Origin of the sequence: Propylenella binzhouense, assembly GCF_009866965.1 — a bacterium.
GTDB lineage: Bacteria > Pseudomonadota > Alphaproteobacteria > Rhizobiales > Afifellaceae > Propylenella > Propylenella binzhouense.
The window spans coordinates 110895-158412 of sequence record NZ_SPKJ01000001.1 but is presented as its reverse complement, the minus strand read 5'-3'; the positions used below and the strand labels follow the sequence as shown (position 1 = coordinate 158412).

Below are 47518 nucleotides of genomic sequence, written 5' to 3'. Positions count from 1 at the left end.
TGCGGCCTCGGGCGGGAGCGTGGTCGGCGGCGCGCTGATCGGCGGTGCCGCGGGCGCGGCCGTCGGCGCGGTCGCGGCGCAGTAGCCCGGGGTACCAGCCGGCGGACCGCGCCGGCCGGATTCAAGCCGCCGATGACGCGGACGAAGTCCCGCCGGAGCAGGACCTGCCGCGGCAATCCGGTCGCGTGACCCGTTCGGGCCGCGCCGTAGGCCGCTTAAGCACCCTGCAACCGCTGCCGGTCTATCGCTGCCCCGTGCGCACGCTTCGGTGGGGTGACGGCGGGTGACCGAACAGTACGACAGGCGCGTCTCGGCGCCCCCCTGCGGCCGGGGCCGCGTCTGCGGAGCGGCGGCTTCCGGCCGGTTCGGGCGGCGGCCCTGAGCCGCATCCTCGTCCTCGGCGGCTATGGCGGTTTCGGCGCACGCCTGGCCCGCCGGCTGGTCGGGCGCGGGCATAGCGTGCTCGCGGCCGGGCGCAACCCGCAAAAGGCTGCTGCCCTTGAGGCCGCCTGCGCCAATTTGCGCGCGGTTGCCGCCGACAGGAACGGCGATCTCCTCCCGGTGCTCGCGGCGCACCGTCCCGACCTGGTGATCGATGCGGCCGGTCCCTTCCAGGGGAGCGGCTATCAGGTGCCGCTCGCCTGCATCGCGGCCGGAATCCCCTATGTCGACCTCGCCGACGCGCGGGCCTTCGTATGCGGGATCGGAACGCTCGACGAAGCCGCGCGCCGGGCCGGAGTGGCGGTGGTGAGCGGCGCATCGAGCGTGCCGGCGCTCTCGGGCGCGGCGGCGCGGCGCCTCGCCGAGGGCATGGAGAGCGTCCGGACCGTCGACATCGCGATCTCCGCCTCCAGCCGGGCGACCGCCGGCGCCTCCGTCGCGCGCGCGGTCCTCAGCTATGCGGGCAAGCCGGTGAAGCTCTGGCGCGCGCGGCAATGGACCGAGGGCCGGGGATGGCAGGAGCTAGGCCGCGAGACCTTCGTCGTCCCGGAGCGGCCGCCGCTCCGCAACCGCTGGCTCGCTTTGGCGGACGTGCCGGACCTCGAGCTGCTTCCCGCCATGCTGCCCGGCCGGCCGGCGGTGACCTTCCGTGCGGGCACGGAATCCCCGTTCCAGACGCTCGGCCTCTGGGGCCTGGCATGGGCCGTCCGGCTCGGCGCCGTTTCGTCGGCGGAGCGGTTCGCCCCCCTGCTGCTGCGCCTGCAGCGGCTGACGCAGGGGCCCTCGGACGGACGCTCCGCCATGTCCGTGCGCGTGAGCGGGCTCGCGGGAGGGGCTGCCGTCGAGCGGCGCTGGACGCTCCTTGCCGAAGACGGCGACGGTCCCGAGATCCCGACGCTCGCCGCGGTCCTCCTGGCGGAGGCGATCGCCGCCGGCCGCGTCCCCGCCGGCGCCCGCCACGCAAGCGCGCTGCTCCCGCTCGAGGCCTTCGACCCGCTCTTCGCGACGCTTTCGGTCGCGCACGGTGTCGATGAGGCGGACCTGCCCCCGCCGCTCTACCGGCGCATCATGGGCGCGCGCTTCGACGCGCTTCCGCCGCTCGTCCGGGAGCTTCACGAGGTCCATCGCGATGGCGGCGCCTCCGGCGAGGGGGAGGTCGTCCGCGGCGGCAGCCCGGTCGCAGGGCTGATCGCCCGAATGATGCGGTTCCCGCCCGCGGGCCGCCACAAGCTCCATGTCGCGTTCCGGGAAAGCGGCGGCATCGAGACGTGGACCCGGGATTTCGGCGGGCACCGCTTCAGGAGCCGGCTCGGCGTCCGCGCCGGCCATCTGGTCGAGCGGTTCGGGCCTCTCCGCTTCCATTTCGAGCTGCCGTCGGATGGCGCGGGGCTCCGCATGGAAATGCGGTCCTGGAGCGCCTTCGGGATTCCGCTGCCGATGGCGCTCGCGCCGCAAAGCCTCGCCCGCGAATGGCAGGAGGGCGACCGCTTCAGGTTCGAGGTGCCCGTGTCGCTGCCGCTCGTCGGCCTGGTGGTGCGCTACACCGGCTGGCTGAGGCCGGATTAGGCCGGAGGCGAAGGCGCGGGTCCCTTCCGGCGGTTTCCCGGCCGGGGCGGCCGGAAGGTCCCGTGCCACGCGCTTTCCTCCGCGGCGGGCCGTCCGGCCGGATCCGTCCCGTTATTCTCCCCAGTCCCGTCGCAGGATCTGCGCGGAAGAGGTGAGAAAGATGTCCCCCCAGAAATAAATCTCTATTTTCCAATGATGTAGAAATAAAGCGAAGCCCCTCCCTTGTTTTCGGTTCGCGCATTGCGGTTAATGAAGAGTTACGGGCTGCGGGAACAGGGGGCGATCTGGTGAAAGCGGTATTTCTTGGTGCGGCTGCAATCGGCGCGGCCGTTCTTGCCACGCCTGCGCAGGCGCAGAGCTGGACGCCCCTCGTGGAGTCTCGGGGGCTCGGACGCGGCGCGGTGATCTGCGACAATAACGGGACCGATCCGAGCGGCAACTATCTGTGCCTCGCCCTGCGCTGCATGCCGGGCGGCCCGCTCGAATTCGCGATGATCGCCGAAGGCGGCGACTTCGGCGACGGCAGCCCGGTCGCGGTAACGGTCGGGGTCGATGGCCGCAATGTCGGCGCGATCGTCATGCGCCAGGTTCAGGCGACAGGGCAGAAGCGCGCGTCCGTCCCATATGAAGCGGCGGCCCACCGGGACATCATCGCTGCCCTGCGCGGTGGATCGGGGGCGACCCTGACGTTCTTCGGGACCACGGTCCCGCTGTCCCTGCGCGGCTCCGCCCGCCAGATCGACCATGCCTTCGCCGTGTGCCAGGCCGCCGCGCCGCAGCCTGCCGCAGCGAGCGGCAACCTGACCGCCGCCGATGTGCGGACGCAGCTCATCGGGCGGGACCTGGCGTGGGAAGCCAACGGCCAGAATGTCGTAACCGTCTATCTGCCGAACGGCCGGTTCGAGGGCGTCCTGTCGGGCCGGGCGAACAATGGCACCTACCGGGTCGAGGCCGACGGCCGCCTGTGCTGGCAGAGCATCGCGCGGGGCTGCTTCCGCTTCTACCGCGACGGCGGGGCGCTGTGGGTGAAGCGGGACGATCCGCAGAGCCAAACCGTCCTCGGCCGCGTCACGGTTCAGAACTGACGGGAGCGGAAGACCAAACGTACAGCTTGGGCGAGATGAGACCACATGGGTCAGGTCGCCGGGGCAAGCTTGCGGGCCGGGATCGTCATCGCAGCCACGCCCGCTATAACGCACACCAACCCGATCGATCCGGTCGAGGACAGGCTTTCGCCGAGGAATACGACGCCGATCGCCACCCCTATCGGCACCCGCAGATAGGCTTGTGCGGTCGTGCCGACCGATCCGAGCGTTTGGACCAGCCGGAAATAGATCACGAACGCGAGCGCGGTGGAGAAGACCGAAAGCGCCATCAAGGCCATGATCGACTCCATTGATGGAGCCAGCGTGCACGGCCGTTCCGCGATGAGACTGACGGGAATGAGAATGACAGCCCCGCAGATCATCGACCCCGCCGCCGGCATGATGGGATCGAGCCCTTTGAAATTCCTGCCGAAGATTGCAGCGCCGGCATAGCAGATGGTGGCGGCGACGATAGCGAGTTGCGCCCACAGCTCGCGTCCCAAGCCACCAAGGGCCTGAACGCCGACGATCAGGCAAATGCCGGCAATGCCGGCCCCGACCCCGAACAGCTTGCGACCCGTCACGACTTCATGGCGGGTCACCAGCACGGTCAGCAGGAAGGCGAATATCGGAGACGTGGAATTCAGGATTGTCGCGAGCGCGACATCGGTGGTCTGCTGCGCCCATGCGATCAGCGTGAAGGGGACCACGCTGTTGAGGCACGCCTGAAACAGAAACCGCCGCCAGGTGGCGCGTTCCTTCGGAAGGTTCAAGCCGCGCCAGCGAATGATGGCGACCAGGATCATTCCGGCAATGAAGGTTCGGGCCGCGATCAGCGTGACGGGGGGAATGGTTTCGACCCCGATCTTGATGAAGCTGTAGGAGGCTCCCCACAGTGTGGAGAGCACCAGCAGCAGCGCCAGATCTTTCGTCACGTTCGGATTGTCGGGAGCCATGCCCTGCCTGCCTTGAAGATCGGGATCGCTTCGTCTTCCTAGCACCGGCCTGTCGGAGGATGTTTCGGCCTCGGCCGAAGTGTACGCGGCTGACAGCCACGGAAATGCAGGATAGGCTTTGTCGATGTCCAACATCGCCTCGGGAAACACCATCGCGGGGGTTGCATCCCTGATCGGGGACGCCGCCCGCGCAAACATTCTGTCGGCGCTGATGGGCGGTCACGCGCTGACCGCTGGCGAGTTGGCGCGCCATGCAGGCGTGACGGCCCAGACGACGAGCGGCCACCTTGCCAAACTTGTCGATGCGGCGTTGATCTCGTTGGAGAAACAGGGTCGCCATCGCTACTATCGGCTTGCCTCGCCGGAGGTGGCGCAGGCGATGCAGTCGCTCATGGTGGTCGCGGCGACAGGACCGAAGCGGCATCATCCGATCGGCCCGCGCGACGAGGCGATGCGCACCGCCCGCACCTGTTACGACCACCTGGCCGGCCGACTGGCGCTGGCGCTGGCGGATTCGCTGAGCGAGCGGGGCTATGTTTCCCTTGCGGATGGCGTCGGAATCGTCACCGAGGAGGGGGCACGGTTCTTCTCTGATTTCGGGATCGACCTTGCGGCAGATCGGCGCTCGAAGCGGCCACTTTGCCGGACCTGCCTCGATTGGAGCGAGCGCAGACCCCATCTTGCCGGTCACCTCGGAGCGGCCATTCTCGCCCGCCTGCTCGGACTCAAATGGGTCGTTCGGTCGCCCGGCACCCGCGCGCTGGAAATCACCAGTTCCGGGCAGCGAGGGCTTGTCGCGACGTTCCAAGTTCCACCAATCTGGCGAGCGCCACACCGGCCCCGATGAAGGCTAGTTCCTTCTGTGCCCGACTTCGTTCTGGCGTGGTGGGAAGCTGGCGGCCGCGCCGGGTGAAGACGGGACCTATGTCTACGCCATAGCCCTCTAAGGCCCTCCTTTTGCGATCGCGGCAAAGGCTTGTCTCCCGGACGCGGCACTTATCGCCCCGTTTCCATGCGTGGTTCCCGGCGAAGTCACCGACGCGGAGCTCCGGGTCACGGAAAGCCATGTCGCCGAGGTGTTGGACGCCCTTTTCGGCCCGCTCGCATGAAAAAGATGCGTCCGCCTCGCCCTATCGCGTACTCGGCAAGGCGAAGGCCTGGGGTCGCTGCTGCTCGCCGACGCGGTGCAGCACGCTTGCGCCAGCGTTGGGACCATCGGGTCTTCAATGCTGGTCGTCGATGCGCTGAACGAGCGCGCTGCCGCATTCTACGAATCCTTCGGCTTCCAGCCTTTGCCGGAATCTCTGCGCCTCGCGCTGCCGATGCGCTCGATCGAGGAGTTGCGCGCGCGATGACGGAGGCAGCCGAAAAATAACCGATGGCCTGACAGCAGATGCGCCGGCCACGCCTGCGCCCAGGGCAGCGCTCTATCTGCGTGGATCAACATCTGCGTGTATCAACCGGCCATCGCCTTCATCGAAGCCTGGCGAGCCCGCCACAGCAGAAGGAGGACAAGCGAGCAGGAAGACGAACCGCCAAACAGGCCGCCTGAGCCCGGCTCACAGAAGCGGCACTGTCAAGCGATTACCCTCTCCGTACAAAGAAGCTAATACTTGCGGACGAATGGACTCGGCATTTCAAGATCCGTCGAAATCCAGACGCTCTTGGCCTCCATGTACTCGCGAACCGCCTCCATGCCGCCTTCTCTGCCGATGCCGCTGTCCTTGTAGCCGCCGAAGGGCGTCGTGTAGCTCGTCGAACGGTAGTTGTTGATCCAGACGGTGCCCGCCTTCAGTTTCTCCGACATCAGCATCGCCCGGTGCAGGTTCTGCGTCCAGACGCCCGCGGCGAGGCCGAAGCGGATGTCGTTGCCGATCCGGATGGCGTCGGCCTCGTCCTTGAACTTCAGGACGGCGAGGACGGGGCCGAAGACCTCCTCCTGCGCGATCCGCATGTCGTTCGTGACGTCGAGGAACACGGTCGGCTCGACGAACTGCCCCGCGCCGTAGCCCTCGCCCTCGAGGCGCCGGCCGCCCGCCGCGCAGCGCGCGCCCTCCTCCTTGGCGATTTCGATGTACGACATGACCTTCTCGAACTGGGGCCGCGTCGCCACCGGCCCGATCTGCGTCTCGGGATCGGAGGGGTCGCCGATCCTGGCGGACTTGGTGATGGCGAGCAGCTTCTCCACGAATTCATCGTGGATCGACTCCTGCAGCAGCAGGCGCGAGCCGGCCATGCAGGTCTGCCCGCCGGCCGAGAAGATGCCGGTGATGACGCCGTTGACCGCCTTGTCGAGATCGGCGTCGTCGAAGACGATGTTCGGCGACTTGCCGCCGAGCTCGAGCGAGACCCGCTTCAGCCCGTCGGCGGCCGCGCGGTAGACCGCCTTGCCGCCGGCATCGCCGCCGGTGAAGGCGATCCGGGCGACGTCGGGGTGGCGCACCAGCGCATCGCCCGCCTCGTCGGCGAAACCGGTGACGACGTTCACGACGCCCGGCGGGAAGCCCGCCTCGAGGAACAGCGCGGCCAGCTCGAACAGCGAGGCGGAGGTGAACTCCGACGGCTTGCAGACCGCGGTGTTGCCAGCGCACAGGGCCGGCGCCAGCTTCCACGCCGTCAGAAGGAGCGAGGAGTTCCACGGCGTGATGCTCGCCACGACGCCCATCGGCTCGTAGCGCACGAAGTTGAACACCTTGGGCTTGTCCATCGGCACGACTAGGCCGTGGATTTTGTCTGCGAGGCCGGCATAGTAGTAGAAGTACTTCGCCACGTAGCGGACCTGGCCGCTGACCTCGCTCATCAGCTTGCCGTTGTCGCGCGACTCGATCTCGGCGAGACGCTGGGCGTTGGCTTCGACGAGCTCGCCCATGCGGTGCAGCAGGGCGCCGCGCTCGCTGGGGCTGAGCTCGGCCCACGGCCCGTCCCCCGCCTCCCTGGCGGCGCGCACCGCCCGGTCGACGTCCTCGCGGTTCGCCCGCGGGATCCGGGCCCAGCCCTCGCCGGAGAAGGGATCGAGCGAGTCGAACCATTCGCCGGAGGCGGGCTTCACCCACTCGTTGTTGATGAACAGGTCGTAGCGCTGCGTCATGGGATCGCCTCGTGGTTCGCGGCCGGGCCGCGGCCGGCCCGGCTTCGGTTCGTTGGTCGGCGCGGGGCCGGCGCGTCTCAGCCCCGCCCGGCGACGAACGCGTCGACCGAGGAGACGCTGCCGAACATCGGAATGATGTTCTCGACGGAGAAGCGGTGCCAGTCGGGGTTCGGCGCGGCGCAACAATCCTCGAGCACCGTCACCGCGAAGCCGGCGTCGTCGGCGGCGCGGGTGGTCATCTCGACGACGAGATTGGTGACGACGCCGCCGAGCACGACATGGCCGACGCCATTGGCGAACAGCCAGTTCATCAGGCCCGTGTTGAAGAACGGGTTGACGCACTGCTTGGTCACCAGCAGCTCGCCCTCCTTCGGCGTCAGCGGCTCGGGGAACTCGGTGCCCCACGTGCCGGCGATCGCCGCCTTGTTCTGCTTCAGCTTCTCGATGCGCGGCGCCACGCTCAGCGCGTCGGCATAGTCGGGGCGGAAGCCGAGGCGGACATGTGCGACCGGCAGGCCGCGCTCGCGCGCCGCGCCCAGCGCCCGCGCGGCGTTGGCCACCACGTTGCGCTCGGCGCAGACCTTGGCGAGGCCGCCGCCGCCGATCTTGCCCTCGGGATCCACCATCTCGTTCTGCAGGTCGAGCAGAAGCAGCGCCGTCTTGCGGGACGTCGTGGTCATTCTCTTGTGTCCTTTCGTTGTCGGTATGATGTCGCCTGTTCAGGCGTCGAGCTGGAGGTACTTCTTCTCCATCTCGTACCAGCGGGCCGTGCCGACCGCCTCCTCGCGGTCGTGGAAGCTCGCCAGGCGGTGTTCGATTCGGGCCGTGTCGCCGTCGCTCTTGAGAACGGCGAGCACCTCCTTCATCGCGAAGATCGCGGCGCGGTGGGTCTGCGAGGGATAGATGCCGAGGCGGAAGCCCATCTCCTGCAGTTCCTCGGCCGGCACGGTCGGCGTCTTGCCGCCCTCGAAGATGTTGGCGACGGCCGGCGCGCGCACCTCGGCGGCGACCCGGCGGAGCTCGTCGACCGACTGCGGCGCCTCGACGAAGCCGAGATCGGCGCCCGCCTCGACATAGGCGTTGACCCGGTCGATGGCGGCATCGAGCCCCTCGACGGCGCGCGAGTCGGAGCGGGCGATGATGACCATGTCCGGGTCGCGGCGGGTATCGACGGCGGCCTTGATCTTGCCGATCATCTCCGCCTTCGGAACGATCAGCTTGCCCTCGTAGTGGCCGCACTTCTTCGGCGAAACCTGGTCCTCGAGGTGGAAGCCGGTGACGCCGGTCTTCTCGAACTCGCGCACCGTGCGCACGACGTTGATGGCGTTGCCGTAGCCCGTGTCGGCGTCGGCGATCACCGGGATGTCGACCGCCTCGACCGTCCGGCCGATGAACTGGACGACCTCGGTCAGCGACAGGACACCGAAATCCGGGAAGCCGTTGGCGCGGGAGAAGCCGCCGCCGGTGAGATACACCGCGTCGAAGCCGGCGAGCCGCACCAGCCGCGCCGACAGCGGGTCGTAGGCGCCGGGCGCCACCACGTAGGTCCCCTTCTGCAGAAGGGACCGGAACGTCTTTCTGGGATTCATCAGGGTTCTCTCCGCATCATGTCGAAGCGCGCGCGGTCGTCCGCGTCCCCCGCTTCAGTCCACCCAGATTCCACCGTTCACATCGAGAACCTCGCCCGTGACGAAGCCCGCCCGCTCGCCGGCGAGGTAGAGCACGGCGTCGGCCACCTCGTCGGCCGTGCCCATGCGGCCGACCGGGATCGCCTCGACGAGGCGCGCCGGCAACCCCCTGGTCATCGCCGAGGCGATCGGCCCCGGGGCAACGCAGTTCACGGTGATGCCGTCGGCCGACAGCTCCTTGGCGAGGTAGAGCGTCAGGGCGTGCACGCCGGCCTTGGCGGCCCCGTAGGCCGCGTTGGCGGCCGATTTCTGCTCGGAGCGGTCGATCCACGGCCGCGGATTCCCGCCATTCTTGCCGAGCACGGAGCCGATCGTGACGATGCGCCCGTAGCCGGCCGCGCGCATCGCCGGAATGACCGCCTGGCACGTCAGGAAGACGCCCTTGAGGTTGATGCCGACGACGCGGTCCCACTCCGCCTCCTCGAGCGTCTCCACGTCGCCGAACGAGGTCACGCCGGCGACCGGCACGAGAATATCGATCCGGCCGAACTCGGAGCGCGCGCGGGCGACGACCGCCTCTACGTCGGCCTTGCGGGTGACGTCGGCCGCCAGGGCGACGGCCCGCCCGCCGCCGGCGCGCAGCTCGGCGGCGAGCTCTTCCGGGGCGGCCACGTCGCACAGGCAGAGCGCGGCGCCGGCGGCCGAGAACTGCCGGGCGACCGCGGAGCCGATGCCGCCGCCGGCCCCGGTGATGACGGCGACGCGGCCGTCGAAGTCGGATCGCGCTTTGCTCACAGATAGAACTCCCGTGCCAGGGCCTTGTGGTCGTCGCCCAGCTCGGACACGTCGCCCGACCGCGCGATGGTGCCCGACCGGATGACGTAGAACCGGTCGGCGGCGCCGAGCGCCATTGCGATGTTCTGCTCGACGATCAGCATGGTCGCGCCCTCGGCCTTGAGGACGTTCATGATGTTCGCGATCTCCTGCACGAAGCGCGGCGCGAGGCCGCCCGACGGCTCGTCGAGCAGCAGGATGCGCGGCCGCCCCATCAGCGCCCGGCCGATGGCGACCATCTGCTGCTCGCCGCCCGACAGCGTGGCGACTCGCTGTGTCCGGCGCTCGGCGAGCCGCGGGAAGTAGTGGAAGACCTTCTCCAACTCCCGCGACAGCGTGGCGCGATGGCACACCGCGCCGAGCTCGAGATTGTCGAGCACGGTCATGGCGGGAAACAGGTCGCGCATCTGCGAGACCTGGACAACGCCGGCGCGGAACACCCGGTGGGGCGGCTCGCCGCTGATGACCTCGCCGCGCAGCTCGATGCTGCTGGCGGACGGCGCGATGAAGCCGCTGATCGTGTTGAGCAGCGTCGTCTTGCCCGAGCCGTTGGCGCCGAGCAGGGCGATCACCTCGCCCTCGCCCACATCGAGCGAGAGATCCTCGATCGCCGTCACCTTGCCGTAGCGGGCGGAGATGGACTTGACGGACAGGAGGGAGCTAGCCATGGCCGAGATACGCCTCCAGCACGGCTTCGTGGGACCTGATCTCCTCCGGCGTGCCCTCGGCGATGACCTCGCCGTAGTTGAGCACGACGATGCGGTCCGAGACCGCCATGACGAGATCGATGACGTGCTCGACGAGGAGGACCGCCACGCCGTCCTTCGCGAGGTCGCGCAGGACGTTCATCAGGCGGTCGCGCTCGCTGCTCGACAGGCCGACCGCCGGCTCGTCGAGGAGCAGGAGCCGGGCGCGCGCCGCCATGGCGCGGGTGATCTCGACGAGCCGCTGCTGGCCCGAGGACAGGTCGCCGACGACGTTGTTGGCGAGCCCCGCCAGGCCCATCGTCTCGAGCAGGCTCATCGCCTCGTCGACCGCCCGGCGCTCCGCGGCGCCGGCGCCCGGCAGGCGCAGCACGATGCCGAGCGTCGAGCTCGCGGTGACCGCGTTGAGGCCGGTCAGCACGTTCTCGAGCACGGTCAGCTCGGAGAAGACGCCGCCGTTCTGGAACGTCCGGCGCATGCCGCGCCCGGCGACGACGTGGCGCGGCAGCCCCACGACGCTCTGGCCGTCGTAGACGACCTTGCCCTCGTTCGGGCGGACATAGCCGGTGATCACGTTGAACAGCGTCGACTTGCCCGCGCCGTTCGGTCCGATCACGGCCCGGACCTGCCCCGGCTCGACGTCGAAGGTGACGTCGCTCAGCGCCTTCAGCCCGAAGAACTGGACGCTGACGTTCTCGACTTGAAGAAGCGACACCGCACCTACTCCCGATACAGCCGTTCGCGCAGGCGAGGGAACCAGCCGACGAGCACGCCCTGCAGGCCGCGCGGCATGAACAGGAGCACGCCGATCAGCAGCAGGCTGAACACGATCTCCTCCATGCCGGGGAAGTTGCGCAGCACCTCCGGCGCCGCCGTCAGCACGATCGCGCCGAGGATCGAGCCGAGGATCGAGCCGAGCCCGCCGATCATGACGATGGCGAAGTGCAGCAGCAGCTGGTGCAGGTTGAAGCTCTCGGGCGCGATGCGGCCGATCAGGATGGCGAACAGCGCGCCGGCGATCCCCACGACAAAGCCGCTCCAGGCGAACGCCGTGACCTTGCCGACCGCCGGCGACATGCCGAGGGCCGCCGTCGCCAGCTCGTTCTCCCGGATCGCCACCCAGCTTCGCCCGATGCGCGAGCGGATGATGTTGTTGGTCGCCCAGATCATGACGGCGGCGACGAGGAGGAAGAGATAGTACTTCTCGTCCTCGGTCCCGAAGGTGAAGCCGGCCGCCGTGGCGGGCGGAATGCCGAGGCCGCTGGAGCCGGCGGTGAGCACGTCGCCGTGGATGTAGCTCCAGCGCATGAGCTCGCCGAGGACCAGCGTGACGATGGCGAGGTAGTACCCTTTCAGCCGCAGGGCGGGGAGGCCGACGAGCGCGCCCGCGGCCAGCGAGACGATCCCCGTCGGCACGAGGGCCGCCCAGAAGGGAAGCCCGAGATGGACCATGGAGATGCCGCACGTATAGGCGCCGATCCCGAAGAACGCCGCATTGGCGAAGGCGAGCTGGCCGAGATAGCCGAGCACGACGTTGAAGCCGACGGCGACGAGCGCGTAGACGACGATGAGATTGACGACGTACTGCACGTAGTCGTTGCTGAACACCGGCGGCAGAAGCAGAAGCACGGCGATGGCGAGCCGCACGAGCCAGCGTTTCGCCGAGGCCGGGCGCCGGACCGGCCCGGCCGGCAGTGTCGCTTGCAGGTCAGACACGCTGCGACTCCCGGATTCCGAACAGGCCGGCCGGACGGATCAGCAGCACCGCGATGATGACGAGGTAGGCGAAGATGTCGATCAGTGCCGTCGACAGGTAGCCGCCCGAGAGCTGCTCGAGGATGCCGATCAGCAGGCCGCCGACCACGGCGCCGCCCAGATTGCCGAAGCCGCCGAGCGTCATCGCAGCGAAGGCCTTGATGAGGATGAGCGCGCCCATGTCGGGATAGAGCAGCGTGATCGGCGCCACGAGGATGCCGGCGATCGCGCCGAGGCCGGCGGCGACGCCCCACATCGTGCCGTGGAACAGGTTCACGTTGATGCCGACGAGCGAGGCGCCGCGCGGATTGGCCGAGGCCGCCTGCGCGATGCGCCCGAGATTGGTGCGCTGGAAGAAGATGAAGAACAGCACCACGAAGAACAGCGTCATGCCGGTGATCAGGAGATCCTGCGTGGTGATGATGACGCCGGCGACGTCGATCGGGGGAAAGGAGAACACCGCCGGCATCGGCAGCACCTCGCGGCCCCAGAAGGCCCGCGCGATGCCGCGGAAGAGGAAGGAGAAAGCGACGGTCATCATCGCCAGCGCAATGTGCGGCGCCAAGCCCATCGGACGGATCAGGACCCGCTCGATCGTCATGCCGACCAAGAACATGACGACGATCGCCAGGAGTGCTCCCGGCAGGAACGGCAGGCCGACGACGTTGATCATGACATAGAGGACGAACGCGCCCCCCATGAAGAACTCTCCGTGCCCGAAGTTCACGATCGTCGTCGCGCGGAACAGGGCGGTCATGCCCAAGGCAACAAGGGCGTAGATGCTGCCTTGGGCGACGCCGCTCAGAATGAGCTGGACGAACATGAGGACCTACTTGTCCTGCCACTTCTTCATGACGGTGACCTTGCCGTCGTCGAGGGTGGCCATCGCGCCGCCCTTGATGCCGGCGTGGTCCTCCGGAGTGAAGGTGATCGGCGCCGAGCTGATCCCGCTGTCGAAGTCCCTGAGATCGTTCAGGGCGTCCATGAACTTCTGGCGGGTGAGGTCGGGCCCGGCCGCCTTCAGCGCCTCGACCACGGCGAGGGCTCCGGACATGCCGAGATAGCTGAAGCTCTCGACGCGCTCGTCGGGATAGTACTTGTTGATGAGCTTGCCCCACTTCTCCATCTCGGGCGAATCCGTGGGATGGGCGTACGGATAGAAGACGTAGAGGTTCTCCACCGCCGCGTCGTTGCCGACCCGCTCGCGCGTGTCCTTCAGCGAGATCGACTGCGGTGCCAGCACCGGCACCTTCAGGCCGTACTTGTAGGCGTCGCGCAGAAAGATCGCGACCTCGGCCGGATACATCATCAGCACCACGAAGTCGGCGTCGGCGTTCCGGATCTTCAGGATCTGCGGCGTCGCGTCGCTCGAGCCGCGCTCCATGGTCAGGTCGAGCACGGGATCGAGGCCGTACGCCTCCTTGAGGTGGTCGACGGCGGGGTCGCGGTTCGACTTGCCCCAGTCGTCGGAATGGGAGACGACGGCGATCTTCTTCGTGCCCTCGCGGGTCATCGCGAAGTCGATCATGGTCTTGGCGACGTTGCTCGTCGTCGCGACGGGGTGGAAGAGGTTCGGCATCATCGGGTCGGAGATCGCGCTCGACGCCGCGCCGATGATGACGAACGGGACGCCCGCCTTGGCGACCTCCTCCTTGACCGCCATCACGACGCCGCTGCACAGGCCGCCGTTGATCGCGAACACCTGGGACTGCGAGATGAGCTTCTTGACGGCGGCGGTGCCGCGCGTCGGGTCGCAGCCCGTGTCCTCGCGAACGATGTCGATCTTGCGGCCGTTGATGCCGCCGTGGTCGTTCACGTCCTTGTAGACGGCCTCGACGCCGAAGACGGCCTTGCCGAAGAGCGCCGCCGAGCCCGTCATCGGCCCGAATATGCCGATCTTGATGGAATCGTCGGTGACGCCCGGCGCCTGCGCGAAAGCCGGGCCGGCCAGCATCGCGCCGAGTCCCAGCATGCAGGCCAGATACTTCGTCTTGAACATAATTTCCTCCTTATGCTCCAGTCCACAGCCAACGCCGGCCCAAGGGGGCCGGTCTCGGTGGTCACAGATCGGAAAGTCCGGTCAGGAGCGCCGTGTGGCGCCGTCAGGCGGCGCCGTCGTCCGGCCGCGTCAGCACCGGCCGGTCGAGCTCTGAGAACTCGGAGGCCGAGCGGTCCATGTGCTTGAACAGATGGCATCGCGCATTGCGAAGATGCTCCCGCATGGAGGCTTCGGCGGCCGCCGGATCGCGCGCCTTGAGAGCGGCGACGATGCGCTCGTGCTCCTCCAGCGCCTGACCGGCGCGCCCCTTCATCGTGCTCGACTTGTAGCGATACACCCTGAGAAGGTCGTAGAGATCGCCACAGAGCATGGCGACCAGGCGCTCGTTCCGGCTCGCCCTGATGATCCGGAAGTGGAAGTCGAAATCCTTCGCTTCCTGGTAGTAGCCGCGGCCCTTCCGGATGCCTTCCTGGCTCCTGTGCCGCGCGAGCATGACTTCCAGCGCCTCGACCTCGGCATCCTCCATCCGCTCCGCCGCCAGGCGGCAGGCCATGCCCTCCAGCGCCTCGCGCACCACCAGCAGGTCGTAGAGGTCGCGCGGCGAGAGCGCCGCCACCCTGACCCCGATATTGGGGATGCGCTCGATCAGCTTGCGACCCTCGAGGCGACGGATCGCCTCGCGGAGCGGGTTGCGGCTGACGCCCATTATCTTGGCGAGCCCCTGCTCGCTGAACCGCTCGCCGGGAGGCAGCTCGCCGCTGATGATCGCCCCTTCGAGGCGCTCGACGATCGTGTCGACGAGAGAGGAGACCCGAAGCGGAGTCGAGAGCGTGGATTTCATGCGCATCCAGTGGGCGATGGCGGAAAGTCGGACGATGGATGAATGCTACACGCAGCGGCCGCATCATGACGAGCGCCTCCCTGTGCGGCGCCGCGACGAATCCCAGCAATAGTTTGGCCAGGTCCGCCTCCCGACGCTCCAGGGTGGACGGCCCGTCGGGCTCCTCGATCGTCTCGGACCGCCTCCCGCGGCTCGGCACGATGCTGTGGCTCTGCCCCGACACGACGACTCTCCCGGCGACGTCGGGCGAGCGCACGGCAAGGGCCGCGGCGATCTTGTTTCCGGTATGGAGGCCGCAGCCGTGGGCGGGCGCGAGGCCGGGCCGGGCGATCACCTGGCCGACGCAGTCCGCAGGATCCTCGATCGTTGTTCCGGCGGGGAGGGGGGCGGAGTTGCCGAACGCTGGCGGGGCGATGGCGACGACGCGGCAGCGGTCGGCGAGCAGCGCGATGAGGTCGGCATCTATGCGCGCGGAGCGGCCCGCCTGCGGCGGGAGAACGGGCGGCAGGAGAACGGGCGGCACGCCCTCGCCTTCGGCGAAGAACTGAACCTGGCCCAGATCCGTGTCCGCGCAGCCGCGCACTTCAGCGCTCCTCCTTATGCCCCGCCTTGTCGACCGTGATCGAGTGCAGACTGTATACAGAACGCAAAATCACTGTCAACAGAGGCAAGTGAGTGGCGAGGCGGGTGGGGAGGTGCTGGCGAGCGTTCATGAAGCTCGGTGCGGCGACAGGACCGCGGGCGCCCTGCTGCGGGGCGCCGCTGACCACGCCGACGGCATCGCCGGTCTGCCGGCGGAGGATTACCGGGTCGCCAGCTCGCCGGCGGCCGCGAGGCCTGCCAGCCGGCCGAGGCCGATCGCGTGCAGCAGGCCGCTGCCGGATGCGTATCCGACGCCGCCCTGGCGCCCGGCGATTCCGGCCACCGCGCCGCCGCCGGCAAAGAGATTCCGGATGGGACCGCCGTCCCGCGAAAGCACACGGCCGTCGGTTTCGATGGCCAGACCGCCTTGCGTGCTCAGCAGCGCCGCCTGCACCTCGGTGTGCCAGAAGGGCGCCTCGAGAGGCGCCATCGCGAAGTCCTTGCGCCCATGCGGATCCCGTTCGGCGCCGGCCGCCGCGCGGTTGTAGGAGGCGATCGTCGCGGCGAGTGCGTCGACAGGAAGCCCGGTGGCGGCGGCCATCTCCTCGACCGTGGCGGCCCTGCGCGCGCCGCCATAGTCCAGCACCTCGCGAAACCACGGCTCGCGCGCGGCGACGTCGCGGATCCTCTGGTCGAAGATCGCGTGGACCGGCCCCTCCTGACGGTTCACGGGGCCGGCGAAGCCGGAGTAGCCGATGACCTCGTCGCCGAAGCGCTCGCCCCGCGCGTTCACGAAGATCCCGCCCTTCTCGATCGTCGTCCACGAGAGGAGCTCGCCGTGGGGATGGATGATCGAGGCATAGCCCTGGTAGCTCGCCATGTTGCCGAACCGGCTGCCGAGCGCCTCGCCCCAGCGGATCGCCTCCCCCTCGCTGCCGAGCGCGCCGACATAGCTCGCCCCGGCGATCTCCGGGCAGTACCGGGCGACGAGCGCGCGGTCGTTGCCGAAGCCGTTGACGGCGATGACGGTCTTGCGCGCCGAGACCCGGTAGCTGCCGCTCCGGCCGCCGTCGACCACGGCGCCGACGACGGCCCCGGAGGCGTCGGTCTCGAGCGACGTGACCGGGCTCGCCACGGCGAGCGGAATGCCGCGCCGTTCCACCGCCGCGACGAGGTCGCGGGTGAGATCCGCGCCCTTGCGCGAGGCCGGCGCGTGCAGCCGCGGCACGGAGTGCCCGACATGCTTGTAGTCGGTGATGATGTCGAGCGTGACGCCGAGGTCGTCCGCCAGCCACTCGACCAGGGCGGCGGAGCACTCGGCGAGCCGGCGCGTCAGCGCCTCCGCGTCGTGGGGGCCGCTGAGCGCCATGAGATCGGCGTGGAAGAGCTCCGCCGAATCCTCGATGCCGGCGGCGCGCTGGAAGCGGGTCCCCGCGCCCGGGATGGAGCCGGTGCTGATCGCGGTATTGCCGCCCGGGGTCTCGCGCTTCTCGACGACGGCCACCTGCGCGCCGGCATCGTGCGCGGCGACCGCCGCGGCGAGGCCGCAGCCGCCGGCGCCGACGACCAGAACATCGGTATCGAGATCGGATGTCGACATGATCGGACCTTCCTAAGGATGCGGGGTCGGCAGCTGGCGGGCCGGGCCGCCCGAGAAGTCGCTCTCGTCGAGCGCCGCCGCGCCGGCCACGGCGCGGGCGTGGGCGAGCATCCCGGCGCCGGGCATGGCGTAGTGGCGAACGCGGGAGACCTTGAGGCCCATCGCCGCCTGCGTGCCCGCCATGAAGGCGGCGTAGCGGAACAGGACGCCGAGCGAATCCATGACGGTCGCCCCCTCGACCTGCAGCAGGCCCCGCCGGTAGACGAACTCGTTGAGCACGCCGTCGCCGGGAATGATGACCTCCGCGCCCTGCGCCATGGCGCGGGCGCAGGCCCGGCGGAAGCCGTCCTCGATCGCCTGCGCGCCCTCGCCCTCGTCCTCCAGCACGTACTCGTCGATCGGCGGGTCCATCGGGACGACGCCGGCCATCCGCCGCTCCAGCCCGTAGGCGACGGCGAGCTCCTCGTGCTGCACCCGCTGGTCCTCGTTGAGGGCGACCAGCGCGAACTTGCTGCCGAGCGAGCAGGCCACGAGCATGCAGGTCTCGGACAGGCCGACGACCGGGATCTCGACCAGCGACCGCGCCATGCGCAGGGCGGGGTCGTAGAAGCATCCGATCGCCATCGCGTCGTAGCCGGCACGCTCGGCCGCCAGCGCTGCCTCGCAGATCTGCGCCTCGTTGAGGAACTCCAGATAGCGGTGGCGGATGGCGTCGATCGGCACGAAGTCGTCGCCGTAGGTGCCCGGCCTCAGGCCGTGGACGGCGACGGTGTCGCCGGCATCGAGCACGGCGGCGCCGTGCGCCTCCAGCGTCCTGCGGTAGAGGGGCACGCGATCGAGATCGGTGAAGCTCTGGTGCCAGATGCGCAATATCGGTCTCCCTTCAGTGGGCGAGATAGGCGGACCTCAGGCGGTCGTCGGCCAGGAGGGTCGCCGCTCGGCCCCGCCATGACGAAGCGGCCGTTCTCCAGCACGTATCCGCCGTCGGCGAGGTCGAGCGCGGCCTTGAGGTTCTGCGCCATGGCAGGATCGTCATGCCGGCTTCGTTCACCTCGGCGAGCTTCTCGCAGGGCGTCCGGACGATCACCGGCGCCAGCCGGAGCGAGGGCTCGTCGAGCAGCAGGAGCCGGGGGCACCCCGTCATGCCGCGCCCGACAGGAAGGGAAAGGGCTCGCGGCCCTCCGGCACGTGGAGCAGGCCGGACCCGGCGATGATGTCGTGCGCCGTCATGCCGTCCAGGCTGCTGCCGTCGAACGTCACCGAGCCGGTGCGGTTGGCCGCGCCAGCGATCGCCAGCGGGATCGAGCTGCCGAACGTGCCGACCGGGAACCTGACGCCCTCGCGCGTCACCAGCCGGCGCGCCTCGCTGGTGGCGTTTGCCGGATTCGTGGCGTCGGCGACGACCAGCTCGATCTCATGTCCGTCGACGCCGCCCTGCTCGTTGGCCGTGTCGACGGCCACCTGCGCGCCGGCCAGCGCCTCGGTGCCGAGAACGCTGAGACTGCCGGAGAGCGGATAGAACGCGCCGATGCGCAAGGTGTCCGCGTGCGCGGCCGGCATCAGCGCCCCGATTGACAGCACAGCACCTGGAACCGCACGCTTCGTCTGCCGCCGATGGGATCGGGCCTGTCCGCTTGCGATGGCGGCACGGCCCTTGCGCAAAGGCATCATGGCCAACCTCCCTTGTTCCCCGGGCTCCTCGCTTTCCTGTCGATCGTTCCGGCCGAACTGGTCCAGTTTCGGGAGCCTCGCGATCGTTCACGACCATCCGCAGCGCGATCACGAGCTATCCTCGCATGTGGCCTGCGCACTGTCCACAGCCGACAGCCTTCCGTTCGTTCTGAAGAGCGGAGTGCCGATAGCGCGGCCTTGATCGTGATTGGCTGCCCACACCTCGTTGGCGCTGCCTGCCCCGCCGCGGTCGTCGCGCAGCTTCGGCCGAAGCTGCCGAAGCGCGCCCGCCTGATGGCAAGGATGGGCTTGGCGGCGGTCTATCAGCGGCCGAAGGCGACGGTGCGCCATCCCCGGCACCGGGTCTGGCCCCATTTGCTGCGCGGTCTCGTCGTCGATCGCCCTGATCAGGTCCGGCGCGCGGATATCACCTACATCCCGATGCGGCGCGGCTTCCTCCACCTTGTCGCTGTCCTGGACCGGTTCAGCCGCAGGGTCCTAGCCTGGCGGCTGTCCAACACGATGGAGGCGGACTGCTGCATCGAGGCGCTGCAGGAGGCGATGGCGCGCTTCGGGAGGCCGGGCATCCTCAACACCGACCAGGGCAGCCAGTTCACCGGCCACGCTTCACCGAAGTGCTGATGGAGGCCGGCATACCGGCGGCGCGCAGCGACCGTAGCTCGAGATCGTCCGAGCGGATGGCTTTGAGCTGCCCTGCGGTCGCGATCCCGACCCCCTTAGCCGGCGAACAACAGCATATGGGATCTTCATCGATAACCAAAATCGTTTATGATACGCAAAGAATGCGCTAATAGGGGACATGAACGCAAAGAGAGATTCTGGATTCTGGTATATGGCTCCACCGAAGAAGCAGGCAACGGAAGAGTCCATCGGCGCCAGGCTGCGAGAGTGGCGTACCGGCAAGGGGATGACATTGTCCACCGTGAGCGCTCAGACAGGTGTTGCCAGTTCGACGCTTTCCAAGATCGAGAACGGCCAAGTCTCGGCTTCGTACTATACGCTCAAGAAGATCTGCGATGGCCTCGAGATTCCGATCGAAGAAATCATCAACCCCGGACACAAGAGCTTCGCGCCGGGCCGGCGCGTGGTGACGCGGCTTGGCGAGGGGCCGATCTACCGCAGCAACCAGTACGTCTATGAAACTCATTCCACGGAACTCTCCCGCAAGGAGATGATCCCCATGATCATGACCGTGCTTGCGCGGTCGCCCGATGAATTTGAGGATTGGAACAAGCACGACGGCGAAGAATTCGTACTTGTCTTAGAAGGAGAAGTCGATATCTACACAGAGTTCTACGCTGCCGTAACCCTGACAAAGGGAGAGAGTATGTATTTTGACAGCAGTATGGGCCATAAATACTGCTCTCGTAGCGAAGAGCCTGCGAAGATTGTTTCTGTTTGTTACGATCCCCAGGCGCACCAGCATATCGATATGGCCGACTATTTCGCTAAGGGTCGGCTGAACGTGATGCTCGACGAGTAATGGCGCCGGCCTCGTGATGGCGTGCGCTAGGGCCGCCCGCGATGGGGCGTCCCGGGGTCGCGGAGCTTCCTGGCGCGGTCGCGGGAGGGAGCCCGGCCTGTCCAGTTGCGGTAGGCGCGCCAAAGAACCGTGCCGTCGGAATAACCGAGCGCCTGCGCGATCTGCGCTAGGTTGCGGCGCGGATCCGCGAGCTGGCGCTCGACGATGCGCAGGCGTTCCTCGCGCTGCAACTGCCTGAGCGACGAGCCCTCTTCCGCCAGTCGCCGCTGCAGCGCCCGCGGCGTGAGCCCAAGCTCGCCGGCGACCGTCCCGAGCGAGCATTCGGCGTGGCCGGTCAGTCGCGCAACCACGTCGCGCACCAGCTCGACCGTGCTGAAACTCTCCGAACGCGACATCGAGAGGTCGGCAACATGGCGTTCGATCACGGCGATGAGCGAGCGATCCTCCTCGCGATGGACCGTGTTCACGCCGTCGGCGGAGAACAGCAGCCGGTTGACGCCCTGAGCGAATAGCACCGGCGCGCGGAACATCTGCTGGAGCAGGTCGGGCCGGGGCGACGGGCGGTGCGCGAAATGCACCTCCAGCGGCCGCCAGCGCCGATCGAAGCAATGGCGGATCATCCGGCAGGCGGATGACAGGGTGAGTTCGCCATCCTGCGGCCAGCGGGCCATGTCGAGCCCATGAAGCTGGTAGGAGAAGGACAGCACTCCTTCATGCGCCTCGAACTGCATCAGCGTCGCGCTCTGCAGAGCGGCCACACTCGCCGCATAGCGATTCAGGCCGCGCCAGATGCAGCCCGACTGCTGCATCAGCAGTCCGGCGGGACCGAGATCGGCGGGCGTGGTCTGCTGGCCGAGCCGCGCGCCGAGCACGGGGTCGCCGGCCAGGGCCGCGACCTCCTCCTGAAGGTCGAGCAGGGTGATCAGGGGAATGACCTCATAGGGATCGCGCAGCCGCGCCCGGTCGAGGCCATGCGCCTCCAGCCGCGCCGCCAGAAGCGGATCGTCGCCGAATCTGCGCAGCCAGGGATGCAGGGCGACGGCGCGCACCGTCAGCGGAAACGCCGCACTCCGGCGCGGTGCGGGCATCGCGGGTGCATCCATCTTCACCGATCCCTTTCGCGGGCGCATGCGGATGCTTTCATGCGGCGGGGCCGCGGGCATGCGCAAATCATCGAATGTTCGACGCGATATGCAATAGCCGATGCCGCGCGCGCTTTGGATAGTCGGCTGCATTCGAGGCAAGGAGTGCTGCGATGCCCGGACCCCGGCTCGATCCCATAAACGATGCCGCCAGCCTGCCCGCGCGGGTCGATGTGGTGATCATTGGCGGCGGCATCATCGGCGCATCGGCGGCTCTGGAATTGGCCGAGCGGGGACTGAAGGTCGCGCTATGCGACAAGGGAAAGGTCGGCGGCGAGCAGTCGGGCCGCAACATGGGCTGGGTACGGCTGTCGCATCGCGATCCGCGCGAGATGCCGCTGATGATCGAGGCGGTCCGGCTCTGGGAGCAGCTCAATGCGCGCACCGGCGAGGAGACCGGCTATCGGCAATGCGGCATCACCTATGCCTGCGCGTCGCAGGCGACGCTGGCCGACATGCAGGGCTGGGTCGACTACCAGAAGCCGTTCGGGATCGGCGCGCGGATGGTCGGTGCGCAAGAGGGGCTCGCGCCCTATCCGGGTATCGCGCTGAAGATTTTCGGGGCAATGATCAATCCGAAGGACGGCCGCGCCGAACCGCAAAAGGCCAGCGCAGCGCTGGCTCGCGCCGCGCAGCGGCTCGGGGCGAGCATTCATCAGTCCTGCGCCGTGCGCACGGTGGAGACCGGCGGCGGAAAGATCGTGGGTGTCGTGACCGAGAAGGGGCGCATCGCCTGCGATGCCGTCCTGCTGGCGGGTGGGGCGTGGTCGCGGCTGTTTCTGGGCAATATGGGCATCGCGCTGCCCCAGCTCTGGGTGAAGAGCAGCGTCCTGCGTACCGAGCCCTTGCCCGGCGGCCCGGAGGGCACGCTCAAGCACAGCGATTTCACCTTCACCAAGCGTCTCGACGGCGGCTACACGGTTTCCTCGGCACTGGCGACCAAATACGACATCACGCCGGACTCGCTGCGCCTGATGCGTGCCTTCATTCCCACGCTCAAAAACGAATGGCGCTCGCTGAACCTCAGCTTCGGCCCCGCTTTCTTCCGCGCCATGCGCCTGCGCAGGCGCTGGAGCGCCGATCAGGTCACACCTTTCGAGCAAGTTCGCGTGCTCGACCCGGCGCCGGACGCCGATCTGACCGATCCGATTCTGGAAAGCATCCGCAAGGTCTATCCGTTCTTCCGCAACGCGAGGATCGCGCAGCGATGGGCCGGGCAGATGGACGTGATGCCCGATGCCATCCCGGTGATCTCGCCGGTCGATCGCGTGCCGGGCCTGTTCCTCGCCACCGGCTTTTCCGGGCACGGCTTCGGCATCGGCCCGGCGGCCGGGCGGCTGGCCGCGGACCTCGTGACCAATGCGGCGCCGTGTGTCGATCCGCATGAGTTCCGGCTTTCGCGCTTCACGGACGGCAGCCGGATCGCTCCCATCAGCGGCATCACCCGGCGTGGCTGAGCACGGCGCGCGCTCATGCCGGCGCATGGTCGGCCTCCACGCCTCAGCGAAGGACGGGGGCGTCCCAAAGCGTCAGGCGCTGGCCGATGCCCCGTTCGAACGCGTTGCGGTAGATCACCGTGGCCCAGGCCACGTCCTCGACGGGGAGCCCGCCGATCGACATGATGGCGATCTCGTCGTCGCTGCGGCGTCCGCCGGAGCCGCCGCCGACGATGCTCGACAGGTCGTCGATCGCCGCGCGCTCGAGCACGCCCTCGTCGATCATGTCGAGGAAGCGGCACCCGATGACCGGCACGGCCGCGTGCAGCGGCTTGGGAAATTCCTCGGCCCAGGCGTCGTACATTTCGATGAAGTCGACCACCTTGCGGATCTCGGGCGCCTCCATGCCTTCGTCCATCCCGCATTGCGCGGGCATGGCGAGAAAGGCGCCGGGCTTGACCCATTCGCGTCGCACCGTGTGGTAGGCGGAGGGCGGCACGGCGCCTCCCGAGGTGCAGAAGGTCACGATGTCGCTGTCCCGTACCACCTCCTCCAGCGTCTCCACCTCGTGCACGGCGGTGATCTGCGGATGGTGCTCGGCGAGCCAGAGCCGGAAGTTCTCGATGCTGTTCCGGCCGCGCCCCTTGATCTTCACCGTATCGATGCCTGGGCACGCCACGATCAGCGCGCTCAGCGTGGTCGTCGCCATCACGCCCGGACCGAGAATGCCGACGACGCGCGAATCCGGCCGGGCGAAGTAGCGCGCGCCGACGCCGGCGATCGCCCCGGTACGGTAGGCCGAGAGCAGATTGGCCGACATGAGGGCCAGCGGCGCCCCGGTATCGGTGTCGTTGAGCAGGAACATCAGGATCGAGCGCGGAAGGCCCTTGCCGCGGTTGGCGATGTTGGAGCCGTACCATTTGACACCGGTCGTGCCGAAAGGCCCGCCCAGATACGCCGGCATGGCCATGAAGCGGCGATCGGCTGTCGGCTTGGGCATAGACGGAAAGGGCGAATGCTGCGGAAAGCCGATCATCGCGCCATGCGAGGCATTGTTGGCGCCCGCCATGCGATAGTCGCCGCGGCGAAGCAGCTCCAGCGTCTGCTCCATCGCTTCGACACAGCCGGCCATGTCCGTGACGCCGGCCCGGATCATGTCGGGTTCGGACAGATAGAGAAATTCGATTCTTGTCTGGTCCATCGCCGCTGCTCTCCTTGCCGGCGCCCGAGGCGCGCTCGCCGTATGGCACCGCCGCGTTCCGGGACTAAACAAGGCCGCCGATCCGGCAGCTACGGCCTTTGGTGCCATTGATTCGATATTTCGCGACAAGCCCCGGCGTCCGGTGCCGGCTGCACGCCGGCCTGTTTCAAAAATTTCCTTTCGGACAAGGATTTTATTAATCGAAATATGTCGCCGACTCCCGCAAGAGGCGAGGAGCAGTCGGCAGCGACCGCTGGAATGGAAGGACCGAGCCGATGTTCGAGCTGAAGCCCGACCCCTGGTTCGAGGATGGCCGCAAGAAGGCCGTCTATGCGGGGGAGGCGATGATCGTCTCGCCCAATCCCCAGGCCGCGATGGCAGGCTATGACATGCTGCGCGCCGGCGGCAGCGCGATGGACGCGGCGATCGCCGCGATGGCGATGACCAGCGTCGTCGAGGCCTCGCAGGCGGGACCGGGGGGCGACTGCTTCGCGCTGGTCCATGATCCGCGTGGGGGCCTGCGCGCCTACAACGGCTCGGGTGCCGCGCCGTCGGCGCTGAGCGCAGACTATCTGCTTGCGCAGGGCTTTGCCGAGGTGCCGCGCGTCAGCCCGCATTCCGTCACCATTCCCGGCGCGGTCGAAGCGTGGTGCCGGCTGCATGCCGACTATGGGCGCCTTGAGCGCGCGCGGGTGTTCGCGCCGGCGATCGAGGCCGCCGAAGCTGGCGTCGTGCTGCACCCGCGCATCGTGCGCGACTGGCATGCCGCCCTGCCGGACCTGCGCGCCCAGCCCCTCGCGGCGCGACATTTCCTCAAGGACGGCGCGGCGCCGCCGCTCGGTGCGCGCTGGCGTCTTCCCGGCTATGCCGCGTTGTTTCGGGAGATCGTGCGGGAGGGCGCCACCGCCTTCTACGAGAGTGCTTTCGCCGAGCGTCTGGTGGGGCAATTGCGGGCACTTGGCGGTCTGCACAGCCTTGAGGACTTCGCCGGGCACCGGGGCGAATATGTCGAGCCGGTGACGACGCAGGCCCATGGCCAAACATTCGCGGAATGTCCGCCCAACGGACAGGGCGCGGCGGCGCTGATCCTGATCCGGCTGCTCGAGGCGGCGCTCAAGGGCGGGAGCCTCGATTCCGCGCTCGGGCACCATATTCTCGCCGAGGCCAGCAAGATCGCCTTCGCCCTGCGCGACGACCTGATTGCCGACGGCAATCCTGACGCGGCGAGCCTGGATGCGCTTCTGTCGGACGCCTCAATTGCGCGGCTTAGCGCCGGCATCTTGCCGGATCGCGCCGCCAGGCGACTGAGGGCAAGGGATTATGTGCCCCATCACAAGGACACGTCGTATGTCAGCGTTGTCGATCGCGACGGCCTGACCGTCAGCCTGATCTCATCGATCTATACCGATTTCGGCAGCACGCTGTGCGAGGCCGAGACGGGGGTCATCCTGCAAAATCGCGGGGCCGGATTCGCGCTCGCTGAGGGCCATCCCAATCGTCTCGCCGGCGGGCGCCGGCCGATGCACACCATCATCCCCGCCATGGCGCTTAAGGGAGGGCAGCCGATGCTGAGCTTCGGCGTGACCGGCGGCCATTACCAGCCGGTGGGGCATGCGGTGCTCGCCCAGGCGATCTTCGGCGAACAGATGGACCCGCAGGAAGCGCTGAACCTGCCGCGCAGCCAGTGCCAGGACAGCGTGCTGATGGTGGAGGCTGTGCTCGGCGAGGCGCAGCGGCGCGATCTTGCCGCGCGAGGCCACGAGGTTGCCGTGTCGGGTCATCCGCTCGGCGGCGGCCACGCCATTCGTATCGATCACGAGCGGGGCGTTCTGGTCGGCGGCAGCGACAGCCGGCGCGACGGTCTGGTCATCGGCTACTAGCGCTCGGACCCACAGGGGCCGATGCCAGGCGCCACGCGCGGCAAGGCTGCGCGTGGTCCCCTTTGCGCGGCAAGGCCCCCGCGCAACAAGCCCTTCGCGCAGGGCCCGAACCGGCGCCGCGCCGCCGGGTGATGAAAAAATATACTCGAGTGATCATAATTTTATCATCGATGAGTTTTGCAACACAAATTTCTTGACAGCGTTTCAAGACCTAAAACAATTTCCGATCAGCAAATATAAGAAAATTGCGAAAATTCCTGAAATCCTTCTCACCAGAGGTTCCGAGATGTTGAATGGGCTTCGTAGACTGACGTCGCTGGCAATGGCCTGGGCGGCCATGGCCGTCGTCGCGGTGGTGCCGCCGGCCATGGCCGAGGGTGGCAACGTCAAGATCGGCATGGCGATTGCGCAAAGCGGCTGGATGACCGCTTTCGACGAGGATCCCTCCATGGCCGTCCGCATGGCGGTCAAGGACATCAATGCCAAGGGTGGCATTCTCGGGCGCCAGGTCGAGCTGCTGGTCGCCGACACGAAGACCGATCCGACGCAGGCCGCCAAGGTCGGCACCGAGCTGGTCGATCAGGGCATCGACTTCATGATCGTGTCCTGCGATTTCGACATGGGCGCCCCTGCGGCGCTGGCCGCGCAGAACGCCGGCATCCTCGCCATGTCGATCTGCTCGGGTTCGCCGAAATGGGGTCCGCAGGGTGTCGGCCCGCTGGTCTACACCATCTCCGTCGCGGTCCAGGCCGAAAGCTACCTGCTCGCGGAGTGGGCCAAGAACAAGAAGGGCTGGAACAGCGCCTATGCGCTGAAGGAGACTGATTATACCTATACCCGCGCCGAATGCTCGGGGTTCCAGCACCACTGGAAGGAACTGCCGGGCACGAAGTTCCTCGGCGAGGACACCTACAAGGTGGCCGATACCTCCATCGCCGTGCAGATCACCCGCATCAAGGCGCTGCCCGAGAAGCCGGACGTCATCCTGCTGTGCTCCACCGTGACGGCGATGCCTTCCATCATCCGCCAGCTTCGCGCGGCCGGCATCACCACCCCGCTGATGACCAGCATGGGCGCGGATGGCGATTATTGGCTGCCGAGCCTTCCCGATCTCTCGGATTTCTATCTGCCGGTGCACGCTTCGATCTTCGGCGACGACCCCAATCCCGACGTGCGCGCCTTCATGGAGAGCTTCGAGAAGGCCAATGGTCGCCGCCCGACCAGCAGCTTCGCGCTCATGGGCTACAGCCTGATGCAGGGCTACCAGCGGGCGGTCGAGCGGGCCGGCACCACCGATTCCGAGGCGGTCGCCGCCGAGCTCAACAAGTTCAAGGACGAGCCTCTCCTGATCGGTCCGCGCAGCTTCACGCCGGACATTCACATCCAGACCCGCGTGCGCGGCCTGATGATGGAAGTCCAGAACGGCAAGATGAAGTCGACCGGCGAATACTACATGAACGAGACGCCCGTGCCCTTCGAGGTGCTGTTCAGCGAGTGAGCTGAACCCGTCGCGTGACGGGACGGAGCCCGGCATGACCTTCACCACCTTGGAACTGCGCAGCATCACGGTGCGCTTCGATGGAGTCGTCGCACTCAAGGACGTGTCCTTCGTGCTGGAGTCCGGGCGGATCTTCGGTCTTATCGGCCCCAACGGGGCCGGTAAGACCACGCTGGTCAACGTGATTTCAGGTTTCCAGAAGCCGAGCGAGGGAGAAATCCTGCTCGACGGCGCGGTGATCTCGGACCGGGCCGCGCACACGATCGCGCGGCTCGGCGTCGCCCGGACCTTCCAGGCCGTGCGCCTGTTCCGCGACTTCACCGTGCACGCCAATCTTCACGCCTATGGCGTCGGCTGCGGGCTGAGCTCGCGGGCGGCGCGCGAGCGGGCGGACGCCATCCTGGCATGGCTCGGCCTGTCGCACATGGCCGAATGGCGCGCCGACGGCCTGTCCTATGGCGATGAGCGGCGCATTGGCATCGGGCGCGCCCTCGCCGCCGGGCCGAAATTCATCCTGCTGGACGAGCCGGCCGCCGGGATGAACGAGGAGGAATGCGACGAGCTGATGCGGCTCATCCGGGACATTCCCGGCCGGTTCGGCTGCAGCGTCCTGCTGATCGAGCACAATATGCGCGTGGTCATGAACGTCTGCGACCGCATCGCGGTCATCGATTTCGGCAGGAAGATCGCCGAGGGCACCCCGGCCGCCGTCAGCGCCGATCCCGCCGTGCGCGCCGCCTATCTTGGCGAAGAGGTCGCCTGACATGCTGAAAGTGACCGATCTTGGCGTCAGCTACGGCCGTGCGCAGGCCGTGCGCGGCTTGAGTTTCGAGGTCGGCGCCGGCGAGAGCGTGGCCATCGTCGGTCCGAACGGAGCCGGCAAGTCCTCGACCATGCTGGCGATCGCGGGCGCGTTGCGGTTTCGCGGCGGCATCGAGTTCGAGGGCAGGAGCCTCGCCGGGTTGGTACCCGAGCAGGTGTGTCGCCTCGGCCTCTCCCTGGTGCCGGAGGGGCGCGGCATCTTTCCCGCGCTCACGGTCGAGGAGAACCTGCTGCTCGGCACCATGCTGCGCCGCGACCGCGCGGCACTGCTGCGCGACCGGGACGAAATCTACGAGCGCTTCCTGATTCTCGGCGAGCGCCGCCACATGAGCGCGGGCAAGCTCTCGGGAGGCGAGCAGCAGCAGCTCGCCATCGCCCGCGCGCTGATGACCCGGCCGCGATTGCTGCTGATCGACGAGCCCTCGCTCGGCCTCGCCCCGATGATGGTCAACAACGTCTACGCCTATCTGACCGAATTGCGAGCGCAGGGCATGACCATGCTCATCGTCGAGCAGAGCCTGACGCGCGCGCTGTCCTTCTTCGACCGACTGCTGATTCTGCGCGAGGGACAGCTCCGGGCGGGCGGGCGGATCGCCGACCTTCAGCATTCGCGCGCCGTTCTGGAAGACGCCTATTTCGGCTTCTCCAGCCACGCGCACACGCCCGGGGTGGTGCAGCCATGACGACCTTCCTGCAAATCTGCGTCGATGCCGCCAGCCTCGGCAGCCTCTATGCGCTTGCCGCGCTGGGTGTCGGCCTGCTCTGGGGCGTGATGAAGCTGGTCAACTTCGCGCATGGCGAGTTCATCACCATCGGCGCCTACGCCCTGATCGTCCCGTCGGGCGCGGTCATCCCGCAGCTTTTCATCGGCGCGCTGCCGATCTGGCTCATGGTGCCGACCATGTGCCTGATCGTCGCCGTGGTGGCGCTGATCACCGAGCGGATCATCTTCCGCCCGCTGCGCCATGCCGACCCCTCGACCCTGCTCGTCGCTTCCTTCTCCCTGAGCTTCTTCCTCCAGTACCTGATCCTGCTGATCTATGGCGGCCGGCCCAAGAGCATCCAGATCGGGGCGTCGCTGAACGGCGAGTTCGCCTTCGGTCCGCTGCGCACGTCGTGGATCGACATCGTGACCATCTCCACCACCATCGTGCTGCTGATCGCCGTCGCGCTGTTCATGACGCGTACCCGCATGGGCGTGCAAATGCGCGCCGCTACGCAAGATTTCCGTATGGCGCGGATGCTCGGCGTCCGCGGCAACACGGTGATCGCCACCGCCTTCGCGGTCAGCGGCGTGCTGGCGGCCGTGGTTTCGTTCTTCCTGATGGTGCGAACCGGCGCGCTGGCGCCGCGCATGGCCGCGCCGCTGGTCACGATCGGCTTCATCGCGACGGTGATCGGCGGAATGGGCAGCATGGTCGGCGCCATCCTCGGCGGCTTCCTGGTCGGAGTGGTGAGCGCTTTCATGCAGTTCATCCTGCCGGAAGCGATGCGGCCGAACCGGGATGCCTTCGTGTTCGCCATCGTCATTCTCATGCTTCTCGTGCGGCCCAACGGCCTCATCAGCCTGCGCTCGCAGAAGGAGAGGGTGTGACGCCATGCGAGGGTCGATCGTGGCCGATTTCCTGAAGCGCCACTTCACGCTCATCGTCCTGCTGGGGGGCGCGCTGCTGGTGTGCCTCGCCGTTCAGGCGATCGGCGACAAGCCGCTCATCCGCACCGTCACGGAAATCCTGATCCGTATCGTGATCGTGGTGGCGCTCTACATCTTCATCGGCAATTCCGGCGTGGTCTCGTTCGGCTCGATCGCCTTCGTGATGATCGGCGCCTATGCCTCGGCCTGGCAAACCTGCTGCAAGGCTATGAAGCCGATGAGCATGACCGGTCTGCCGGACTTCCTGCGCTACAACACCTATCCGGTGTTCGCGGCCGCGCTGACCTCCTCGCTGCTGGCGGCTATGGTCGCGCTGATCGTGGGCCTGCCGATCCTGCGCCTGTCGGGCATCCCGGCCAGCATCGCGACTCTGGCGTTCCTGTCGATCGTCTACGTCGTCTATTCCAACTGGACGACGGTTACGCTCGGGCTGCTATCGGTGGTCGGCCTGCCGCTCTACGTCACGATATGGGTGGCGTTTGGCTGGGCGGCGGCGACCATCCTTGCGGCCTACCTGTTCCAGAATTCCCGCTTCGGCCTCTCGCTGCGCGCCTCGCGCGAGGACGAGGTGGCGGCGCGTGCGGGCGGGGTGAACGTCGCGTTCCAGCGCCTGCTGGCCTGGGTGCTGTCGGCCTTCTTCCTCGGTGCGGCGGGCGTGCTGTACGGGCACTTCGTCGGGGTGATCTCGGTCAACATGTTCTACTTCGACATGACCTTCATCTCGATCGCCATGCTGGTGGTCGGCGGGATGCGCAGCCTGTCGGGCGCCGTGGTCGGGACGGTTGTGCTGTCGGCCGTGACGGACATCCTGCGCCGGGTCGAGGCCGGCATCGACATCGGAGGGCTCTCGATCAGCATTCCGCCCGGCAGTCAGGAGGTCGCGCTCGGCCTCATCATGCTGGTGCTGCTGCTGATGCGCGCCAACGGGCTGATGGGCGCGCGCGAGTTCTCCTGGCCGCGCCGCCGGATCGAGGCCGCCCCGGCGAGCCGTGTGGGGAGCGACTAGCGTCATGGGCAGCGCCTCCTCGACCGGCGATCCCGTCGCGGCCAGCCTGCGGGCGTTCGACATCGCGATCCGCGCGCGCATGCGCGGTCTTGTGACGCCCGAACTGATCGAGGAGCACGCGCGCGCGCCGGAGGGGCCGCATAGCCGCGAGCTTTCCGCCGTTCTCAATTATCTGCGCCGAGCGCCCATGGCCGGCAAGCTCGCGATCTATGCCGAGGAGCCGTTCGCGCTTTATCGCGTGGTCCGGCTTTCCGGGCGGCGGGGCGAGGCGCCGGTGTTCGCCAGCACCGAAGGCCATGCGACCATCGCCGCCGCCAGCCACGCGATTTTCCTGATGCGCATTGCCGAGCTCATGGAGACCGACCGATGAGCGGGGCCAGTCCCATGCCCCGCGATCCCATGCCCGGCGATCCCATGCCCGGCGAGCGGCTTTCGAGCGGGCCGGTCCACATTCATGCCTATGTCGCGCGCATCAGCGTCCGGGCGGGCGAGGCGCTCGATGTGATGGTCAGCGCGGCCGGCACGTCGGAAGTCGAGGCGCAACTCGTCCGGTTGCTGCATGGCGATGTCCATCCGGCCGGCCCCGGCTTTCGCGAGGAGGAGATCGACTGCCCCGCAAACGGCCGGCTCGCGGTGTCGTGGCGGGACGTACCGCGCGGCAACGTGCTGCGCGGCACGGATGCCGGCGGCGCACTCCTGCCGCAGGAGCGCTTCACCCTCTGGGCCTATATCCATCCGGCGCTTCCCGGCGCGGGCGTCCAGACGCTCGTCTCCTATCTGCGCGACGGGGGCGAGCCTGCCGGCTACGCGCTGTGTCTGGACGAACAGGGCTGCCTCGCTTTCTTCAGGCATGATGCGCAGGGCTGGCGCCGCGTGCTCGGCCAGCCGCAGCCCGTGCTGGCGCATTGCTGGTATCTGGTGACGGCGGATATCGATCCGGCGGGGGGGCAGGTGGTCCTTGCCTCGCGGCATCTGCCCGGCCGGGCCAACGGGCTCTGGTCGCGCGCCGTGCCCCGGCAGGACCCGCCCGACGCGGCGGGGCCGCTCGAGGCGTGGACGGCCGCGCCCGGTCCCGGAACGGTGCTCGTCGGCGGACGCCCCGCGGAGGGCGGGCCGATCGAGTGCCTGTACAATGGCAAGATCGACCGTTTCGGCCTGATACGCGGCGGCGCGGACAAGGGCGTGCGCGAGGCCCTCGCCGCAGGCACCCCACTCGAAGCCGCCCGAACCCTCGCGTTCTGGGACACGACGGCCGGCTACGGGCCCGGCGGAATCGGCGATGTGGTGCGCGACCTCGGCCCTTCCTCGCTCGATCTGGTCGGGGTGAACCGGCCCGTGCGCGGCCAGACCGGGTGGAACTGGGACGGGTGCGTGGACAGCTTTCGGCTGGCGCCCGAGCAATATGGCGGGATCGAGTTCCACGACGACGCGCTTGCCGACTGCCTGTGGCCGCCGACGGTCACGTTGCAGCTTTCCGCCGACCTGCGCAGCGGCGTCTATGCCCTGCGTCTTCGCCATGGCGGGGTGACCGAACGCGCGGTTTTCTGTGTTCGTCCCGCGCGGCGCTCGGCGCCGATCTGCTTCCTGCTGCCGACCGCGACCTACATGGCCTATGCCAACGGACCGCGCAGCATGGAAGGCGATATCGGGCAGGCGCTGATGGGGCGGTCTCCGATCCTCGCCCGCGCCGATATCGAGGCCTGCGAGAACAACTATCTGTTCGGCCTCTCGGCCTATGATGTCCATCGCGACGGCGCGGGGGTCTGCTACACCTCCTATCGCCGGCCGATCTTCACCATGCAGCCCGACTACCGCTTTCCCGGCGTTGCCGCGCCCTGGGGGCTGGGAGCCGACCTGTCGATCATCGCCTGGCTGGAGCAGTCCGGCCACGCTTATGACGTGATCACCGACGAGGACCTCGACCGCGAGGGGCGGGCGGCGCTCGACGGCTACCGGGTGCTGATCACCGGCAGCCACGCCGAATATGCGTCCGAGCCGATGCTCGACGCGATCGAGGATTTCAGCGCGGGGGGCGGGCGCATCCTCTATCTGTCGGGCAACGGCCTGTACTGGGTCGTTGCCTTCCGCCCGGAAGAGCCGTGGGTGATGGAAATACGCCGCCGCGAGGCCGGTTCGCGGGCCTGGCAATGCCGTCCCGGCGAAGGCTATCTCGTCACCACCGGCGAGCCCGGCGGGCTGTGGCGGCACCGCAACCGGGCGCCGCAGAAGCTGGTGGGCGTGGGCTTCGCGTCCGAAGGAATGGACATCTCGGTCCCGTTTCGCCGGATGCCGGCCAGCTTCGCCCCCGAGGTCGCCTGGATTCTGGAGGGGGTCGAGGGCGAGTTGATCGGCGATTTCGGCCTGATCCACGGTGGGGTGGTGGGCCTTGAGATCGACCGTTACGACGCGGCCCTCGGCTCGCCGCCCGGCGCGGTGGTTCTCGCCTCGTCCGAGCCGCTGACATCGAACTGGCCGCTGGTGCAGGAGGAGATTTTCTTCAGCCATCCCGGCCTGGGCGGCGACGAGCATCCGCAGGTGCGGTGCGACATGGTGTATTTCCGCACCGCAAATGGCGGGGCGGTGTTTTCCGCGAGCTCCATCGCCTGGGCGGGGGCCTTGCCCTGGAACGATTTCGACAATGCCGTCTCGCGGATCATGGCCAATGTCGTCAACGGGTTCCTGAGCGACGGCGGACTGCCCGACATCACGGGAGCGGCCGATGCCCGCTAGCCTCATGCTCGATCCGACGGGAGGGAGCGCCCGATGACCTCGTCCGGCGGAGATGACGGCCGGGAGGGAGCGCATTCGTACGGCGGAGCGGCAGGCCCGGAGGCGCTTGCGCCGCTGCGTGTCGTGGCGATCCTCGGCGACCGGGCCGAGGCCGGCTGGCACCGCCGCCTGCATGCCATCGAACATGCCGGCGCGGTCGAGATCGTCGAGGTGCCGGCCGCCGATCTGCGGCGGCATCGTTTCCGCGCGCGCTCGATGTGCGGGCGCGAGGTAATCGTCGACCTGCCGCGCGATGTCTTCCTGTTCGACGGCGCGGTGCTGTACGCCGAGCCCGATCTGGCGCTGGTGCTGAGGGTCGAGGCCGAAATCTGGCTACGCCTGCACCCGCTCGACGCCGCCGCTGCGCTTGAGCTGGGCTACCACGCCGGCAATCTGCACTGGCGCGTGCGCTTCGACGGCGATGATCTGCTGGTGGCGGCCGAGACGAAGGCGGCCGACTATCTCGCACGCGTCGCGCCGCTGCTCGACGAGGGACGGGTGCGTCATGTCGGCTGATGGAGGGGAGGGGGAATTCGCCCCAGACGCCGGCAAGGACAGCGGCAGCCTCCATGAGCTGTTTCACAGCTTGCGCCTTGCCGACAGCCTGTTTCCGAGCGGCGGGTTCGGCTTTTCCTGGGGCCTTGAGGGGCTGTTCGCCGATGGCGAGCTGCGTCGCGGCGATCTTCCGGCATTTCTGGCTGCGAGCTTCGAGCAGAAATGGCTGAGCTTCGACGCGCCCTTTCTTCAGGCGGCCTTTGCACTGGCGCGTGAACCGGCACGTTTGGCTGAACTTGATGCCGAGCTGGACCTACGCGTGGCCGGGACGGCGCAGCGCGAGGGGTCGCTGCGCGCCGGCCGGGCGCTCATGGGCGTGCATGTCCGCCTTGGCACGCCGGGCGCAGGGGAACTGCGCGACCTCATGCTGGCGGGCGAGGGTGGGCATCAGCCGGTCGTGCTCGGAGCGATGCTCGCGCTCTGCGGTCTTGGTCGCGAGCGGGCCATGCTGGTGGCCGCCTATGGCTATCTGACCGGGCTGTGCTCGGCCGCGCTCCGCCTCGGCCATGCCAGCCACCTCGACGTGCAGTCGGCGTTGAACGCGATGGGGGTCCGCGTGGCGGAGGGGCTGTCGGGGCCGATCCGCTCGCCGCTGGAGGCCTGCGCCTTCGCTCCCCTGGCTGAAATCGCCATGCTGCGGCATCCCGACCGCACGACCCGCCTGTTCTCCAACTGATCTGCCGTCCGACCCGATCCAAGAAGCAGGGCTGCCGACATGAACCTGACCCCGACCGAAATGGAGCGCCTGCTGATCTTCTCGGCCGCGCGCTTTGCCGAGCGCAACCGCGCCGACGGCATTGCGCTGTCGCATCCCGAAGCGGTGGCCTTCATCAGCGACTGGATGCTGCACGCCGCGCGGCGCGGGCTTGGCTATGCCGAGATCGTCGACGAGGCCGGCCGGTTGCTGACCCTCGACGATGTGGAGCCCGGCGTCGCCTCGATGATCCCCCACATCGTGGTGGAGGGCAATTTCACCGAGGGCACCAAGATGATGGTGGTCTTCAACCCGATCGGTCCGGGCCTGAGCCCGGCTCAACACGCGGAGCCGCGGCCGGGCGAGGTTCTGCCGGCCTCGGGCGAGATCGAGCTCGCGCCGGGGCGGGCGCGGATCGAGATCGAGGTGTTCAATTCCGCCGACCGCGACATCCAGGTTCGCAGCCACACCCATTTCTTCGAGGTCAATCGCGCGTTGCTGTTCGACCGGGAGAAGACGTTCGGTTTCCGGCTGGACCTGCCCTCCGGGGTCGGCGTCCGGTTCGAGCCGGGTATCCGGCGCCGGGTCGCGCTGGTCGCCATGGGCGGCTCCCGCGCCATTCATGGCGCGGCGGGGCTGGTCGAGGGCGCGCTCGATGACGCGCAGGTCGCCGCCCGTGCCATGGGCCGCGCCCGCGAGCGCGGATATCTGCCGGCGCCGGCCGGCACGCCGGCTGGAACGCCGGCATCGCGCGACGACAGCGGGGAGCGCTGACATGACCCGGATGGAGCGCGGCCACTACGCCTCGATCTACGGCCCGACCAAGGGCGACCGCATTCGGCTCGGCGATACCTCGCTGCTGGCGGAAATCGAGCACGATTTCACCCGCTATGGCGACGAGCTGACGGTCGGCGCCGGCAAGTCGCTGCGCGACGGCGAGGGTTTTCAGGCCCGCGCCAGCTATGCCGCCGGCGGCCTCGATCTGGTCATCATCAACGCCACGATCGTTGATGCGGTGGCGGGCATCGTCAAGGCGGATATCGGCATACGCGACGGGCGCATCGTCGCGCTCGGCAAGGCCGGCAATCCCGACATCATGGACGGCGTTCATCCCGAGCTGCGCTGCGGTCCCAATACGGCGGTGATGCCGGCCGACGGCTGCATCGTCACGGCCGGGGCCGTGGAGGTCCACGCCCATTTCTCCTCGCCCCAACAATGCGACCATGCGCTGGCGGGGGGCACCACCACCATGATCGGCATGGGCATCGGCCCGAACTTCGACATTAGCTGCGCGGGGCCGAACTCGGTCGGCATGATCATCCGCGCCGCCGAGGAATATTGCCTCAACTTCGGCTTCCTCGGCCGGGCGGCTTCGGATGTCGGGGCGGTCGAGGAATCGGTTGCCGGCGGGGCGTTGGGCGTGAAGATCCACGAGGATTTCGGCGCACAGCCGGCCGTGATCGACGCGACGCTGCGCGCCGCCGACGCCAATGATTTCAGCGTGAAGGTGCACACCGACTCGATCAACGAGTTCGGCTTCTGCGCGGACACGATGGCGGCGATCGCCGGGCGTTCGGTGCACATGTACCATGTCGAGGGCGCGGGCGGGGGCCACGCGCCGGACCAGATCGCGGTCTGTGCCTATCCCAACGTCCTGCCGTCCTCGACCAACCCGACCAACCCCTTCACCGCCTATGCGCTCGACGAGGGCGTGCCGATGACGATGATCGGCCATCGCCTGGACTACCGGCTCACAGAGGACATCCACTTCGCCGAAGCCCGAATCCGCCCGCAGAGCATGGCCGCCGAGGATTTCCTCCACGATATGGGGGCGATCTCGATCTTCGCCACCGATACGCAGGGCATGGGACGGCTGGCCGAGAACGTTGCCCGCTGCTGGCAGCTCGCCAGCATCATGAAGGACCGCATCGGGCGCCTGCCTGAAGAGACCACCGCCGACGCCGACAATGAGCGCATCAAGCGCTATGTCGCAAAGCTCACCATCAACCCGGCCATCGCCTGCGGCATCGATGACTATGTGGGCTCGATCGAGCCGGGCAAGATTGCCGACCTGGTGATCTGGCCGCGCCAGAGCTTCGGCATCAAGCCTTCCCAGGTCATAAAGTCCGGCTTCATCGCCTGGGCGCCGATGGGCGACGGCAACGGCTCGCTGGTCGGATCGGAGCCGGTCATCCACCGCCCGATGTGGGCGGCGCTCGGGCGGGCGCGCGCGCATCTCGGCCATACCTTCGTGTCACGGCTCGCCGTCGAGAACGACGTGGCACGCCGGCTCGGGGTCGAGAAGACCTTCCTGCCGATGAAGTCGGTGCGGCATCTGGGCAAGGCGCAGATGGTGCGCAACAGCCTCATGCCCCGGATCGAAGTCGACAGCGAGAATTTCGAGGTGCGCGCCGATGGGCGTCTGCTGATGTGCGAGCCCGCCGCGGTGGTGCCGCTGAACCGGAGATACATGCTGCGATGACCGTCCATGATCTGAACGGCGCGCGGGGAGCGGCGCGGGTTGGAATCGGCGGGCCGGTGGGCTCGGGCAAGACCGCGTTGCTGGAAGCGCTGCTGCCCTGCCTGCTCGCGCGGGGCGTGAACGTGGCGGTCATCACCAATGATCTGGTCACGCATGAGGATGCCGAGAGGCTGCGCCGCAGCGGCATCATCGCGCCCGAACGCGTGCTCGCCGTCGAGGCGGGGGCATGCCCGCACACGGTGATCCGCGAGGACCCGACGCTGAACATCGAGGCTGCCGACCGGCTGGACCGCAGCTTCCCCGGCCTGGAGCTGATCCTGATCGAGAGCGGCGGCGACAACCTCGCCTCGACCTTCTCGCTCGACCTCGTGGACTACTGGCTGTTCGTCATCGACGTGGCGGGCGGCGACGACATTCCGCGCAAGCGCGGGCCGGGCGTGCTGCGCTGCGACGTGCTGGTGATCAACAAAACCGATCTCGCGCCCCATGTCGGGGTCGATCTCGACCGCATGTTCGCCGAGGCGCGCGCGGTTCGAGACGGCAGGATCGTGGTCGGCACCAGTTGCCGGCACGGCCGGGGCGTCGAAACCGTCGCCGACCTCTTGTGCCACGATGTGCTGTTTCGCGACATGTCGCACCCTGACGTGCCGATCCGCGACGCGGCGGCGGAACTCACGCGGGCCGAGACTTCGTGAACGCGATCCCCCCATCTGTGGACGCGCCGGCGAGCACGCAGCTCGAGCTGCATTTTTGCGGGCGTGGCGGGCAGACGGTGCTGGAAAGGCGGCGCGTCCACTATCCGTTTTCCATGGGCCCGCTGCATCCCTGGCCGAACACTGCCGGCGGGGCGGTCGCCTGGCTGCAATCGGTCTCGGGCGGGCTCTATTCAGGCGAGCGGATCGCGATATCGCTCGCCGCGACCGGCCGGGAGGTTGTCGTGAAAGTGGCCGCCACTGCCGCGGCGGTGGTGCGCGCCTGCGCGGTTCCTGCGCGGCAGGACATCCGCCTTCATGTCACCGGCGGCGCGGTGCTGATGTGGCATCCTCGGCTGCACATCCTGCTGCCGGGTGGAGCGCTCACCCAATGCATCGAGGCGGCGGTGGATGCCGACTCGACGCTGATCTTCCACGAGGGCTTCTGTGCCCACCGTCCCGCAGGCTCCGGGGACGCGTCCACGGCCAGCTTCGATGTCTTCCGCAGCGAGATCCGTCTGCGGCGGACGGACACCGGGCCGCTGTTTCACGAGGCAGGCTATCTGCACGGCCGGGATTTCGACGCCGCGCCGCCGGGTGTGATCGGCCGCTACCGGGCGTTCGGTGCGATCCATGTTGTCTCGGCGCGTCTGAGCCGAGCCGAGCCACTGCGGCGGGCGCTGGTCGAACGGCTGCATCGTCCGGGCGCGGTCTATGGCGGCGTCGCACCGTTCAGCCGGGAAGCCGGCTTCGTGCTGCGGCTGGCGGGACGGGAGCCTGAGGAGCTTGAAACCGAAAGCGATCGGCTGCTCGGCCTGCTGGCCGATGCCGCCCGCCAGGGCGCGAGGGAAGGGTGATGTTCATAGGCGAGGCCTTGGTCGGCGAGATACCCAACAACGCCCATCGCGCTGGCCGGCGCGTTTGCCGGCGGGCCCGACGACTGGATGGTGATCGCCGCCGTCTGGGTCAATCCCGACGCGCACGATCCCGTGGCGGTGCAGGACAACAACCGCGCAATCGGTGATCGCACAGTTCGAGGCGGTGGCCTATCATGGCGCCATTGCCGACGGGGATGCGGCCGAGATCGGCTCCAGCTTCCGGGCGTTTCTCGATCGCGGACGGGCACGTACGCCCGGCGACTACGCGCAGGCGCTGGCCGACAAGGCGCGCATGAGCGCGGAACTCGACCGGGCGATCCGGCAGGTCGATCTGGTGCTGCTGCCGACCACCCCGCATGCCGCAACACCCATCGCCGAGGGACCGGAAGCCGGCGAGACCCTGCGCTGGCGCAATACGGGGCCGTTCACCGCGAGCGGTCACCCGGCGGTGTCGGTGCCCTGCGGATTCACCCCGGATCCCTTGCCGGTCGGGTTGCAACTCGTCGGGCAGCTGGGCGGCGACCTGCGGCTGATGTCGCTCGCCGCGGTCTATGAGCGTACGGCCGGCTGGTTCCGGCGCGTTCCACCGCCCCTCGACCGTCCGCGGGAGCCGTTCCACCCCGCTGGCCACCCGGCTGGCCACCCCGCTGGCGACCCGGCTGGCCGCAGCGCCGGACGATCCGCGGACCGGGCCGGCCCCGGTGCTGGCATGCGCAGCGAGGCTGGCTAAAAATTCATCAATACTGCCTATTTTTTCTCATAGGAAATATTTGATCGTTTTAGAAAATATAGGTATATTCGCATCAAATTTTGGCCGGCGGAGATAGACATGCGTATGCCATTCAAAGCATTGACGGTCGCGGCTTGCGCGCTGGTGCTCGCTGTTTCGGGAGCCGAAGCGGCGCCGGTGAAGTGGGACCTTTCGAGCGAATACGCGCCGACCTCGCTTCCGGGTCGGGTCGATGCCTATTTCGCCGAGCGCGTGAAGGCCCTGTCCAAGGGCGAACTCGACATCACCGTCCATTTCAGTGGTGCGCTCGGCTTCAAGGCGGCGGATCACTATACGGCCGTCGAGGATGGAGCTCTTCAGATCGCCAGCACGCCGTTCAACCGCATGAACGGCATCAACCCGATCTTCGAGCTTCAGTCGCTGCCGTTCCTGCAATCGACCCTCGACGAGGCGGAAACGCTGGACCGCCTGCTGCGCCCCTTCTACGACAACGCCATGGCCAAGAACGGTCAGTTCGTGCTGTTCACCATGCCTTGGACTCCGCAGGGCTTCTGGGCCAAGAAGCCGGTGGCTTCCGAGGAGGACCTCAAGGGCCTGCGCGTGCGCGTCGTCGACCTCGCCGCCGTGCAGACCATGAAGGCCGCCGGCGCCGATGCCATCCAGCTCTCCTGGGCCGATACGCTTCCCGCCATCTCGACGGGTGCGATCAACGGCGTGCTTACCTCGGACGATGGCGGGCTCTCGGCGAAATTCCCGGAATCCGGCCTCACCGCCTTCTCCCCCGTCGGCTTCACCGTGGGTGTCGAGATGGTGCACGTGAACCGCGAGGCGTTCGAGGCGCTGCCGGCCGGCATGCAGATCGTGCTGCTGACGGCGGCCGGCGAAGCACAGACCTATGGCTGGGCGCTGGCGCGCAAGACCATCGCCGACAACATCGAGAAGATGAAGCAGCAGGGCGTCGCGATCAGCGAACCCGCGCCTACGTTCAAGGACTATCTCCGCAAGTCGGCCGCCGGCGCGATCGACGACTGGAAGAAGCGCTTCGGCCCGCAGGCGGATATGGTCATCGAGCTGTACACCCAGGCGGTGCAGGCCAAGTAGGCCAAGAGCTGGCCAAGGTTTGGCTGTCCATAAGCCGGGAGACGCTTCCATGCTCGCCGTCAACGGACTTCGTTGGCTCGCGCGCCTGCTGTCACTGGCCGGTGCCGTCGGCGCGGCGGTCGCCATCGTGCTGATCGTCGCCGTCATACTGGTGGAGGTCGTGCTGCGGACGCTGTTCGCGACCTCCACCTTCATGAGCGACGAACTCGTCGGCTATCTCGTGGCGGCGGTGGGGTTCCTGCCCTTGGGCTATGCCTTCGCCACCGGAGGCATCCTGCGCGTCAACCTGCTGCTCAACATGGTGCAGGCCCGCCCGCGCCTGAGGATGGCGATCGAGCTCGGCTGCGTGGCGGCGACGCTCGCGGTGGTCGGTCTGCTGGTCTGGTATCTCTGGGGCAATGTCGCGCGTCAGTACACGCGGGGCTACACCAGCGGCACCATGTCCGGCATTCCGCAATGGATCCCGACCGGGGTCATGCTTCTCGGCATCGCGATCTTCTGGCTCCAGGTTTTCGTCTACGGGCTGGGGCTGGTCACGTCGACCGAGCGCCTTCTGGTGGAAAGCCAGGACGAGACGGCGGTGACCTGAGGCATCGGCGCCTGCGCGGGAGGCCGGCCGCCGGAGCGCGGCCGCCGCGCCCGATCGCGACGCACAAGGGATTGCGCGATGGATATGTATGCCGGCTCGCTCGCCGTCTTCGTCTTGATGTTCCTGTTCCTCGGGGTCGGCGTCTGGCTGTTCGTCGGGTTCCTGCTGCTGAGCGTGGTTGGGCTCATGCTCGTCGTGGGCATGGACATCCCCCGCATCGGCGCGATCATGTCCCAGATCATGTGGCGCAGCGCCTCGGCGTGGGAACTTTCCGCCATCCCGCTGTTCATCCTGATGGGCGACATCATCTTCCACACCGACATGGCGCGTCGGCTGTTTCGCGGGCTGGCGCCCTGGGTCAACCACATTCCCGGCCGGCTGCTGCACGCCAATATCGGCGGGTGCACGCTGTTCTCCGCGATCTGCGGATCGAGCGTCGCCACCACCGCCACGATCGCCAAGATCACGGCGGGGGAGCTGCGAACGCGCGGCTATGACCAGGACCTCGCGCTGGGGTCGCTGGCGGGGGCGGGGACGTTCGGCCTGATGATCCCGCCATCGATCAACATGATCATCTATGGCGTGCTGGCGGAAGTCTCGATCGCGAAGATGTTCGCGGCCGGCGTCATTCCCGGCCTGATCCTCGCCTCGCTCTATGCCGGCTACATCATCGTGCGCTGCCTGATCAATCCGTCGCTGGCGCCGGCGAGCGAGCGGGCCGGCTGGCCGGAACGTCTGGCCTCGCTGATCGACCTGATGCCGATCGCCCTTTTGATCCTGATCGTGCTCGGCAGCATCTATCTGGGCATCGCCACGCCCTCGGAATCGGCGGCGATGGGGCTTGCCGCGACGCTGGCGATGGCGCTGGTCACCCGGCAGCTCAGTTTGCCCATGCTGGTGCGCGCGCTGATGAGCACGGCGAGGACCTCGGCCATGCTGCTGTCGCTGATGGCGGCGGCGAGCTTCATGTCGGCGGCGATGGGCTACATGCATGTGCCGCAGGACGTGTCCATGGCCATCGGCCAGCTCGATCTCGCGCCTTACATGCTCATTCTCATTCTCGGCCTGTTCTACGTCCTGCTCGGCTGTCCGCTCGACGGCATCTCGATGATGGTGATGAGCGTGCCGATCGTGCTGCCCCTGGTGGTCAATGCCGGCTTTGATCCGATCTGGTTCGGCGTATTCCTCATCGTGATGGCCGAGCTCGGTCAGGTCACGCCGCCGGTCGGCTTCAACCTCTTCGTTCTTCAGGGAATGACCGGCTTCAGCATGGCGCGGCTCTCCGTGGCGGCCTTCCCGTTCTTCCTGCTGATGTGCGCCGCCGGGGCGCTGTTCACCGTGTTCCCGCAACTCGTGACCTGGCTGCCCAACGTCCTGTTCTGACGGGCCGTTCACCGGCGGGCGTTCGCCGGGATGGAGAGACCGATGCGTGAGTTCGATTACGTGGTGATCGGCGCCGGGTCCGCGGGCTGCGTGGTGGCGGCCCGGCTGAGCGAGAACCCCGGCGATAAGGTGGCCGTGATCGAGGCCGGGCGGCGCAACGACTCCATCTTCGTGCGCTGGCCCGCCGGCTTCGCCAAGCTGCAGAACGAACGGCACCGCTACGAGTGGATGACCGAACCCCAGACTGCTGCCGACGGCCGCAGGGTGCCGATGGCCCAGGGCAAAATGGTCGGCGGCGGGTCGGCCGTGAACGGCATGGTCTATATTCGCGGCAATCCGCGCGACTACGACGCCTGGCGCGACGCCGGCAACAGCGAATGGGGGTGGGAGAAGGTCCTGCCCTTCTTCCGGGCCAGCGAAGACAATGCGCGTCTCGCCGACGGCTTTCATGGCACGGGCGGCCCGCTGGGCGTTGCCGACCAGATTTCGCCGAATCCGCTGTCACGCATGTTCGTGCGCGCGGCGCAGGAGGCAGGGCTGCGGTTCAATCCCGATTTCAACGGCGAAAGCCAGTCCGGCGCCGGGCTGTATCAGGTCACGCAGCGCAACGGCGAGCGCTGCTCGGCGGCCCATGCGTATCTCTATCCGGCGCTGGGGCGCCGCTCCAATCTCACCCTGATCACCGAAAGCCCGGTGCGGCGCATCCTGTTCGAGGAAAAGCGCGCCGTCGGCGTCGAGATCGTCGGTAGCGAAGGTGTCCGCGAAATCCGCGCGCGCAAGGAAGTGGTGGTCTCCGCCGGGGCGATCAATAGCGCCAAGCTGCTGATGCTGTCCGGCGTCGGCGATGCCGGGCAGCTCGGCCGCCATGGCATCGCGACGGTCCACCATCTGCCCGGCGTCGGGCGGAACCTTCACGATCATGTCGACGCCTATGTCTGCGTGCGGATCAATCGCCCGCTGTCCTATACCGGCCACGACAAGGGGCTGATGGCGGCGATCCACGGCCTGCAATATCTGATGTTCCGCAACGGGCCGGCCACCTCGAATGCATGCGAAGGCGGCGCCTTCTACAGCTCGGAGGGGGATGATTCCTGGCCGGACATCCAGCTCCATTTCATGCCGGTCGCGCTGGACTCCCATCAGCAGATCAACGGCCACGCCGTCACCGTGCTGTGCTCCTATCTGCGCCCGAAGAGCCGGGGACGGGTAACGCTGGCCTCGGCCGACATGCGGGCCGCGCCGCTCATCGATCCGAATTTCTTCTCTCATCCCGACGACATTCACCACAATGTCCGCGCGATCGAGCTGGGCCGGCGGATCATGAAGGCGCCGACCTTCCGCGCGCTGCACGCGGGCGAGGTCTATCCAGGACCGGAGGCGACGACGCCCGACGCGATCGCGCGCTACGTCAAGGAGCGCGCCAAGACCGACTACCACCCCGTGGGCACCTGCCGGATGGGCGCCGACGAGATGGCGGTGGTCGATCAGTCCTTGCGCGTGCACGGGCTGGAGCGCCTTCGGGTGATCGACTGCTCGGTCATGCCTTCCATCGTGTCCGGCAACACCAATGCGCCGGCCATCATGATTGGCGAACGCGGGGCCGCCGCGCTGCGCCATGGCGACGTGAACCGGCTGCCCGAGAAGGCGGTGGCATGACCGGATGCTGCGGGCTCTTCCCCGTAGCGGCTGCCGGAAGGCCCCGGTGCGGACGACGCATTTCCGAGGATCGCAGGTGTTTCTCATTCTGGTGAATTTGGAAAGAAGTTGACTAATTACTTCCTTTAGGAAAATGTTTTCTACAACTTGCCGAAGCGCGAAGCGTTGGCGAGCCTCCCCGGGAGATGTCACAGTGCCAGAGCCGATCAGCCGTCCGGAGTTTTTCCTCAGTCCCCTGCATGACGAGGACGGAGCCTATGATGACGGGCTGAAGCGCATTGTCGGGTGGGACCTCGCGCGTGAGGCGATTGCCCGCATCACCGCGTGGCCGGGCTATCGGCCGACGCCTGTGCTGTCGTTCAAGGGGCTTGCGCGCCGGTGCGGCGTGGCAGCGATCGACTGCAAGTATGAGGGTGCGCGGTTCGGCATCGGCAGCTTCAAGGCCCTCGGCGGCGCCTATGCGCTTCAGCGCGTGCTGGAGGGCTGGCGGGGCGCACCGGACGGACCGGTCGCGGCGACGGCTTCCGACGGCAATCACGGTCTTTCGCTGGCATGGGGCGCGCGCAAGGCCGGCATACGCTGCGTGGTGTTCCTGCACAGCGGGGTCTCCCCGATGCGCCAGTCGCTGATCGAAGCCCAGGGCGCCGAGATCATCCGTGTCGACGGCAATTACGACGTCAGCACCGCCACCGCCCGCAGGGTGGCCGCAGAGAATGGCTGGGTGCTGGTGCCCGATACCTCGCACGACTACGACATCAATCCCGTTCACGTCATGGCGGGCTATGGCGTGATGGTCGAGGAGCTGCTGGGTGAGGCCGCGCAGCTCGCCATGCCGACCCATGTCTTCATCCAGGGCGGCTGCGGCGGGCTCGCCGCCGCGATAATCGGCCTGTTGCGGGAGCGTTTTCCCGGCGACCTCGGGCCGCGCTGCATCATCGTGGAGCCCACCAAGGCCGATTGCCTGATCCGCTCGGCGCGGGCCGGGCGGCCGCTGATCATCGAGGGAGCGCTGGACACGATCATGGCCGGGCTCTCGGTGGGAGAGGCCTCGGGCCTGGCCTGGCCGGTGATCGCTCATGGCACCGACGCGTTCATGACCACGACCGACGAACTGGCGATCTGGGTGATGCAGGGGCTGCATCTCGGTGCCTTCGGCGATGCGCCGGTGGATGTCGGCGACAGCGGCGTCGCGGGGCTGGCCGGGCTGATCTCGCTATCCGGCGAGCGCGATCTGCGCGCCGCGATCGGGCTCGATGACCAGTCTCGCGTGCTGGTGATCGCCACCGAGGGGCCGGTCGATCTCGACGGATTCAAGGCGCTCTGTGCGCGGGACCTGAGCGGAACCGGCCTGCCGGACTTCGCCGCCTTTGCCGTCGCGGCCTGAGCCGCGGGCAGGAGCCTTCCATGAACTGGACCCTAGGCATCGATGTCGGCGGCACCTTTACCGATCTGTGTGCCCATAACCCCGCCGATGGCCGCACCTTCTACCACAAGCGTCCGTCGACCCCGCACAATCCCGCCGAGGCGATCCTCGCCGGCATCGCCGAACTGTGCGCCCGATTCGGGCTTGATCCGGGCGCCTTCAGCCGCATCGCGCATGGCACCACAATTGCGACCAACGCGCTCATCGAGGGCAAGGGCGCCCGTGTCAGCCTGATCACAACGCGCGGCTTTCGCGACCTGCTGGAAATCGGGCGGCAGGTCCGCCCGGAAATCTACGATCTCCAGAAGGACTTTCCCCCGCCTCTGGTGCCGCGCGAGCGCCGGTTCGAGGTGGCCGAGCGGATCACGCGCGGCGGTCGCGTGGTCCTCGCGCTGACGGATGAGGAAATCGTGCGGGTCGTGGCCGAGGTCGCGGCCTCGAAGCCCGGCGCGGTGGCGGTCTGCCTGCTGTTCTCCCATGTGGCGCCCGAGCACGAGCGGCGGATCGGCGCGGCGCTGGCCGCCGCGATGCCCGGTGTGTCGGTATCGCTGTCCTGCGAGGTCCGCCCGGAATTCCGCGAATATGAGCGGCTGTCGACCACAGTGCTGAACGCCTATCTCCAGCCGGTTCTCGACACCTATCTCGGCTCGTTGCAGCAGGGCGTGCGCGAACTCACCGGCGATGTACCGCTCGGCATCAACCAGTCCTCCGGCGGGCTGATTTCCGCCGAGCGTGCGCGGCGCTTTCCGATCCGTACCGCGCTCTCGGGTCCGGCGGCCGGCGTAGCGGGGGCGGCGCATGAGCTGCGCTCTATCGACGAGCCCCATGCCATCAGCCTCGACATTGGCGGCACGAGTTCGGATGTGTCGCTGATTTGGGACTATCGGACGCGCAATGTCAGCCAGCGCTGGGTCGAGGGCTATCCGGTCCGCATGCCGTCGGTCGATATCGACGCCATCGGGGCCGGCGGCGGCTCGCTGGCGTGGATCGATACCGACGGACTGCTGAAGGTCGGGCCGGAAAGCGCCGGCGCGTTTCCGGGGCCTGCCTGCTACGGCCGGGGCGGCACACGCCCGACGGTCTCGGATGCCAATGTCGTTCTCGGACGCCTGTCGTCCAGGGGGCTGCTGGCCGGTGACATGCCGATGCACCCCGAGCTCGCGGCCGGGGTTATTGACGCGCTTGCCGCGCAGATCGATCTGCCGCGAATCTGGACCGCGCTCGGAATCATCGACATCGCCGTCACCAACATGGCGCGCGGCATCCGCGCGATCTCGGTCGAGAAGGGCTACGATCCACGCAAGCTGACGCTGATCGCCTATGGCGGCGCGGGTCCGCTCCATGCGTCCGCGGTGGCGCGGGCGCTGCAAATCCCGCGGGTGGTCATCCCGCCGCATCCGGGCATTCTTTGCGCGCAGGGGCTGATCGTGGCCGACCAGCTCGAACATTTCGTCGCGCCGCTGCACCTGCCGCTGACCGAGGCGCTGGCGCCGGCGCTGGCGAAGCTGTGGGTCGAGCTTTCCGAACAGGCGAGGCAGTGGTTCGTTTCCCAGGATGTCAGCCCGGCCAGCCGGCGCAGCGGGGCGACGCTCGACATGCGTTATGCCGGGCAGAACTTCGAGATCACCGTTCCCTGGGACCCCGAGCTGCCCTTCGACGCGGTGGCGATGCGG

General features: G+C 67.9%; 44 protein-coding genes and 2 pseudogenes (1 of these 46 running past the window's edge). 29 read left to right on the top strand and 17 right to left on the bottom strand.

Annotation, left to right across the window (positions count from 1 at the left end):
* Positions 1 to 321: 321 nt before the first annotated feature.
* Together E4O86_RS00795 and E4O86_RS00790 are read left to right on the top strand one after the other, a co-directional pair.
* Positions 322 to 2007 (top strand): saccharopine dehydrogenase family protein, encoded by a 1686-nt coding sequence (locus E4O86_RS00795; protein WP_343039055.1) that lies wholly within the window; start codon positions 322 to 324, stop codon positions 2005 to 2007.
* 287 nt (positions 2008 to 2294) lie between these two features.
* Entirely contained in the window at positions 2295 to 3092 is a 798-nt protein-coding gene (locus tag E4O86_RS00790) for a hypothetical protein (protein WP_161138605.1), read from the top strand.
* A gap of 50 nt (positions 3093 to 3142) precedes the next feature.
* On the opposite strand, the gene E4O86_RS00785 is transcribed toward E4O86_RS00790, so the two are convergent.
* On the bottom strand, positions 3143 to 4048 hold the full coding sequence (locus E4O86_RS00785) for a DMT family transporter (RefSeq protein WP_161138617.1): 906 nt from the start codon (positions 4046 to 4048) through the stop codon (positions 3143 to 3145).
* A gap of 124 nt (positions 4049 to 4172) precedes the next feature.
* Between E4O86_RS00785 and E4O86_RS00780 the strand changes: the two genes are divergently transcribed.
* Positions 4173 to 4895, top strand: coding sequence for an ArsR/SmtB family transcription factor (locus E4O86_RS00780; RefSeq protein ID WP_161138604.1), 723 nt, complete (start codon positions 4173 to 4175; stop codon positions 4893 to 4895).
* Positions 4896 to 5181: 286 nt separating this feature from the next.
* Positions 5182 to 5403 (top strand): annotated as a pseudogene (locus E4O86_RS00775) (GNAT family N-acetyltransferase); the annotation flags it as partial.
* A gap of 251 nt (positions 5404 to 5654) precedes the next feature.
* Here the strand turns inward: E4O86_RS00775 and E4O86_RS00770 are convergent.
* The 10 genes from E4O86_RS00770 to E4O86_RS00725 all read right to left on the bottom strand — a co-directional run bounded on the left by E4O86_RS00770 (position 5655) and on the right by E4O86_RS00725 (position 14897).
* Positions 5655 to 7136 carry an aldehyde dehydrogenase gene (locus E4O86_RS00770; RefSeq protein ID WP_161138603.1) on the bottom strand — a complete coding sequence of 494 codons (1482 nt, stop codon included), beginning with the start codon at positions 7134 to 7136 and terminating at the stop codon, positions 5655 to 5657.
* 77 nt (positions 7137 to 7213) lie between these two features.
* Positions 7214 to 7816 (bottom strand): cysteine hydrolase family protein, encoded by a 603-nt coding sequence (locus E4O86_RS00765; RefSeq protein WP_161138602.1) that lies wholly within the window; start codon positions 7814 to 7816, stop codon positions 7214 to 7216.
* Between the two features lie 39 nt (positions 7817 to 7855).
* Positions 7856 to 8725: an isocitrate lyase/PEP mutase family protein gene (locus E4O86_RS00760; protein WP_161138601.1), complete on the bottom strand. Its 870-nt coding sequence runs from the start codon at positions 8723 to 8725 to the stop codon at positions 7856 to 7858.
* Positions 8726 to 8779: 54 nt separating this feature from the next.
* Positions 8780 to 9559 carry an SDR family oxidoreductase gene (locus tag E4O86_RS00755; RefSeq protein WP_161138600.1) on the bottom strand — a complete coding sequence of 260 codons (780 nt, stop codon included), beginning with the start codon at positions 9557 to 9559 and terminating at the stop codon, positions 8780 to 8782.
* Positions 9556 to 10266, bottom strand: coding sequence for an ABC transporter ATP-binding protein (locus tag E4O86_RS00750; RefSeq protein WP_161138599.1), 711 nt, complete (start codon positions 10264 to 10266; stop codon positions 9556 to 9558). The genes E4O86_RS00755 and E4O86_RS00750 overlap by 4 nt, the downstream gene beginning before the upstream one ends.
* On the bottom strand, positions 10259 to 11017 hold the full coding sequence (locus E4O86_RS00745; RefSeq protein ID WP_161138598.1) for an ATP-binding cassette domain-containing protein: 759 nt from the start codon (positions 11015 to 11017) through the stop codon (positions 10259 to 10261). The genes E4O86_RS00750 and E4O86_RS00745 overlap by 8 nt, the downstream gene beginning before the upstream one ends.
* Positions 11018 to 11022: 5 nt before the next feature.
* A complete protein-coding gene (locus E4O86_RS00740) occupies positions 11023 to 12018 on the bottom strand; it encodes an ABC transporter permease subunit (protein ID WP_205520546.1) in 996 nt (331 codons plus the stop codon).
* A complete protein-coding gene (locus E4O86_RS00735) occupies positions 12011 to 12880 on the bottom strand; it encodes a branched-chain amino acid ABC transporter permease (RefSeq protein ID WP_161138597.1) in 870 nt (289 codons plus the stop codon). Before E4O86_RS00735 ends, E4O86_RS00740 begins: the two co-directional genes overlap by 8 nt.
* 6 nt (positions 12881 to 12886) lie before the next feature.
* Positions 12887 to 14056 carry an ABC transporter substrate-binding protein gene (locus E4O86_RS00730; RefSeq protein ID WP_161138596.1) on the bottom strand — a complete coding sequence of 390 codons (1170 nt, stop codon included), beginning with the start codon at positions 14054 to 14056 and terminating at the stop codon, positions 12887 to 12889.
* 103 nt (positions 14057 to 14159) lie between these two features.
* Complete coding sequence (locus tag E4O86_RS00725; RefSeq protein WP_161138595.1) at positions 14160 to 14897, bottom strand: GntR family transcriptional regulator; 738 nt, start codon at positions 14895 to 14897, stop codon at positions 14160 to 14162.
* 301 nt (positions 14898 to 15198) lie between these two features.
* On the opposite strand from E4O86_RS00725, the gene E4O86_RS00720 reads away from it, so the two are divergent.
* Positions 15199 to 15519, top strand: a complete 321-nt coding sequence (locus tag E4O86_RS00720) for a hypothetical protein (RefSeq protein WP_161138594.1) — start codon at positions 15199 to 15201, stop codon at positions 15517 to 15519.
* Positions 15520 to 15699: 180 nt separating this feature from the next.
* Here the strand turns inward: E4O86_RS00720 and E4O86_RS00715 are convergent, their stop codons facing one another.
* Genes E4O86_RS00715 through E4O86_RS00700 form a run of 4 tightly spaced genes read right to left on the bottom strand, consistent with a single transcriptional unit; the run spans position 15700 to position 18750 of the window.
* Positions 15700 to 17079 (bottom strand): FAD-dependent oxidoreductase, encoded by a 1380-nt coding sequence (locus E4O86_RS00715; RefSeq protein WP_161138593.1) that lies wholly within the window; start codon positions 17077 to 17079, stop codon positions 15700 to 15702.
* A 12-nt stretch (positions 17080 to 17091) separates the two neighbouring features.
* A complete protein-coding gene (locus E4O86_RS00710; protein ID WP_161138592.1) occupies positions 17092 to 17949 on the bottom strand; it encodes an aspartate/glutamate racemase family protein in 858 nt (285 codons plus the stop codon).
* A 13-nt stretch (positions 17950 to 17962) separates the two neighbouring features.
* Positions 17963 to 18223: an ATP-binding cassette domain-containing protein gene (locus E4O86_RS00705; RefSeq protein WP_161138591.1), complete on the bottom strand. Its 261-nt coding sequence runs from the start codon at positions 18221 to 18223 to the stop codon at positions 17963 to 17965.
* A complete protein-coding gene (locus tag E4O86_RS00700; RefSeq protein ID WP_246206039.1) occupies positions 18220 to 18750 on the bottom strand; it encodes an ABC transporter substrate-binding protein in 531 nt (176 codons plus the stop codon). The genes E4O86_RS00705 and E4O86_RS00700 overlap by 4 nt, the downstream gene beginning before the upstream one ends.
* Positions 18751 to 19038: 288 nt before the next feature.
* Here E4O86_RS00700 and E4O86_RS00695 point away from each other — a divergent pair.
* Both E4O86_RS00695 and E4O86_RS00690 read left to right on the top strand, forming a co-directional pair.
* Positions 19039 to 19427: pseudogene (locus tag E4O86_RS00695) on the top strand (DDE-type integrase/transposase/recombinase); the annotation flags it as partial.
* A gap of 176 nt (positions 19428 to 19603) precedes the next feature.
* Entirely contained in the window at positions 19604 to 20254 is a 651-nt protein-coding gene (locus tag E4O86_RS00690) for a helix-turn-helix domain-containing protein (protein ID WP_161138589.1), read from the top strand.
* A gap of 26 nt (positions 20255 to 20280) precedes the next feature.
* On the opposite strand, the gene E4O86_RS00685 is transcribed toward E4O86_RS00690, so the two are convergent.
* Positions 20281 to 21489, bottom strand: coding sequence for an AraC family transcriptional regulator (locus E4O86_RS00685; protein WP_161138588.1), 1209 nt, complete (start codon positions 21487 to 21489; stop codon positions 20281 to 20283).
* 20 nt (positions 21490 to 21509) lie between these two features.
* On the opposite strand from E4O86_RS00685, the gene E4O86_RS00680 reads away from it, so the two are divergent.
* Positions 21510 to 22853 carry an NAD(P)/FAD-dependent oxidoreductase gene (locus E4O86_RS00680; RefSeq protein ID WP_161138587.1) on the top strand — a complete coding sequence of 448 codons (1344 nt, stop codon included), beginning with the start codon at positions 21510 to 21512 and terminating at the stop codon, positions 22851 to 22853.
* A 43-nt stretch (positions 22854 to 22896) separates the two neighbouring features.
* Here E4O86_RS00680 and E4O86_RS00675 read toward each other — a convergent pair whose 3' ends face one another.
* A complete protein-coding gene (locus E4O86_RS00675; RefSeq protein WP_161138586.1) occupies positions 22897 to 24033 on the bottom strand; it encodes an ornithine cyclodeaminase family protein in 1137 nt (378 codons plus the stop codon).
* A gap of 275 nt (positions 24034 to 24308) precedes the next feature.
* Between E4O86_RS00675 and E4O86_RS00670 the strand changes: the two genes are divergently transcribed.
* The 21 genes from E4O86_RS00670 to E4O86_RS00570 all read left to right on the top strand — a co-directional run.
* Positions 24309 to 25913 carry a gamma-glutamyltransferase family protein gene (locus E4O86_RS00670; protein ID WP_161138585.1) on the top strand — a complete coding sequence of 535 codons (1605 nt, stop codon included), beginning with the start codon at positions 24309 to 24311 and terminating at the stop codon, positions 25911 to 25913.
* A gap of 286 nt (positions 25914 to 26199) precedes the next feature.
* A complete protein-coding gene (locus E4O86_RS00665; RefSeq protein WP_161138584.1) occupies positions 26200 to 27411 on the top strand; it encodes an ABC transporter substrate-binding protein in 1212 nt (403 codons plus the stop codon).
* A 34-nt stretch (positions 27412 to 27445) separates the two neighbouring features.
* Complete coding sequence (locus E4O86_RS00660) at positions 27446 to 28174, top strand: ABC transporter ATP-binding protein (RefSeq protein WP_161138583.1); 729 nt, start codon at positions 27446 to 27448, stop codon at positions 28172 to 28174.
* A 1-nt stretch (position 28175) separates the two neighbouring features.
* On the top strand, positions 28176 to 28916 hold the full coding sequence (locus E4O86_RS00655; protein ID WP_161138582.1) for an ABC transporter ATP-binding protein: 741 nt from the start codon (positions 28176 to 28178) through the stop codon (positions 28914 to 28916).
* Positions 28913 to 29827, top strand: a complete 915-nt coding sequence (locus E4O86_RS00650) for a branched-chain amino acid ABC transporter permease (protein ID WP_161138581.1) — start codon at positions 28913 to 28915, stop codon at positions 29825 to 29827. The genes E4O86_RS00655 and E4O86_RS00650 overlap by 4 nt, the downstream gene beginning before the upstream one ends.
* A gap of 4 nt (positions 29828 to 29831) precedes the next feature.
* Positions 29832 to 30893, top strand: a complete 1062-nt coding sequence (locus E4O86_RS00645) for a branched-chain amino acid ABC transporter permease (RefSeq protein ID WP_161138580.1) — start codon at positions 29832 to 29834, stop codon at positions 30891 to 30893.
* A 4-nt stretch (positions 30894 to 30897) separates the two neighbouring features.
* Positions 30898 to 31263: a N,N-dimethylformamidase alpha subunit family protein gene (locus E4O86_RS00640; RefSeq protein ID WP_161138579.1), complete on the top strand. Its 366-nt coding sequence runs from the start codon at positions 30898 to 30900 to the stop codon at positions 31261 to 31263.
* Positions 31264 to 31292: 29 nt separating this feature from the next.
* Positions 31293 to 33623 carry a N,N-dimethylformamidase beta subunit family domain-containing protein gene (locus E4O86_RS00635; protein ID WP_205520542.1) on the top strand — a complete coding sequence of 777 codons (2331 nt, stop codon included), beginning with the start codon at positions 31293 to 31295 and terminating at the stop codon, positions 33621 to 33623.
* 33 nt (positions 33624 to 33656) lie between these two features.
* Entirely contained in the window at positions 33657 to 34178 is a 522-nt protein-coding gene (locus E4O86_RS00630) for an urease accessory protein UreE (RefSeq protein ID WP_343039052.1), read from the top strand.
* Complete coding sequence (locus E4O86_RS00625; protein WP_161138577.1) at positions 34168 to 34893, top strand: urease accessory protein UreF; 726 nt, start codon at positions 34168 to 34170, stop codon at positions 34891 to 34893. Before E4O86_RS00630 ends, E4O86_RS00625 begins: the two co-directional genes overlap by 11 nt.
* Positions 34894 to 34932: 39 nt before the next feature.
* A complete protein-coding gene (gene ureB / locus E4O86_RS00620) occupies positions 34933 to 35685 on the top strand; it encodes an urease subunit beta (RefSeq protein ID WP_161138576.1) in 753 nt (250 codons plus the stop codon).
* A 1-nt stretch (position 35686) separates the two neighbouring features.
* The gene (ureC, locus tag E4O86_RS00615) at positions 35687 to 37393 is read left to right on the top strand and encodes an urease subunit alpha (protein WP_161138575.1); all 1707 of its coding nucleotides are present in this window, start codon (positions 35687 to 35689) and stop codon (positions 37391 to 37393) included.
* Positions 37390 to 38088: an urease accessory protein UreG gene (ureG, locus tag E4O86_RS00610; protein WP_161138574.1), complete on the top strand. Its 699-nt coding sequence runs from the start codon at positions 37390 to 37392 to the stop codon at positions 38086 to 38088. Before ureC ends, ureG begins: the two co-directional genes overlap by 4 nt.
* Positions 38085 to 38942, top strand: coding sequence for an urease accessory protein UreD (locus tag E4O86_RS00605; protein WP_161138573.1), 858 nt, complete (start codon positions 38085 to 38087; stop codon positions 38940 to 38942). The genes ureG and E4O86_RS00605 overlap by 4 nt, the downstream gene beginning before the upstream one ends.
* Positions 38943 to 39105: 163 nt before the next feature.
* The gene (locus tag E4O86_RS00600; protein ID WP_161138572.1) at positions 39106 to 39693 is read left to right on the top strand and encodes an amidase family protein; all 588 of its coding nucleotides are present in this window, start codon (positions 39106 to 39108) and stop codon (positions 39691 to 39693) included.
* Between the two features lie 99 nt (positions 39694 to 39792).
* Positions 39793 to 40794, top strand: a complete 1002-nt coding sequence (locus tag E4O86_RS00595) for a TRAP transporter substrate-binding protein (protein ID WP_161138571.1) — start codon at positions 39793 to 39795, stop codon at positions 40792 to 40794.
* 49 nt (positions 40795 to 40843) lie between these two features.
* Entirely contained in the window at positions 40844 to 41383 is a 540-nt protein-coding gene (locus E4O86_RS00590) for a TRAP transporter small permease subunit (RefSeq protein ID WP_161138570.1), read from the top strand.
* Positions 41384 to 41461: 78 nt separating this feature from the next.
* Entirely contained in the window at positions 41462 to 42766 is a 1305-nt protein-coding gene (locus tag E4O86_RS00585; protein ID WP_161138569.1) for a TRAP transporter large permease, read from the top strand.
* A 42-nt stretch (positions 42767 to 42808) separates the two neighbouring features.
* Positions 42809 to 44422 carry a GMC family oxidoreductase gene (locus E4O86_RS00580; protein ID WP_161138568.1) on the top strand — a complete coding sequence of 538 codons (1614 nt, stop codon included), beginning with the start codon at positions 42809 to 42811 and terminating at the stop codon, positions 44420 to 44422.
* Between the two features lie 193 nt (positions 44423 to 44615).
* Positions 44616 to 45806 (top strand): diaminopropionate ammonia-lyase, encoded by a 1191-nt coding sequence (locus E4O86_RS00575; RefSeq protein WP_161138567.1) that lies wholly within the window; start codon positions 44616 to 44618, stop codon positions 45804 to 45806.
* A 20-nt stretch (positions 45807 to 45826) separates the two neighbouring features.
* Positions 45827 to 47518 carry the 5' portion of a hydantoinase/oxoprolinase family protein gene (locus tag E4O86_RS00570; RefSeq protein WP_161138566.1) on the top strand. 360 nt of this gene lie beyond the right edge of the window, so 1692 of the gene's 2052 nt are visible here — the first part of the coding sequence; its start codon is at positions 45827 to 45829; the stop codon falls past the right edge of the window.

Coding starts and splice junctions, on each gene's coding strand:
- E4O86_RS00785 (WP_161138617.1), bottom strand. CDS start 4,048: ATGGCTCCCGACAATCCGAACGTGACGAAAGATCTGGCGCTGCTGCTG.
- E4O86_RS00780 (WP_161138604.1), top strand. CDS start 4,173: ATGTCCAACATCGCCTCGGGAAACACCATCGCGGGGGTTGCATCCCTG.
- E4O86_RS00770 (WP_161138603.1), bottom strand. CDS start 7,136: ATGACGCAGCGCTACGACCTGTTCATCAACAACGAGTGGGTGAAGCCC.
- E4O86_RS00765 (WP_161138602.1), bottom strand. CDS start 7,816: ATGACCACGACGTCCCGCAAGACGGCGCTGCTTCTGCTCGACCTGCAG.
- E4O86_RS00760 (WP_161138601.1), bottom strand. CDS start 8,725: ATGAATCCCAGAAAGACGTTCCGGTCCCTTCTGCAGAAGGGGACCTAC.
- E4O86_RS00750 (WP_161138599.1), bottom strand. CDS start 10,266: ATGGCTAGCTCCCTCCTGTCCGTCAAGTCCATCTCCGCCCGCTACGGC.
- E4O86_RS00735 (WP_161138597.1), bottom strand. CDS start 12,880: ATGTTCGTCCAGCTCATTCTGAGCGGCGTCGCCCAAGGCAGCATCTAC.
- E4O86_RS00730 (WP_161138596.1), bottom strand. CDS start 14,056: ATGTTCAAGACGAAGTATCTGGCCTGCATGCTGGGACTCGGCGCGATG.
- E4O86_RS00725 (WP_161138595.1), bottom strand. CDS start 14,897: ATGAAATCCACGCTCTCGACTCCGCTTCGGGTCTCCTCTCTCGTCGAC.
- E4O86_RS00715 (WP_161138593.1), bottom strand. CDS start 17,079: ATGTCGACATCCGATCTCGATACCGATGTTCTGGTCGTCGGCGCCGGC.
- E4O86_RS00705 (WP_161138591.1), bottom strand. CDS start 18,223: ATGACGGGGTGCCCCCGGCTCCTGCTGCTCGACGAGCCCTCGCTCCGG.
- E4O86_RS00700 (WP_246206039.1), bottom strand. CDS start 18,750: ATGATGCCTTTGCGCAAGGGCCGTGCCGCCATCGCAAGCGGACAGGCC.
- E4O86_RS00690 (WP_161138589.1), top strand. CDS start 19,604: ATGGCTCCACCGAAGAAGCAGGCAACGGAAGAGTCCATCGGCGCCAGG.
- E4O86_RS00685 (WP_161138588.1), bottom strand. CDS start 21,489: ATGCAGCCGACTATCCAAAGCGCGCGCGGCATCGGCTATTGCATATCG.
- E4O86_RS00680 (WP_161138587.1), top strand. CDS start 21,510: ATGCCCGGACCCCGGCTCGATCCCATAAACGATGCCGCCAGCCTGCCC.
- E4O86_RS00675 (WP_161138586.1), bottom strand. CDS start 24,033: ATGGACCAGACAAGAATCGAATTTCTCTATCTGTCCGAACCCGACATG.
- E4O86_RS00670 (WP_161138585.1), top strand. CDS start 24,309: ATGTTCGAGCTGAAGCCCGACCCCTGGTTCGAGGATGGCCGCAAGAAG.
- E4O86_RS00665 (WP_161138584.1), top strand. CDS start 26,200: ATGTTGAATGGGCTTCGTAGACTGACGTCGCTGGCAATGGCCTGGGCG.
- E4O86_RS00660 (WP_161138583.1), top strand. CDS start 27,446: ATGACCTTCACCACCTTGGAACTGCGCAGCATCACGGTGCGCTTCGAT.
- E4O86_RS00655 (WP_161138582.1), top strand. CDS start 28,176: ATGCTGAAAGTGACCGATCTTGGCGTCAGCTACGGCCGTGCGCAGGCC.
- E4O86_RS00650 (WP_161138581.1), top strand. CDS start 28,913: ATGACGACCTTCCTGCAAATCTGCGTCGATGCCGCCAGCCTCGGCAGC.
- E4O86_RS00645 (WP_161138580.1), top strand. CDS start 29,832: ATGCGAGGGTCGATCGTGGCCGATTTCCTGAAGCGCCACTTCACGCTC.
- E4O86_RS00640 (WP_161138579.1), top strand. CDS start 30,898: ATGGGCAGCGCCTCCTCGACCGGCGATCCCGTCGCGGCCAGCCTGCGG.
- E4O86_RS00635 (WP_205520542.1), top strand. CDS start 31,293: ATGCCCGGCGATCCCATGCCCGGCGAGCGGCTTTCGAGCGGGCCGGTC.
- E4O86_RS00630 (WP_343039052.1), top strand. CDS start 33,657: ATGACCTCGTCCGGCGGAGATGACGGCCGGGAGGGAGCGCATTCGTAC.
- E4O86_RS00625 (WP_161138577.1), top strand. CDS start 34,168: ATGTCGGCTGATGGAGGGGAGGGGGAATTCGCCCCAGACGCCGGCAAG.
- ureB (WP_161138576.1), top strand. CDS start 34,933: ATGAACCTGACCCCGACCGAAATGGAGCGCCTGCTGATCTTCTCGGCC.
- ureC (WP_161138575.1), top strand. CDS start 35,687: ATGACCCGGATGGAGCGCGGCCACTACGCCTCGATCTACGGCCCGACC.
- ureG (WP_161138574.1), top strand. CDS start 37,390: ATGACCGTCCATGATCTGAACGGCGCGCGGGGAGCGGCGCGGGTTGGA.
- E4O86_RS00595 (WP_161138571.1), top strand. CDS start 39,793: ATGCGTATGCCATTCAAAGCATTGACGGTCGCGGCTTGCGCGCTGGTG.
- E4O86_RS00590 (WP_161138570.1), top strand. CDS start 40,844: ATGCTCGCCGTCAACGGACTTCGTTGGCTCGCGCGCCTGCTGTCACTG.
- E4O86_RS00585 (WP_161138569.1), top strand. CDS start 41,462: ATGGATATGTATGCCGGCTCGCTCGCCGTCTTCGTCTTGATGTTCCTG.
- E4O86_RS00580 (WP_161138568.1), top strand. CDS start 42,809: ATGCGTGAGTTCGATTACGTGGTGATCGGCGCCGGGTCCGCGGGCTGC.